Origin of the sequence: Bradyrhizobium sp. 2TAF36, assembly GCF_052114925.1 — a bacterium.
Taxonomy (GTDB): Bacteria; Pseudomonadota; Alphaproteobacteria; order Rhizobiales; family Xanthobacteraceae; genus Bradyrhizobium; species Bradyrhizobium barranii.
Window position 1 is genome coordinate 1 of the sequence record NZ_JBFRFR010000002.1, and the last position, 57671, is coordinate 57671.

Below are 57671 nucleotides of genomic sequence, written 5' to 3' on the forward strand. Positions count from 1 at the left end.
GCCCACATCCGCTCCATTTCGTCGAAGTCGCCCGTTGAAAAGGCGGCGTAGAAGGCCGCGTTCGCGGCGATGACCTTTTTGTCCTTTGCCATGCCTCTCGGGTGGGGCAATGGCAGGCAAAAATCAAGCGCGACTTCCGTCCGACTTTGCGTTCGATTTGGACCGCAGTGCAGCATTGCCTGCTTTGTGGTCACGCCGAGACAAGTGTCTCCACCGCCCGCCGCGCGCCGTCCTTATAGAGACGGCTGAGCGCCATGGTCACGGCCTCGCGCAGGCGCGGCTCAGTGCCCAGCGGTCCGAACACTTTCTCGACCCCGAGCAATGYCTGCGCAAGCCGTTCAGCGACGGGACCCGCCTCGCGCGCCAGCGCGGCGAACTCGGCGGCGAGCGGATCGCGAACGTCGATGGCGCGGCCCTGCTCGTCGCGTGCGGTGACGTAACGCATCCAGCCGGCCACCGCGAGCGCATGCGTCGCGATCGGCAGGTCTTTGCGCAGGCGATCCTGCATCGCGCCGAGCAGGCGCTGCGGAAGCTTTTGCGAGCCGTCCATCGCGATCTGCCAGGTACGGTGATGCAGCGCGGGGTTGGCGAAGCGCTTGAGCAGCGAGGCGCGATAGGCGGCGAGATCGGTGCCAACAGGCATCGTCAGCGTCACCGCGGCCTCTTCCATCACCTGCGCGGCGAGACGGGCGAAATGCGGATCCAGCATGGTGTCGGCGATGGTCTCGTAGCCCGCGAGATAACCGAGATAGGCCAGCGCCGAATGGCTGGCGTTGAGCAGCCGCAGCTTCATCAGCTCGAACGGCTTGACGTCGGTGACGAGCTCGACACCGGCGGCGGCGAAATCGGGCCGCCCCGCCGTGAAGCGGTCCTCGACCACCCATTGCGTGAACGGCTCGGTCATCACAGGCCAGGCGTCGCGCATGCCGAGCGCGTTCGAGATCGCATCCCGGTCGGCGTCCGTCGTCTCCGGCACGATGCGGTCGACCATGGTCGACGGGAAGGCGGTGCTATCGGCGATCCACTTGCCGAGGTCCTTCGACCGGAGCGCGGCGAACTGCGTCACGATCCGCTGCACGGTGTGGCCGTTGGCGGCGAGATTGTCGCAGCAGAGCACGGTGAAGGGCGCCAGCCCCTGTGCGCGCCGGCGCGCCAGTGCGGCCACGATGAAGCCGGGCGCCGAGCGCGGCGCGTCAAAATTGTTGAGATCGTGCACGACATCCGGATGCCGCTCGTCGAGATCGCCGGTCTGCGGCGTGTGGCAATAGCCCTTTTCGGTGACCGTCAGCGAGACGATGCGAATGGCGGGATCGGCCATCCGATCGACCAGTGCTGCCGGCTTCTCGCGCGCGACGACGCTGTCGAGCAGCGCGCCGATGACGCGGTGTTCGGTGCCTTCGGCGGCACGTACGGCCACAGTGTAGAGATGATCCTGCGGGGCGAGGGCGTCGCGCGTATCCGGGCTGCGCAGGCTCGCGCCGACGATACCCCAGGACGAGTTGCCTGCGGCAAGGCAGTCGTCGATGACGACGGCTTGGTGCGCGCGATGAAAGGCGCCCAGGCCCAGATGCACGATGCCGGGCGTAACGCGCGAGCGGTCATAGGCCGGGCGGCGGATGGCGGACGGCAGCCGGTCGAGATTGGCGCGGCCAAGACGCGTTGAACTATGGCGCATGGTCGTCTCTCCCTGTGTTTGGCCGCTGCTTGACATGGCGCCTGTCCTCGGTCAATGCTCCGGTCAATTGGTAAGACCAATTTTCCAAAATTGGCGGGCCGCCGGGACGCGATGCTTCCCGGCGAGACCCTTTCGGGGAGGCCAGCGTGCCGCTGGAAGCTGTGGAGGCGAGACGGCTTTACCGCCAGGTCGCCGATCAATTGCGAAGCCTGATCGACAGCGGCGAGTACGCGGTCGGCAGCCGCTTGCCGACCGAGCGCGAACTCGCCGAACAGCTCAGGATCTCGCGGCCGACGGTGCGCGAGGCCCTGATCGCGCTCGAGGTCGAGGGCCGCGTCCGCATCCGCGTCGGCTCCGGCATCTATGTGACCGAGCCGGCGGACGCCGCGCCTGCGCTTCCGGCCGCCGGCATCGAAGGCCCGTTCGAGCTCTTGCGCGCCCGCGAATTCCTGGAAAGCGCGATCGCCGAGCAGGCCGCGCGCGTGGCGACCAAGGACGATATCGACCGCATCAATGCGTCGCTTGTCGCCATGGAGAATGTCGAGCATCCCGGCGAGGCCTCGATGGTGCACGATCGTGCCTTCCACGTCGCGATCGCCGGCAGTCTCGGCAATGCCGTGCTGGTGCGCGTGGTCGGCGAGCTGTTCGACCAGCGCCTCAATCCCTATTTCGCGCAGCTTGCGCATTACTTCGAAAGCCCGGGCACCTGGCGCACCGCGCTCGACGAGCATTGCGCCGTGCGTGACGCGATTGCGGCGCATGATCCGGACGCCGCGCGCGAGGCCATGCGCAAGCATCTAGCGCGCTCGCAGGAGCGCTTTGCGCAGAACTTTGGTGCCGAGACCGCCGCGGGATCGCCCGCGGAGCGAGGCCGGGTCGCGCGCACGCCGGCGAAACCGGCAAAACCAAAACGCGCGAAGACGCAGGCCAAAAGCGGCAGCGTGCGGCGACGATGAGATTGGGCGGCTCGTCCCGGGTTTGGGGCGGGCAAACAAGAAGCAGACTTTAGTCAGTGGAGGATAAGTCAGTGTTGAAGAAGATGACGATGGTGCTGGCGACTTCGGTCGCGGCAATGTTCGCGGCGACCAATCCCGGCATGGCGCAGACCAAGCTCAAATGGGCCCATGTCTACGAGACCTCGGAGCCGTTCCACACCGCCTCGGTCTGGGCCGCGCAGGAGATCGGCAAGCGCACCAACGGGCGCTATACCGTCGACGTCTATCCGGCGTCGCAGCTCGGCAAGGAAGCCGACATCAACCAGGGCCTCTCGCTCGGCTCGGTCGACATCATCATCTCCGGTTCGAGCTTCGCGGCCAAGAGCTTCCCGCCGATCGGCGTGACCTACTATCCCTACACCTTCCGCGACGCCGACCATCTCCTTGCCTACACCAAGAGCGACATCTTCAAGGAGCTCGCCAAGGGCTATGAGGACAAGAGCGGCCACCACATCGTCGCGGTCACCTATTACGGCGTGCGCCAGACCTCGTCGAACAAGCCGATCAAGACCTGCGCCGATCTCAAGGGCCTGAAGATGCGCGTGCCCGACGTTCCGGCCTATCTCGCCATGCCGCGCGCCTGCGGCGCCAACACCGCGCCGATCGCGTTCGCCGAAGTCTATCTCGCGCTTCAGAACGGCACCGTCGAGGCGCAGGAGAACCCGCTGACCACGATCGAGGCCAAGAAGTTCTACGAAGTGCAGAAACATATCGTGCTGACCGGCCACATCGTCGACCACCTCAACACGGTGGTGGCGGGCGCGCTCTGGAAGAAGCTCAGCGACGAGGACAAGAAGATCTTCACCGACGTCGCCCAGGAGGCGGCTGCGAAAGCGACCGCTGAGATCAAGCAGAACGAGGCCAAGCTGGTTTCCTTCTTCAAGGAGAAGGGACTGACCGTGACCGAGGTCGACAAGAACGAGTTCCGCGACATCGTGCTGAAGAACGTTGCGTTCGAGACCTTCGGTTATCGCAAGGCCGACTGGGAACGCATTCAGGCGGTGAAATAACCGAGACCCTCATGGTGAGGAGCGCGAAGCGCGCTCCGGACGATGCTTCGCATCGCCGGGCGAACCATGAAGGCCCGGATGTCGCTCGGGCGTCGCCCGAGGCCATCCTTCGAGACGCTTGCTTCGCAAGCTCCTCAGGATGAGGAGCGGAGTTCGTAGAATTAAGTCGTCGTTCCGGGTTCGGCTCTTCGAGTCACCCCGGAATGACGATTAAGAGGTTGAGGAGTAACCCCATGTCCACCGCCGAAATACACCGGCAGATCACCGGGGACGAGATCGCCCACACCTTCGAGGAAGAGGCGGTGCCGAAGGTCGATCTCGGCGTCTACGCTTTCGAGGACTGGGTGGCGCTGGTGATCTTCTGGGTGATGGCGCTTGCTGTCTTCCTCCAGTTCTTCACCCGCTACGTCCTCAACGACAGCTATGCCTGGACCGAGGAGATCGCGACCTACTGCCTGATCGGCGTGGTCTTCATCGGCTCCTCGATGTGCGTGCGGCTGTCGCGGCACATCCAGGTCGATCTGATCTACCGCTATCTGCCGCATGTCGTGGCGCGCGCGCTGGCGACCGCGATCGACCTGATCCGGATCGCCTTCTTCGGCTACGCCATCAAGCTGGTCTGGGTCTACATCCAGATCATCGGCGACGAGTCGATGACCACGATCAATCTGCCCAAGGACTACGTCTATTACGCCGTGCTGGCGGGCTTCGTGCTGATGTTCGTGCGCTCGGTGCAGGTGGCCATCCAACATTCGCGACAGGGCTATTCGATCCTCGAACGTCCCGGCGCCTACGACGGTTTTGAGGGGTAAAGTTATGTTGCTGTTGCTTGGAGGCTTCCTCGTCCTGATGCTGCTCGGCGTTCCCGTGGCGATCGCCATGGCCGCGTCGTCGCTGCTCTACATCCTGGTCAGCGGCGTGACGCCCGATGTCACGCTGGCGCAGCGCATGATCGCCGGCGTCGAGAGCTTTCCGCTGCTCGCGGTGCCGTTCTTCATCCTGGCCGGCAATCTCATGAACATCGCCGGTGTGACCGGCCGCATCTACAAATTCGCGGTCGCGCTGGTCGGCTGGATGCGCGGCGGCCTTGGTCACGTCAACATCATCGGCTCGGTGATCTTCTCCGGCATGTCCGGCACCGCGATCGCGGATGCCGCCGGTCTCGGCACCATCGAGATCAAGGCGATGAAGGACCACGGCTATTCCACCGAGTTCTCCGTCGGCGTCACCGCGGCCTCAGCCACGCTCGGGCCCATCATCCCGCCGTCGCTGCCCTTCGTGATCTACGGCATGATGGCGAACGTCTCGATCGGTGCGCTGTTCCTGGGCGGTGTCATTCCCGGCATCGTCATGACGCTGCTGATGATGGCCACGGTCACCTATTTCGCGCACAAGAACAAATGGGGCAGCGACACGCCGTTCTCCTGGCCGCAGCTCGGCTCGGCCGGCCTCGAGATCGCCATCGTGCTGGCTTTCCCGCTCGCGATCTGGCTGATGGTGCTGGCCGGCATGTCGACCAACATGGCCGTTGTCATCGGCCTCGGCGCGCTGCTCGCGATCGACTGGTACTTCGACTTCTCTGCGGTGATGGCGCTGATGGCGCCGGTCATCCTGATCGGCGGCATGACGCTCGGCTGGTTCACGCCGACCGAGGCCGCGGTCGCCGCCGTGATCTGGTCGCTGTTCCTCGGCCTCGTCCGCTACCGCACGATGACCTTGAAGACCGTGGCGAAGGCGACCTTCGACACCATCGAGACCACGGCCTCGGTGCTGTTCATCGTCACGGCAGCCTCGATCTTCGCCTGGCTGCTGACGGTGTCGCAGGCAGCCCAAATGCTCTCGGACTGGATGCTCAGCATCACCCACAACAAATGGGTGTTCCTGGCGCTCGCCAACGTCCTGATCCTGTTCGTCGGCTGCTTCATCGACACCACCGCGGCGATCACCATCCTGGTGCCGATCCTGCTGCCGATCGTGCTCAAGCTCGGCATCGATCCGATCCATTTCGGCCTGATCATGACGCTGAACCTGATGATCGGCCTGTTGCATCCGCCGCTCGGCATGGTGCTGTTCGTGCTCGCCCGCGTGGCCAAGCTCTCGGTCGAGCGCACGACGGTCGCGATCCTGCCCTGGCTGGTGCCGCTGATGGTCGCGCTGATCGCGATCACCTACATTCCCGAACTGACCCTCTGGCTGCCTAAATACATGGGACTCTCCAAATGACCTCCACCGCTCTCGCCGCAACCCTGTTCGGCCCCGAAGATCTGCGCATGATCGAGCATCCGCTCGACAAGCTCGCTGATGGCATGGTGCGCATCCGCTTCGGCGCCGGCGGCATCTGCGGCTCCGACATGCATTATTTCCGTCATGCCCGGACCGGCGATTTCGTCGTGAAGTCGCCACTCGTGCTCGGCCACGAGATCTCCGGCGAGGTCGTGGAGATCGCAGGTTCCGCAGCGAACCTGAAGGTCGGCGACCGTGTCGCCGTCAATCCGTCGCGCTGGTGCGGCCATTGCGTCGCCTGCCGCGAGGGACGGCCCAATCTCTGCGAGAACATCTACTTCATGGGCTCGGCCTCGAAGACGCCGCACATGCAGGGCGGCTTCGCCAATTATTTCGACGCGGTCCCCGCGCAATGCGTGAAGATCCCCGACCACGTCTCCTATCAGGCCGCGGCGCTGGCCGAGCCGCTCGCGGTCTGCCTGCATGCGGTGGCGCGCGCCGGCAACATCGAGGGCAAGCGCGGCATCATCTTCGGTGCCGGCCCGATCGGGCTTTTGACCATGCTCGCCGCACACCGCGCCGGTATGGCCGACATCACGGTGGCGGACATCGCGCCGGCGCCGCTCGCCTTTGCGACCCGGCTCGGCGCCTCTCACGTCGAGAACGTCTCGAGCGGCGAGGAAGRACTGAAGGCACAGGCCGCATCGCGTCCCTATGACGTCGCGTTCGAGGTCTCGGGCACCGCCGCGGGCCTTGCCAGCGCGATCGGCATTGTCAGGCGCGGCGGCATTGTGGTGCAGATCGGCAATCTGCCGGGCGGCCAGATTCCGACGCCGTCGAATGCGGTGATGGCCAAGGAGATCGACCTGCGCGRCTCGTTCCGCTTCGGCTTCGAGTTCATGACCGCAGTGGAACTGATCGGCGCCGGCAGCGTCGACGTGCTGTCGCTGGTCACCGCCGAGCGGCCGCTGTCGACCGCGCCGGACGCACTGCGGCTGGCGCTCGACCGCTCGCAGAGCGTCAAGGTCGTGCTGACCGCGAACTGATTCTTTGTTTTGACGCGTTTCTTCACGCGAACCGGTATCCACTTCGCTCGAAAACGCTTTAGGAGAATTTCGATGATGCTCGAGGGATGGCGCTGGTACGGTCCGGATGATCCGGTGTCTTTGGACGATGTCAGGCAGGCCGGGGCGACGGATATCGTCTCGGCGCTGCATCAGGTGCCGATCGGCGAAGCCTGGACACGCAAGGCGGTCGAGGAGCGCAAGAACTTCATCGAGCATGGCCAGCCCGGCCGCTCGCAACTGACCTGGTCGGTGGTGGAGTCGATTCCGATCCCCGACGACGTCAAGCGGCTCGGGGCCAACGCGACGGCCTCGATCGAGGCGTGGATCGCGAGCCTCGAAGCGGTGGCCGCGGCCGGCATCAAGATCATCTGCTACAATTTCATGCCGGTGGTGGACTGGTGCCGCACCGATCTGGAGTGGGAGCTGCCGAACGGCGCCCGCGCCATGCGCTTCGACCAGGACCGCTTTGCCGCGTTCGAGCTGCATATCCTGAAGCGTCCCGCCGCCGTTCAGGAGTATTCGCCCGAGCAGCAGGCTCGCGCCAAAAAGCTGTTCGAGAAGATGAGCCAGGCCGATATCGACTACCTCGTCATGGTCATCGCTAGCGCGCTGCCGGGCTCGACCACCGAGCCGATGACCATCCCGCAATTCCGCGACCGGCTGGAGACCTATCGCGACATCACGCCAAAGATCCTGCGCCGGCATCTCGCCGAGTTCCTGGGCCGCGTCACGCCGGTCGCCGAGCAACTTGGCGTCTCCCTGACGCTGCACCCGGACGATCCGCCGCGCCCGCTGTTCGGCCTGCCGCGCATTGCCTCGACCGCCGACGACTATCAGGCGCTGTTCGATGCCGTGCCATCCAAGGCCAACGGCATCTGCCTGTGCACCGGCTCGCTCGGCGTGCGCGCCGGGAACGATCTGCCCGCGATGGCCGAGCGCTTCGGCCCGCGCATTGCGTTTGCGCATCTGCGCGCGACCAAGCGCGAGGCCGACGGCCTGTCCTTCTACGAGTCCGACCATCTCGACGGTGACGTCGACATGGTCGCGGTGCTGAAGGCGCTGTTAAAGGAGAACGCGCGGCGTTCGCCCGACAAGAGAATCGTGTTCCGTCCCGACCACGGCCATCGTATGCTCGACGATCTCGCCGCCACCAAGCGCACCAATCCCGGCTACACCGCGATCGGCCGCCTGCGCGGCCTCGCCGAACTCCGCGGCGCGATCAGGGCGATCGAGCATCGATAGGAGACCGGCGGCGCCATCAGGCGAGAGATCGCCGCGATGGCGGCCGCTGACAGCATCAGCGGCGCGATGGCAAGATGATCGTCGCGCAGAGCATGCCGCGAGCGGAGTTGAGAAATGCGCCTGACACAGTGTCATAATTTCCACGATTTCCGGCGGCTGGCGCGCCGCCGACTGCCCGGTCCGATCTTCGACTATATCGACGGCGCGGCCGACGATGAGACCACCCATCGCCGCAACAGCGCGAGCTTCGAGCATTGCGACCTTCTGCCCAACGTGCTGCGCGGCGTGCAGGACGTCGATCTCTCGGTCACCATCATGGGCCAGAAGCTCGCGCTGCCGTTCTACTGCTCGCCGACCGCCCTGCAGCGCCTGTTCCATCATGAAGGCGAGCGTGCCGTCGCCGCTGCCGCGGCGAGCTACGGCACCATGTTCGGCGTCTCCTCGCTGGGCACGGTGTCGCTCGAGGAATTGCGCAAGGCCCACGACACGCCGCAGGTCTATCAATTCTATTTCCACAGGGATCGCGGTCTCAACCGCGCCATGATGCAGCGCGCCAGGGACGCGGGCGTCGAGGTGATGATGCTGACGGTCGACAGCATCACCGGGGGAAATCGCGAGCGCGATCTGCGCACCGGCTTCAGCATTCCCTTCCGTCTGACGCCTGCGGGCATGTTGCAGTTCGCGATCAAGCCGATGTGGGGTATCCAGTATGTCAGCCACGAAAAATTCAGGCTCCCGCAACTGGAGGAGCACGTCGACATGAGCGGCGGCGCCATGTCGATCGGCCGCTACTTCACGGAAATGCTGGATCCCGCGATGAATTGGGACGATGTCGCGGAGATGGTGCGGACCTGGAACGGCCCGTTCTGCCTGAAGGGGATCATGTCGGTGGAAGACGCGCGCCGCGCGGTCGATATCGGCTGTGCCGGGATCGTCCTTTCCAATCATGGCGGCCGCCAGCTCGACGGCTCCCGCTCGGCTTTCGATCAACTCGCCGAAATCGTCGATGCCGTGGGCGACCGCATCGACGTGATGATGGACGGTGGCATCCAGCGCGGAACCCATATCCTGAAAGCGCTGTCGCTCGGGGCCAAGGCGGTCGGGCTTGGACGATACTATCTCTATCCGCTCGCCGCCGCCGGCCGGCCCGGCGTCGAACGGGCCCTCGGCCTGCTGCGGGCCGAGCTCGTGCGCGATATGAAGCTGATGGGATGTACGTCGATCAGCCAGCTATCGCGCGCCAATCTGCGCTTTCGGCCGGGGTAGCGCGCGGTGATCGTTCGGCCTCAATAGCAGGCAGCCATCGCGCCGAGCTTCGGATAGAGCAGGTCGATCGCGGCGATCTCGCTTTTCATCTGCGCGATGATCCAGTCGCGGATCTCGGCGGCGATGGGGCGCATCGGACGGTTGCGCGGCGGCAGGAATTCGCAGATGCGCCGCGTGGTGGTGAGCGTCTCGGAGGCCGGCACGAGCGCGCCGGTCAGGAGCCAGTGCGAGGCCACCGTCAGCCAGCCGAGTGCGATGCCCTGGCCCAGCAGGGCGGCCTGCATCACGACGGCATAATCGGTGAAGCTCAGCGCCTTGGCCGCGCCGCGGCGGCCGGTCAGAAGCGAGGTGTAATCCGCCGCCCAATCGCCCGGCGTCTCGGCGAGGCGAATGATGGTGTTGCCTTCAGCGGGATCGGTCTCGCCGAGATAGCCAGGGCTGCACATCGGCAGCATGACTTCCTTCATCACCAGCGTGCCGCCGGATGACGGCTCGTCGCGGTCACGGAATCGCATGCCGAGGTCGACATTCTCCACCGGCCCGCGTAGCGCGCCGGAGATCAGCTGGAAGCGCAGATCGACCTCGGGAAACTGCTTCTGGAGCTTGTCGATGCGCGGCATCAGCCAATGCGTGGTGAAGGCGGAGGAGACCGACAGCGTCACCGTCTCGGTGCCCTTGCGGCGCCGCTCGATCTCGACGAGCCCGGTCTCGATGCTGCGAAAGCCTTCGAGCACGCGGCGATAAAGCAGCTCGCCTTCCTCGGTGAGCACCGCGCGCCCCGCAGTGCGGTCGAACAGGCGGACGCCGAGATGCTCCTCGAACTGTCCGAGCATGCGGCTTACCGCCGGCTGCGTGACGTTGAGCTCGGCTGCTGCCGCCGTGAAACTGCCATTGCGCGCCGCTGCGTCGAAGACGAACAGGGCGTTACTGGAGGGCAGCATCCGGCGTAGCTCGGGCATAACGCCATGTTATGGACGCGGTGAGAATTTGGCAATTGCCGAGTTTTGCCAAGTCTGGTGTCATTGGCATCACAGCCTAAAGACAGGGCTTGCGAACGAAGATTTGGTGCGGTGCACGCTTCGGCCGTGAGTGCTCAAAATTCCTGTCTATAAAGCAGGCTTATGGCGCGCAGTGAGGCACGCCATTGCAGGGAACGAGGCGAGGTCGATCGTTGGACAAACGAGCGGAAAGCGTCGAGATCAGGTCCGCGAGCAAGGCGTATGGCCCCGTTCGCGCTCTCGACGACGTTTCGCTCAATGTCGGCGCCGGCGAATTCGTCTCGCTGCTCGGGCCCTCCGGCTCCGGCAAGACCACGCTGCTTGGAATTCTCGGCGGCTTCATCCTGCCATCGAGCGGAACCATCCTGTTCGGCGGTCGTGACGTCACCTGGATGCCGCCGCACAAGCGCGACATCGGCGTGGTGTTCCAGAACTACGCGCTGTTCCCGCATATGAGCGTCGGCGAGAACGTCGCCTTTCCCCTGCGCGCACGGCGCCTGCCGCAAGCGAGCTGGCCCGACAAGGTGCGCGCGGCGCTCGCGATGGTCGGTCTCGCCGGCTATGAAGAGCGCGGCATCGCGCAGCTCTCCGGCGGCCAGCGCCAGCGCGTGGCGCTGGCGCGTGCGATGATCTTCGAGCCGCGCCTGATCCTGATGGACGAGCCGCTCTCTGCGCTCGACAAGCAGCTCCGCGAATCCATGCAGATCGAGCTGCGCGCGCTGCACCGGCGCATCGGCGCCACCATCATCTACGTTACCCACGACCAGCGCGAGGCGCTGACCATGAGCGACCGCGTCGCCGTGATGAAGGACGGCCGGCTGATCCAGATCGACGCGCCCGAGCGGCTGCACGATCATCCCGCGGATTCCTTCGTCGCGAGCTTCATCGGGGAAGCGACGATGCTGCCGGTTCGCCGCGTCGATGCCTCCAGCGTCGCGCTCGGCAATGCGCTGCTGCGCAGCGCCCGTGCCATTCCCGATGGCGATGCCTTGATGCTGGCCGTGCACAGCGAAAAGCTCCTGATCGACGACGGCGCGCAGGATGCCGCCTGCAACCGGCTGACCGGAACGGTCACCGACATCGTCTACCAGGGCGAGAGCCTGCGCATCTTCCTGGCGCTCACCGATGGCATCGCGCTCAGCCTGCGCCAGCCGAGCTATCACCAGGCCTACAGCCGCATCCCGCCGCTCGGCGGCAGCCTCACCGTGACCCTTCACCCCGAGGACACCATCGTTGTCCCCAGGGCGGGGGACTGAACTCAAGCCCTGTTCAACCGAGAGAAGAAACCAAAGATGTCGTCAGCAGCCTCGTTCAGCAATTTCAAGGTTCTCACCTTCGACGTCGTCGGCACCTTGATCGATTTCGAGACCGGCGTGCTCTCCGCGGTGCGCAAGATCTCCGGCAAGTCGCCGGCCGAGCTCAGCGACGAGCAGATCTTCGAGCCCTACAAGCGCGGCCGCGACAAGCATTATGAGCGCTCGAGCGAGGCGATGTTCCACGTCTATCGCCATCTCGCCAAGGAGCTCGGGCTTCCCTCCGACGATGCGTCCTGCGATGTGTTCCAGCTTTCGGTGCTGCGCTGGGGGCCGTTCGCGGATTCGGTCGAGGCGCTGAAGCGCCTGCGCACGAAATTCCGGCTGGTCGCGATGACCAATGCCGACCGCGTCGCGCTCTCCTGCTACGCGCACGCGCTCGGCAATCCCTTCGACGACACCGTCTGCGCCGACGATACCGGCGTTGCCAAGCCGAACCCGGAGTTCTTCGCCTACAACAAGGGACGCCAGTCAGCTTTCGGCTACAAGCAGTCCGACATCCTGCACGTCGCGCAGAGCCAGTACCACGACATCGGGATCGCGCGAAAGCTCGGCTACAAGGTGTGCTGGATCGAGCGCCGCCAGGGCATCGGCGGGTTTGGCGGCACGCCGGCGGTGGAGACGCTGACCAAGCCGGACTTCCACTTCCCGACGCTGAAGGCGCTGGCGGACGCGGCGATCGGGCCGGCGTAAGGCATGAGCGGCGGCATGACACGGGACTGGAGCGCATTGCCATCGGCCAACTCGCTGTGGGAAGCCACGGCGGAGCCGGCGCGCGCGTTTCCCGTGCTGTCGGGCGAGCAACAGGCGGATGTGGTGATCATCGGTGCAGGCTACACGGGCCTGTCCGCCGCGCACCACATCGCCAAGAGCGGCCTGTCGCCGGTCGTGCTGGAGGCGAACCGTCCCGGCTGGGGCGCAAGCGGCCGCAACGGCGGGGTGATCACCGCAAAATTCCGCCTGTCGTTCCGCGAGATCGACGCCGCCCATGGCCGCGCCATGGCGCAGCGCATGTACGAGATCGCGCATGAATCGACTGACATGGTCGAGGAGCTGGTGTCCGAATTCGGCATCGCCAGCGCGGCGCTGACGCGCACGGGCCAGGTCAAGGCCGCGCATAACGAGACGACGCTGAAAGCCGCGATCGACGAAGCCAACTGGATGACGCGCGAGATGGGCTCCGCCGAGGTCCGCATCCTCGACAAACATGGCGTACGCGACGAGACCGGCTCGGACATTTTCGTCGGCGGCGTGCTCAATCCCGGCTCCGGCGGCATTCATCCGCTGAACTATCTGCGCGGGCTCGCCGATGGCGTCGCGCGCCGTGGTGTTCCGATCTTCCAGGAGTCGCCGGTGGTCAAACTCCGGCGTGAGAACGGCGGCATCGTCGCCGAGACGCCGCAAGGCGCGGTGCGCGCGAAACAGGCGATCATCGCCACCAACAGCTACTCCGATCTCACCAGCGCGACCGCGCACATGCAGCGCACGCTGATCCCGTTCCGCAGCGCCCTGGTCGCGACCGAGCAGCTGCCGCGCAATCTCGCGGGCAAGCTGATGCCGACGGGTCGGACCTACACCGAGACCAAGCGCATGATGCGCTGGTTCCGCATGGTCGACAATCGCGTCATCTTCGGCGGGCGCGGTGCTTTCGGCAAGCAGGACTCGCAAGCTGCCTTCGACGCCTTGCGCAAGGCGATGGTCGGCATCTTCCCGGATCTTGCCGATGTGCCGCTCGCCTACAAATGGTCGGGCCTCGTCRCGATGACGCTGGACTCGGTGCCGCATATCGGCCGGCTCGACGACCGCACGCTGGTCTCGATGGGCTACAACGGCGCGGGTGTTGCGATGTCGAGCCTGATGGGCCGCTATCTCGCCGCCTTCGTGCGCGGCGAGACGCCCGAGGTCGGGCTGCTCGATATCAGGCGCATGAAGACGATCCCGTTCTATCCGCTGCGCGAGCCCGCCGTGCGCATGGTCGCCGGCTGGTACCAGTTTCTCGATGCGATCGGTCAGTGAGATTATTTGGTGATGGAGGAGGCGAGGATGATGACGACACGCAATTTTGGATTGGGCTGTGCAATGCTGGGCGCAATCGGATTTACCACTGCGGCGAGCGCCGCCGAGCAGATCACCTTCGTCTCGCAAGGCGGCGCCTATCAGGCGGCGCAGACGGTGGCGATCCTCGATCCCTCCGCCAAGAAGCTCKGCATCACCATCAACCAGGACTCCATCCCGGACGCCTGGCCCGCGATCAAGACGCAGGTCGGCAGCGGCAAGCCGATCTGGGACGTCGTCGACACCCCGACCGGCAACTGCCTGCGCGGCGGCGAGCAGGGGCTGATCGAGAAGCTCGACTTTTCGAAGATTCCAAACGGCGCGGCGATGCCGGAGGCCTATCGCAGTCCCTATTCGGTGTCGTACGAGTTCTATTCCAGCGTGCTGTCCTACAGCCAGAAGACCTTCCCGAAGGACGCGCCGAACAGTTGGGCCGATTTCTGGGACGTGAAGAAATTTCCCGGCCGCCGCGCGCTGCGCAACCATCCGTTCGCGACGCTCGAGGCCGCGCTGATGGCCGATGGCGTTGCGCCCGACAAGCTCTACCCGCTCGACGTCGACCGCGCCTTCAAGAAGCTGGAAGAGATCAAGCCGCACATCACCGTGTGGTGGACCTCAGGCGCGCAGTCGGCGCAGCTCCTCAATGACGGCGAGGTCGACATGGAGATGGCCTGGAACGGCCGCGTCAGCGCGGTGGCCAAGGAGGGTGCAAAGGTCTCCTTCACCTACAACCAGGGCGTCCTTCAGAGCACCTCGCTCTGCATCCTCAAGGGCGCGCCGAATCTGGAGACGGCAGTCAAATTCGTCAACGAGGCCGTCGATCCCGTGCACCAGGCCAATCTGCCGCTCCACATCGACTACGGTCCGGGCAATCCGAAGGCGTTCGAGACCGGCGTGATCAAGCCCGAGCGCGCCGCGCAACTGCCGAGCGAGCCGGCGAATGCGGCCAAGCAGGCGCTGATGTCCTACGCCTGGTGGTCCTCGCCCGCGGGCGAGGCCGCCGAGAAGCGCTGGGCGTCGTTCATGCAGAAGTGAGCGAGGTCAGCCTTGGCGACATCCATGCCAGATTCCTCCCAAAAGCATCAGCGCCGCGAGCATGCGCTGATGCTGGCATTGGTGTCGCCGGCGCTGCTCGTGATTCTTCTCCTGATCGTACTGCCGGTCGGCTGGCTCGCCTGGCAGTCGATCTACCATGACGGCTTCACGCTGGAGAACTATCGCCGGGTCTTCACCGAAGACATCTACTGGCGCAGCTTTGCGCTGACCTTCGAGATCAGCCTCGCCGTCACCGTGATCGCGCTGCTGCTCGGCTATCCCGTGGCCTATCTCGCCAACGCAGTGCCGAAAGGGTGGAGCATCCTGATCCTGTCGCTGGTGGTGCTGCCGTTCTGGACGTCCGTGCTGGTCCGCGCCTATGCCTGGCTGGCGCTGCTCCAGCGCACCGGCGTGATCAACCAGCTCCTGCGCTATCTCGATGTCATCTCCGAGCCGCTCGCGCTGGTGCATAACACGTTCGGCACGGTGGTTGCGACCGTGCACATCCTGCTGCCGTTCATGGTGCTGCCGCTCTATGCCACCATGCAGAAGATCCCCGGTGATTTGATGCAGGCCGGCGCGAGCCTGGGGGCGAGCCCGTCGCTCACCTTCTTCCGGGTGTTCCTGCCGCTGTCGCTGCCGGGCGTGCTCGCCGGCTGCACCATGGTGTTCGTGCTCTGCCTCGGCTTCTACATCACGCCGGAATTGCTCGGCGGCGGCCGCACCGTGATGGTGTCGATGCTGGTGAGCCGCAATGTCGAGCTCTACAACCAGTTCGGCGCCGCGAGCGCGGTCGCCGTGGTGCTGCTCCTCAGCGTGCTCCTGATCTTCTTCGCCGTCAGCCGCTTCATCTCGCTCGATCGCGTGTTGGGGCAGAAATGACGCGCACTTCGCCCGCACGGATTGTCCTCTACGTGATCAGCGCGCTGGTGCTGGTCTATCTGATCCTGCCCGTGCTGATCATCGCGCCGATCTCGTTTTCCAGTGCGCGCTTCCTGACGTTCCCGCCGCCGTCGTTCTCGCTGCGCTGGTACCAGCAATATTTCGCCAATCCGGCCTGGATGCAGGCGACGCGGGTGACGCTGACGGTCGCGTTCTTCACGGTCCTGATCGCAACGCCGTGCGGGGTCGCGGCGGCCTACGCGATCAGCCAGTCGAAGCTGCGCATCATGCGCATCATCCACATGGCGCTGCTGCTGCCGCTGGTGGTGCCGATCATCATCACTGCGGTCGGCATCTTCTTCGTCTATGCAAAGGTCGGCCTGGTCGCGACCATGCCCGGCCTCGTGCTGGCGAATGTGATGCTGGGCCTGCCCTACGTCGTCATCTCGGTGCTCGCGGGCTTGCAGAGCTTCGATCCGGCGCAGGAGATGGTGGCGCGCAGCCTCGGCATGAACCGCCTGCGCAGCTTCTTCGCGGTGACGCTGCCGCAGATCAAGTCCAGCGTGGTCGCGGGCGGCATCTTCGCCTTCATCTCGGCGATGGACGAGACCATCGTCGCGCTGTTCATCTCCGGCGGCCAGTATCAGCCGCTGACCAAGCGCATGTTCACCGCGCTGCGTGACGAGATCGACCCGACCATCGCCGCGATCTCGACGCTGATGACGGTGGCGTCGTTCATGCTGGTGCTGCTGGCGAGCACGCGGGGCAAGAAGGGCGGGTGAGGGGGGCTCCGGCCTCCGCCGTCATCACCCGCGAAAGCGGGTGATTCAGTATTCCAGAGACGGTAGTGGTTCCTCGATAGGCCGCAGCGTACTGGATTCCCCGCCTGCCGCCTACGCTAAAGCTTCGGCGCCCCTGGACCGCAGCCCCGGCGAAGCCTTGGCGTAGCCGGGTCGCGGGGAATGACAGCAAGTGTGCGGCTAAGCCTTCGCTCCCAGCCACGCCAGGATCATCTCCACGATCTGCGTCCGGCTCTTTGCCAGCACCCTGGGCTCGCTGAGGTCGCGGTCGAACAGGGCGCCGAAGGTGTGGCGGTTGGCGACGCGGAAGAAGCAGTAGGAAGAGATGGCGAGGTGAAGGTCGATGGCGTCGACGTCGTCGCGGAAGACGCCTTCGCCGCGTCCGCGCTCGAGGATGCCGTCGAGCGTCGCGATCACGCTGGCGTTGAGCTGGCGCAGTTGCAAATTCTGCTTCAGGTGCTTGCCGTGGTGGATGTTCTCGATGCTGACGAGGCGGATGAAGTTCGGATTGCGCTCGTCATGGTCGAAGGTGGCCTCGATCAGCCGGCGCAGTCCTTCGCGGGCGTCGCAGCTTTCGATGTCGAGCTGGTCTTCCAGCGCGCGGATGCTGCGATAGGCCTCCTCCAGCACCGCGAGGTAGAGCTGCTCCTTGCCGCCGAAATAGTAATAGATCATCCGCTTGGATGTGCGCGTGCGCGCCGCGATCGCATCGACGCGGGCGCCGGAATAGCCCTCCGAGGCGAATTCGGCCATCGCCACTTCGAGGATGTCGCGCTTGGTGCGCTCGGGGTCGTTGGTGCGCTTCGATGGGGGCGGCATACGCTCGAGCATCACTGTTTCTCCCGCCAGTTTCCACGGATCACCTTGAAGGTGAAGGCAAATTTCACCCGTCTGGGCACTGATCCAATGCGTATTGCATAAACGTACTAGTTCGTACATCATCGCTCCAGACCAAAGTTGCGGCAACCAGAACCAGAAAACGCGCGCGAGGCGATCTGCCTGACGCGAACCGCACCGGCCACATGGGGAGGAGCTTTCAATGACGTTGACGTCAACCGCACCGCTGCGCGCATCATCCAGCGCGGAAGCCACGCCGAACAAGCTGCCGAAGCGCGCCGCGCTGGTCAGCTTCGTCGGCAGCATGCTCGAATACTACGACTTCTTCATCTACGGCACCGCGGCGGCGCTGATCTTTCCAAAAGTGTTCTTCGCCAATGTCGATCCCTCGACCGCGACGCTGCTCGCGTTGCTCTCCTTCGGCATCGGCTATATCGCCCGGCCCGTGGGCGCCGTCATCCTCGGCCATTTCGGCGACCGTATTGGCCGCAAGACGGTGCTCTTGTTCACGCTGGTTCTGATGGGCGGCTCGACGCTGGCGATCGGCCTGTTGCCGGATGCCAAGACGATCGGCAACGCCGCGCCTGTCATCCTGACGCTGCTCCGCCTGTTGCAGGGCCTGTCGGCTGCCGGCGAGCAGAGCGGAGCCAACTCGCTGACGCTGGAGCATTCCGCCAATTCGAACCGCGCCTTCTTCACGAGCTGGACCTTGAGCGGCACCCAGGCCGGCGCGATCCTTGCAACACTGGTGTTCATCCCGGTGTCGAGTCTGCCGGAAGACCAGTTGTTGAGCTGGGGCTGGCGCATTCCGTTCCTGCTCTCCGCGCTCGTGCTGCTGGTCGCCTACCTGGTGCGGAGGACCATGCCGGAAACGCCCGTCTTCGAAGACATCAAGGACAAGGCGCAGGTGGCGCGCTTCCCCGTCGTTACGCTCATGCGCGACTACTGGCCGGACGTGCTGCGCGTCATCGTCTGCGCGCTGATCGCGACCGTGAGCACGATGACCGCGGTATTCGCGCTCGGCTATGCCACCAGCAAGTTCGGCGTCGCCCGCCCGACCATGCTGTGGGCCGGCGTGCTCGGCAATGTCACCGCGCTGATCACCCAGCCGCTGTGGGCGCTGCTGGCCGACAGGATCGGCCGCAAGCCGGTGTTCATCGGTGGCGTGCTCGGCTGTGCGGTGCTGGTGTTCCCGTATTTCATGCTGGTGACATCGGGGAATACGCCGGCGATCTTCGCCGCGGCGATGATCCTCTCGGGTGTCATCTACGCCGCGCCGAACGCGATCTGGCCGTCGTTCTATGCGGAGATGTTCGACGCGCGCGTGCGTTACTCCGGCACGGCGATCGGCACGCAGCTCGGCTTCCTCGCCGCCGGCTTCACGCCGCTGGTGAGTGCGAGCCTGGTCGGCGAGGGGCCGAACGGCTGGATCCCCGTGGCAATCTTCGTTGCCTGCTGCTGCGTGATCTCGGCGGCATCTGCGGCAACCGCGCGCGAAACCCTCAATGTCGACATCGCCGATCTCGGCAAGCGGCACGCCTGAGTCGGGATGAGTGAAAGTCGCATGTTGACCAACGCAGTTTCGACCACGAGCGGGCCGATCATCGGCGCCGAGCAGAACGGCTTACGCGTGTTCAAGGGCGTGCCGTTCGCGACCGCGCGGCGTTTTGCCAGGGCGACACCGCCGCTCGCGTGGACGGAGCCGCGCCGATGCACGGACTACGGCGCTTACGCGCCGCAGCCCGGCCACCTCGATCATGCTGACGAGGAATCCTGTCTCAGCCTGAACATCTGGGCGCCGGCGGCGGATCACCCGCTGCCGGTCAAGTTCTTCATCCATGGCGGCGCCTTCGTCACCGGCGGCGGCGCCGATTATGACGGCTCCTTCCTCGCCGCCCACGGTCCGGCCGTCATTGTCACCATCAACTACCGGCTCGGGCCGCTCGGCTTTCTGCAACTGCATCGCTACGGCCTCACCGAAGCCAACAACCTCGCGCTCCAGGATACGCTCGCGGCGCTCGATTGGGTCCGTGCCAACATCGCGAATTTCGGCGGCGATCCGGATGCGATTACGCTGTCGGGACAATCCGCCGGCGCCTCCATGGTGATCGCGCTCGCAACCCTGCCGCATGCACGAAGCAAGTTTATCCGTGCCCTCGCGCTGAGCGCGCCTGGGCGCAACATCATGAGTGCGGGGCACGCCGACGATGTCGCGCGCCACGTGCTCGAGGAGCTCGAGCTTGCGCGCGATCCCAGCGCGATTGCGTCCGTGCCGCTGCCAAAGCTGTTCGCGGCGGTAGAGCGCGTCGGACGCAGGCTCGCGGACGAGACGGACGCAGGCACCGTGTTCGGTCCGGTGCTCGACGGGACCGTGATCGCGTGCGAGCCGCGCGACGTCTTCGCCGACGAAACTTTGCGCGACATTCCGCTCTGGCTCGGCTCCTGCCGCGACGAGATGGTGATGTTCCTGAAGAGCATGCCGCCGGCCGCGATGATCCGCACCACCGAGCGACAAGTGCGCGCGACGTTCGGCGATGCCGGCTGGTGCCGGCTGCTATCGTATTATCGCGCCAACGCGCGCCTCGACGAGGATCCGTACGAGGCGCTGTTGTCGGATGCGTTCTGGCATCGCCCCATGGCCGATCTCGCGCGGCGTCATGCTGCGGCAGGCGGCGCGGTGTGGTTGAGCCGGTTCGATCATCGCCCGGCGCTGGAGCCGTTCCTGTCGCAGGGACCAACCCATGGCGCGGACAATGCCTGCCTGTGGGCGCATCTGCCTGATTTCATCGATCGGCCGATCCTCAGGCGCAAGGGCGGGCCGATGACCCCGGCCGACATTGATGTCGCGGCGCGGTTTCAGGCGAGCGTCTTGCGCTTCGTCACGACCGGCATGCCGGACGTCGCGCAAGCCTGGCCGCAGTTCGAGCCGGGCCATGAGCCGCTCGCGATCTTCGGCCAGCCGTTTCACATCGTGCCGCTCAACAACGGCGCGCGCTTCCGCGTATGGGCGGAGCTATCGGCGCAGTCCGGAGCAGCGCAAGCTGTGACTGCGATGTAGCAAGGCAGCACCATGAGATTAGACTCCATGATGCGTCGCCTGAAACACCGAGATGTTGTCGCTTAGCCAATCGGTTACCGGGCGCGGAGCGTGGCCGGTCAACTCGCGAACAGTTGACGTGGTTTCTGCGAGGACCGATTCGTAGAAAAGGCGATCCAGACCGAGCAGCAGGTCGGCGACAAATTCGTTGAGTCCAGACGCCATCAGCTTCTCACGCTGCTCCGCAGGGCTTCGGTGCTGATATGTGACGACACGTCCAAGCAGTCTGGACATTTCACTTGCTATCTCAGGCATGCTGACTGCGGTTGGCCCGGTCAGGTGATAGGCGCGCTGAGAAGTTACGTGCGCGTCGTCGAGAAGGACAGCGAAAGCCGAGTCCGCCACATCGCGTGCGTCGATCAAGTTGACCAATCCATCGCCGGCTGCCCCGCCCCATGCGTCATTGGCGACTGGAGCGCCAGCCCGTGCCAGGATATCGACGAAACTCGATGGCCGCAAAACCGTGAAGCCTACGTCGCAGGCCGCAAGATGCGCCTCAATTTGCGCATGCCAGTCGAACGGATGTAGCCGAGACGGTGGTCCCAACACGGACAATTTGACGATGTGGCCTACGCCGGCGGCCACGGCTACGTCGATCAGCGCAATTTCATTGGCGACTTGCCGGGGGGACGTGCCGTGGGCGAGGAACAGACGGTCAACTCCGCGCAGCGCGTTGTCCAAAGTCGATCGCGCATCGAAGTCCACGGTCGCAGGCGAAACTCCGGACGGCAGACGTCCAGCATCCGACGTGCGGGTCAATGCCACAATCTCAACCGGTTCCGTGAACAGTTTCGAAATCAAGGCGGAGCCCACGCGACCTGTGGCTCCCGCCACCGCAATGCGCGTACGGGCGGCGCTACCCTGGGAGGGGTTGAACATCCGGATAACCTTTCGTATCTTGGAACGATCAGTTCAAAATACTTGGAACGATCGTTCCATGATGTCAAGTGAGAATGGCATGAGTGGAAAACCCCAATTCGATGACGATGCCGTGATCAACTCCGCGATGGATGTGTTTTGGCGTCACGGCTATTCGGCCTCGTCGATCGATCAACTGACGACGGCGATGGGCTTGTCGCGGTCCAGCATGTACAAGCGATTCCAAGACAAGGACGGCCTATTCGGGGAGGTCCTTTCGGCTTACGTCGAGCGCGTCGAGCGGCGCATGAGCGCCGTTCGAGGCGAGACGAAGCGCCAACAGCTTGAAGCGCTGTTGCACGAATTCTTGCCCAGAGCGGGCAAGACGGCGCGGCCCGCTGGATGCATGCTGGCCCGATCGTGCGCTGAGATGGTGGACCTGCCTCCGGCAGGCCAGTCGGTCGCGCGGCAGGGACTTACGCGGCAGCGCGCGATCCTCGGCGGCATTTTACGCGAGGCGGTCGCAAGTGGAGAATTGGCGGCGACAGCGGACATCGAGGGATTGGCGTGGCACTACCTTGGTGTGTTGCAGGCGATAATGAATTTGCCGCAAGCCGGCGCGACTGTCGGCGAGCTTCGCGGTGTCGTAGAACTTGCAATGTTGGCATGGCCGTTCCTCCCGCCCGCGAGCCAATCCAAGCCTACATAGGGGCAGCGGGCGATCGCTCCATGATGATCGTGCGCTCATCGCCATAGTAGCTGTCGCGCACGGCCTTGAACCCGAGCCGGGCGTAGAAGGATTCGGCGGTGACTGAAGATGGGACGGTCAAAAAAGCGATGTTTCGCTCGCGCGCGATGYGTTCGATCTCGGCCATCAGGAACTTGCCGATCCCCTGCGCCTGAACGTCGGGAGCCACGAAGACCGTGCGGACGACGCTTCCGTCAAGGCTCGCCGTTCCAACGACGCGGCCGCCAAGGGCGGCAACAAGGACCGTGCGTTTGCGGATCAGCTCCAGAACGGCGGTCGGGCTGAAGCTATGCTCGACCCGCTCGATGATTTTGTCTGTGTAATCCCTGGCATTTGTCTCGCGCGGTGCGCGCAGAATGACGGCGCTGATTTCGCCGCTATCCTCTTCGCGCGCCGGGCGGATGCTGCAATCTATTGATCCCTCCACCCGCCCGGCAGTCGCTAGCCCTCACTGCATTATCGACGCAGCGATCTTCTCCGCCGACATCAGCACCGGAAAATTGGTGTTGGCGCACGGCACCACGGGGAAGATCGAGGCGTCGACGACGCGCAGGCCCTGAACGCCTTTGACGCGGCCTTGATTATCGACCACCGCCATCGGATCGTCGGCCCGGCCCATGCGGCATGAGCACGAGGCGTGCCACACCCCGATGGTCGCCTTGCGGACGAAGGCTTCCAGCGCATCGTCGTCGTTCATCACCTGGTCGAAGGTGAAACCTTCGACGACGAAATTATCGATCAGGTAGTGGCGCAGCGCCGCCGGCCCGTCCATCAAGGTCGCGGCGATCTTGGTCAGGATCCTGTTTTTGGTATTGACCACGCCGATCTTGCGCACCTTGTCCGTATAGGCGGCCGGAAACGGCTTGTCCGTCACCGCTTTCACCACGTCGCTCATCTGCACGGCCGCCATCTTGCGGAAGCCGCTCATCAGGCGATCGAGGTCGCGGCGGTCGGACAGCAGATTGAACTCGACAATCGGCTCGGCAGCGGGATCGCGCGAGGCGAGCTTGACCTGTCCGGTCTCGGAATAGGTCTTGTTGACGAAGGTCAGCAGCGAGCCGATCTGCTCGCCGACCGCGTGCCAGGCCGATTTGCTGAGCAGGACGACGAACATGTCGCCCTTCGGTACGCCCGACAGCCCGGATGAATAACGCAGGCCAAGCTGCATGTGGCGCCTGGTGTGCTCGTTCATGCGCGCGCCGCGGCGGACAAAGGACGACAGCGAAATCGAAGGATGATCCATCAGGCGCTGACCGACACCTGCCAGCCCCATCAGGACCGGAATGCCCATATCCTTGAGATGACCGACCGGGCCGATGCCGGCGCGCAGGAGATGCGCCGGCGAATGGATCGCGCCGCTGGACAGGATGATCTCGCGGCCGCGGAATTCCTGTTCCTGTCCGTCGACCATCGCCTTCACGCCGACGCATTGCGTGCCTTCGAACAGCAGCTCCTTGACCTGCGTGTTGGTGGAGATGGTGAGATTGGCGCGCTTGCGCGTGTCACGATCGAGATAACCCATCGCGGCCGAGACACGTTGCTCGGCCTGATTGGAATGCGTCACCGGAAAATAGCCGTCGACGAACTCGCCGTTCTGGTCAGGCACGAACTGATGGCCGGCCTGCTGGAAGGCGTCGGCGAACGCCTGCGAATGCCGAGTCCAGTGTCCACGCGGAATTCTGCGCACCGGAATTCGGCCGTCCTTGCCGTGGTACGGGCCGTCGAAATCGAGGTCGCGCTCGACCTTCTTGAAGAAAGGCAGCACGTCGTTCCAGCTCCAGCCGTCGGCGCCCCGCGCGTCCCATTCATCGTAGTCGGTCGGTGCGCCGCGGTTGGCCATCTGGCCGTTGATCGACGAGCCGCCGCCCAGCACGCGCGCCTGCTCGTATTTGCGCAGGGGAGGACGCGCTTCGTTCGGATTGTTGTGGCTGACGATCTGGGTCGTGACCTTGAGTTCGGTCCAGTGGAAGCGGGGATCGAAATAGGCCGTGCCCGGATAGCTGTCCCTGATCTCGGCGGGCTCGTTGCCGGGCGGTGTGTCCTGTCCGGCCTCGCACAGCAGGACCTTGTTGGCGCTCTTTGCGGAGAGCCGGTGGGCCAGCACGGACCCCGCCGAGCCGCCGCCGACGATAATGAAGTCGTACACGATTGGCGTTTCCTCTTGGTCTTGTCCGGGAAACGTAGCGCGTTATTTTCCCGAGGTCACGTCGGCATTGCCGCGACAGTTCGTAACTCGCATTGCTTGCCTGGCAACCACGATCGTGTAATTCTTCTGCCAGCGCCGATTTGATCCTCAGCTTGCGGGCGCTTCTACAAATGCAGCTAAAGAGACGTAGCTAAATTGACTAGCCAGTCCTGCATCCCCCGCATAGCGAGAACAATCGGCCATTCCGAATGGAAGGGGCCAAATGAGATTTGCTGCCATCGCGGACGTGCATGGGAATCGTCCGGCACTTGAAGCCGTCCTTGCGGACATTGCCATGCTCGGCCTCGACGAGGTCGTGAACCTCGGCGACCACGTCAGTGGCCCGCTCGAGGCAGCCAGGACCGCGGATCTGTTGATGGCGCGAGGCTTTCCGTCGATACGGGGCGATCAGGATCGAATCCTCGTCGAGCTCTGGGAGGCCGGCGGCTCCCCTCGCAGCGATTTCCGTGAGCTCGCGCGCAAGCATTTCGACTGGATGGCGAGCATGCCGTCCACGCTCACCTATAAGGGACGGGTGTTCCTGTGCCATGGATCGCCAAGGGATGACGCTGCGTTCTGGCTCGACCACATCGCGGACGACGGCTGCCCGCGCCCGAGCGGCATCGACGCGATCGAGGCTGAAGCTGAGGGGATCGACGCCGAGATCATCCTGTGCGCCCACACGCACATTCCGCGCGTGGTCCGCCTGAGGGATGGCCGGCTGGTCGTGAATCCCGGCAGCGTCGGCTTGCCCGGTTATGACGGGAAGGTGCCCGTTCCCTACGTGGTCGAGGTCGGTACGCCGCATGCGTGCTACGCGATTCTGGAGCATGCCGGCGCAGGCTGGTCCGCGACGATCCGCTACGTGCCCTATGACACCGCGGCCATGGCCGCACTGGCGCGCAGCAAAGGCATGCTCAACTGGGCAAGCGCGATTGCGACGGGTTGGGTTCAGCGCGAGCAGGCCTGCCGCTAGGCAACAGCAAGACCGTCAGTTCGGACACGGTTGTCCCGCAGCGCCCCACAGGGCCATGTCCTTGACGTGGTCCTCGAAGGTGCCCGGTGGGGTCGTGCGGCCGGCTCCGGGCGCCCATCCGCGCGGGATGAAGCCGTTCAACGATGCGTCGTGCCGCAAATGCGCCAGCAGGCCTACGGCGTCGCGGCCGCCATTGCGCTTGGGGTCCTTCAGCTGCGTACAGATCTCGGCGCCGCTCTTGCCGAACCAGATGAACTCGACCGGCGCCAGCTGCCAGTCGATGCCGGCACGCGGCGGTGACGGCGCCGGGTCGTTCGCCTGGGTGGAGGTCATGTGACAGGTCGAGCAGGCGACCTTCTCGGCCCCGATGCGGCTGTCGCCGCCGTGGATGTTCATGCCGTGCACGCGCGGCCTGGTTTCGCCTGCCGGCGTCCAGATCGGTATGGCCTTGGCGTCGACGTGGCAGTTGGCACAGCGCGGATGGGTCACCACGGCTTCGATCCGCTTCCAGGCCTCCAGACCTTCGGCGCGGCTGACGCTGCCCGGCGGCAAAGCATCCTTGTTCGCCTCGTCCTTGGCCGCGACAATCCCCGTGAGAGCCGCAATTGTCGAAGCGGCGAAAGCGAGTGCAATGAGAGAACTCTTCATGGCTCGTCTCACACGAAATCGATGAACTTGTTGAAAGGCATTTCGCGGATGCGCTGCCCGGTCGCGGCGAAGATAGCGTTGGCGAGTGCAGGGGCGGCTGGCGGAACAGGCGGCTCTCCGACGCCTCTCACCTTGGGATCGTTCTCGAGCCCGCGAACTTCGATGACGGGGCATTGGTAGATCCGCATCGCTTCGTGATGATTGTAGTTGGTCTGCTGCACCGCGCCCTTGGCGTAGGTGAGCTCGCAATTGATGGCGTGGCCGAGGCCCCAGATGACGCCGCCCTGCACCTGGTTCTCGAAGTTGACGGGATCGACCACCTTGCCGACGTCGACAGCGACCCAGACCTTGTCGATCCTGATGCCTCGCTCCGTCTTCGTGACTTCGACGACTTCGGCTGTCGGCGTGCCGAAGGATTCAACGAACGCGACGCCGCGGCCCCTGCCGTTTCCGAGTGGTCCCTTCCAGTCCGACATCTCCGCGACCGTTTCCAGCACCTTGCGATAATGCGGCACGGTGCACATCGCGATGCGCGCCTTCATGGGATCGAGACCCGCCGCGTGGATCAGCTCGTCGATGAAGCTTTCGGTGAAGAAGCCCGATGTCGAGGCGCCGACCGACCGCCACGTGGTGCTAGGCGAAAGTCCTTGCGCCTCGTAGCTTGTGGCCCGGAAATTGGGGATGTCGTAATAGACATTCCACAGGCCGGCAGCCAATTGCCCATCGGGATCCTTCGAGGGTGTGCCCGAACGCTCGAGCAGCCCCTTGAGCGGAGCAGTCGAGGCCAGTTGCAGATCGGCTGCGACGATCTTGCTCTTGTCGATGCTGCCTCGGTGCCGGGCGATCGCAATCTGCCGCGGAATGTCCTGGAGGAAATCCTCCTCGCGCGAGAACACCAGCTTGATCGGCGTTCCCTTCATCTGATTGGCGATCTCGGCGAGAACGCGGACGTTCTCGTACTCGAGACGGTGGCCAAAGCTTCCACCCGTCCACTGATTGTGGAAGGTGATCTGTTCCGGCTTGAGGCCAATCGCCGTCGCCGCGACATATTGCACGAAACGGGGGCTCTGATGGCCGACCCAGATCTCCATCCCCTTGTCGGTGACGAGGCCGATCCCGTTCAACGGCTCGAGCGGCTGATGCCCCACATAGGGCGCGCGATATTCGGCCTCGACAAGCTTGCCCGTCTTCAGCCCGGCTTCGATATCGCCGATCTTCCGCCACTCCTTGCCCAGGAATTCAGGCTTGAACGAGGATTCAAGAACCTTCCAATGATCCGCCTGCTCGGCGGGATAGGCCGAGGGCGCCCACTCGCAAGTGACGGCGTCGACCGCCTTCATCGCGTACCAGCTGTTCGTGGCGATCACCGCGACGCCATTCTTGATTTCCAGGATCTTCTTGACCCCCGGCATCGATCGCGCCTTGCCGGCGTCGTATGACTTCAGGGGCTGGCCCTTGCCAGGGTTCAGCTTGACGGCGGCATACAGCATGCCGTCCATCTTCTGGTCGATGCCGAACTTCAGCTCGCCCAAGACCTTCGCGCGAACGTCGAGGCGCATCATCGGCTTGCCCAGCATGCGCCATTTCGACGGATCGCGCGGCTTGGCATCGAGCACCGGCGGAATCTTTGCGGCGTCCGCGGAGAGATCGACGTAGGCGATCTTGGTGCCGTTGGGCAGGATCACATGGCCTGATTGGGTGCGCAGGTCGGCCACGGCGACACCCGAACGCTTGGCAGCGGCGGCCTTCAACGTCTCGCGCGCGACCGCGCCGGCAACGCGCAGCTTTTCATAGGTGTCCGGCAGCGTACTCGACCCGCCGGTCATCTGCAGGCCGGACTCTCTCAGCCATTCGAGCGTCTTGGCGCGCGCTTCCTCGGCGGCGGGACTTTGGTCCGCGGCCACGAACGGCGCGAACTCGTCGGCGAAGCCGGTGTTGAAATACGCCGGGCTCGGGCCTGCAAATCGGACTTCGAACTGGCCGGGCTCGAGGTCCATCTCTTCGGCGATCATGATCGGCTGCACCGAGCCGACGCCCTGGCCGATATCGGCGTGCTGGGCGATCAGCGTGATTTTTTCGGGGCTGATCTCGACCCAGGGATTGAAGGTCACGGAATTCGGCGCAAGGCCCGCGGTCAGTGGATTTTCGCTGGCAGTCGCGGCTTGCGCGATGTCGCTGTAGGCGCCGAATGCGATGCCGCCAGCCACGGCGGCAGAGCCGAAAACGAAGGCGCGGCGGGAAAGCGTCTGGTGTCCCATTTCACTTCCCCACCATCTTTGCGGCAGCCGCGTGGATCGCGGTGCGAATGCGCGGGTAGGTGCCGCAACGGCAGAGGTTGCCGGACATCACCTCGTTGATGTCCTCGTCCGTCGGCTTGTCGATCAATCCAAGCAGCGAGATGGCCTGCATGATCTGGCCGGTCTGGCAGTAGCCGCATTGCGGAACCTGATGCTCGATCCAGGCCTGCAGAACGGGATGCTGCTCCCTGTTGTCCAATCCTTCGAGCGTGACGACCGACTTGCCGGCGAGATCGCCGATGCGGGCCTGGCAGGATCGCACGGCGGCTCCGTCGATCTGGACGGTGCAGGCACCGCATTGCGCGACGCCGCAGCCATATTTCGGACTGGTGATGCCGAGCTCGTCGCGGAGCACCCAGAGCAGGGGCATCTCGGGAACGACGTCGACCTGGCGCTTGGTCCCGTTGACCGTGAGCTCGATCATGTCGATGTTCCTTTCGCGCGTCCTCGCGGGACGTGAGGTCGAACAGGCACGCTCCAGCGAGCGTCGTCGAAGGTTGGACCGGCGTGGTCAGCGTGCCGCGCAAGCGCCGATGCTGTCAAACGACGACCCCGCAGCATTTGCGAATTCGCACGAAGAGTATGGTGTGAATTTTTGCCGCGCCTTTGGCGCGATTGACAATCGATTCAATTGCCGCTGATCGTCTGGAAGGGCGATCAGCGCAAGAATGGCACGGGATGGGCCGCGCGATAGAAGAAGTTGATCAACGTGTTGATGTCGAACACCGGAAGGCCCGAGACTTCGGCGACGTCCCGCGAGAACGGGCACATGTTGGTGCATTCGAACAGGATCGCACCCGGGTTTTTGCAGGACGCCATGAAGGCTTCCGTCATCTCGATCATCTCGGCGCGGAGGACGTCGGTGTCCAGTTCCTCGCGGCCGAGAATGTAGGTTGCGGGAAACTGCGCATCGGGCTTCATGCCCTGGATCTGGACGGGGATCTCGTCCGGCGACCAGCCGACACCGCGGAAATGCCCCTCGTTCATGTGGTGGCCGCGTTCGGTGAAGATGCCGATGACCTTGCCCGGCGGCAGCATGGCATGGATCAACGGTGCCTGGATCAGGCTCGAGGTGAAGACCGGGATGTTCACGGCGGCCGCGAGTTGTTTCTGGAATGGCGCGAGGAAGCCACAGCTCGTCGTGATCGCCTTGACGCCGTCGGCTTCCAGCTCGCGGGCCGCCGCGATGAACGGCTCGAGCAGGGCGGGATCGGGATGGTCGCCCATGATCCTTGTGGCGTGTGCGCCGCGCACGATCTTGTAGCGCACCGGGAAATCATAGGAGAGCGCATTGCCGATGTCGCCGCGCGGGCGCGGGAAGCGGGTATCGAGCATCAGGATGCCGATCGTCTCGCCGTAATTCGTGAAGCCGCCGCGGAGTTTCATGGGTGTCCCCACCGATTCGGAAAGGTCGTGCCAGGCAGTCTAATGCGTCTCGTGAAACCGGCTGAGGAAGGACTTCAGYCGTTCGCTGCGGGGCTGGCGGATGGTCTCTTCGGGCGTGCCGATCTCGGCCATGATGCCGTCGTTCATGAAGCCGACGCGGGTGGAGACGTCGGCGGCGAAGGCCATCTCGTGCGTCACCAGCACCATGGTCATGCCTTCGCTCGCAAGGCTGCGGATGACGGAGAGGACTTCGCCGACAAGCTCGGGATCGAGCGCCGAGGTCGGCTCGTCGAACAGCATCACGTCCGGCTTCATGGCGAGCGCGCGCGCGATCGCGACGCGCTGCTTCTGGCCGCCGGACAGGCGGCTCGGAAAGGCATCGGCCTTGTCGGCGAGGCCGACCTTGGCGAGCAGATCGCGGCCGAGCGCATCGGCTTCGTTTCGCGCCATGCCCTTCACCTGCACCGGCCCCTCTGTGACGTTTGCGAGCACCGACATGTGCGGGAACAGGTTGAAATGCTGGAACACCATGCCGACGCTGCGCCGAAGCAGCGCGAGCTGCGCATCGCCGGCGGCGCGCATGCCTTTGCCGAAGGCGAATTTGTGCGTGCCGATCGCAAGCTCGCCCTGCTGCGGCATTTCCAGGAGGTTCAGGCAGCGCAGGAAGGTGGACTTGCCGGAGCCGGAGGCGCCGATCAGGGTGACGACCTCGCCGCGTGCGACCGAGAGCGAGACGCCCTTGAGCACCTCGTGGTCGCCGAACGCCTTGTGGATGTTGTCAGCGATCAGAGCACTCATCGGTGCGCTCCCATCCTCAGCTCGACCCTATCAGCGACCAGCGTCAGCGGGAACAGCACGACGAAATAGAGCACGGCGATCGTGGTGTAGACCTCGAGCGGCTTGTAGCTCGACGCCGTGATGACAGTGCCCTGGTAAAGCAGGTCACCGACCGCGACCACCGACACCAGCGAGGTGTTCTTGAGCTGCATGATGGTCTGGTTGATGAAGGAGGGGATCATCACCTGCGTCGCCTGCGGCAGCACGATGCGGCGAAAGATCTTGCCGCGGCGCATGCCGATGGCGCGGCCGGCCTCCCACTGGCCGGTGTCGACGGCCTCGATGCCGCCACGGAAGATTTCCGCATAGAACGAGCCGGCATAGAGCGACAGCGCGATGAAGCAGGCCATCGCCGGCGACATGTCGACGCCGATCAGCACGGGCAGGGCGTAGTAGACCCAGATCAGCTGCACCAGCAGCGGCGTGCAGCGGAACACCTCGATATAGAGACGCAACGGCACCGTGACCCAGCGCGGTGCCGTCGTGCGCAGGATGCCGACGAACAGTCCGATGGCGAGACCCGCGACCACCGTGGTCACCGTGTAATACACGGTGACCAGGAGCCCTTGGCAGATCAGGCCCCAATACGGCTTGAGCGCCGCGAAGTCCCAGACGTACATCGATCGACCGTCAGAACTGCACTTCGGGCGGGAGATCGTCGGCGGTGAGGCCGACCGCCTCAAAACCCTTGAGCATCCATTCGCGGGTCTGGCCCATCGCGCGGTTGTAGTCGGCCCAGGCRCTGAGGAAATCCTTGTAGCGGCGGTCGCTCTCGGCGCGGATGCCCATGTTGGTCGGCAGCGTCAGCAGCGGGCGCGGAATGGCGAGATCGCCGAGGTTCGGGTTCTTCTTCAGCGTCGAGACCGAAAGCACCGCCAGCGAGACGTTGCAGTCGGCGCGGCCGGTCGCAACCGCCAGGATCGCCTCGTCGCGGTTCTTGAAGCCGAGGATGGTCGCCTTCGGGCAGTAGCGGCGCGCGATCGTCTCGTGGGTCGAGCCGATATCGACGGCGATCTTGACCTCGGGCTTGTTGAGCTCGGCCCAGGTCTGCGGCTTGGCAAAGCCCTTCTTGGTGATGACGGTGAAGGAGTGCACCAGGATCGGCGTCGAGAAGTCGATGACGAGCGCGCGCTCCGGCGTCGGGTTCACGGCGAAGGCGAGGTCGACCTTGTCGGCCTGGAGATCGAGGATCTGGTTGCCCCAGGTCGATTCCAGCGTCTCGACCTTGGCGCCCAGCTTGCCGGCGATGTCCTTGGCCATGTCGATGCAGGCGCCCGACCATTCGTTGGTGGCGAGGTCCTTATGGAAATAGGGCTCCTGGCCGACGATGACGGCGACGCGCAGCACGCCATTCTTCTTGATGCGGTCGAGCGTGGAGGCCGGCGCATCGGCCTTGGCCGAGCCGCTCGCGGCGGCGATCGCTGCGCCTGCCAGCGCGACTGTGGTGAGAGCATCCCTGCGATTCATGGTCTCTGTCTCCCTGGAATCTGGGTCGGATCGTGTCCGGCCTCTGGACTATTTCTGTATTCAGGATAAAATGCAATACGGTATTTCGACTTGCTGGCCATTTGGGCGGCAAGGCAGAAATGAGCCCAATATCTTGGCAGGATTGCGCAAAATTCCTGATGGGGAGGGGTTGTAAATTGCATTTAAGTCTGAATACAAGACTGAACGCAATACGGAAGTGAGCTGAAGGAGAGGCCTGTGCGCGCCCTATTCGTCGATGCGAACGAGACCCTGGCGGCGGTGACCGACAAGCTGCTGGCCTCGCAGAAGCTGCYGGTCAGCATCAACCGCAATCCCTCGATCAAGCCCGACGATCTGCCCGGCCTGCTCGGCGATGCCGAGATCATGATCGTCGACCACACGGCGGTGCCATCAGCGATTGCCGAGAAATGCGCGAAGCTGAAGCACGTCGTCTTCCTCGGCACCGGCGCGCGCAGCTACATGAATCCGGAAGAGCTCGCTGAGCGCGGCGTCTCCGTCCACACCATCAAGGGTTATGGCGATAYGGCCGTTGCCGAATGCGCGATCGCGCTGATGTGGGCGTCTGCGCGAAATTTTGGCGAGATGGACCGCGGCATGCGCGAGGGCAACTGGCTGCGCCGTGACGCGATGCAGCTCACCGGCAAGACGCTCGGCCTGATCGGCTTCGGCGGCATCGCGGCGGAAGCCGCGCGCATGGCGGCGGGCTGCGGCATGAAGGTGATCGCCTGGAACAGGACGCCGAAGACCCATCCCGGCGTCGAGTTCGTCTCGCTGCAGAAGCTGCTCGCCGAGAGCCACGTCGTCTCGCTGCATCTCTTGCTCAACGACGAGACCAAGGGTTTCCTGTCGCGCGAGCGCATCGCGCAGATGCGCCCCGGCAGCATTCTGATCAACACGGCGCGCGGCGCTGTGGTCGATGAAGACGCAATGCTGGATGCGCTGCGCTCCGGCCACATCGCCCATGCCGGCCTCGACGTCTTCACCGTCGAGCCGCTTCCCGCCGGTCATCCCGTGACCAAGCTGCCGAACGTGACGCTATCGGCGCATTCGGCGTTCCGCACGCCCGAGGCGAGTGACAATCTCATCGGCGCGGCGCTCGACCACTGCCGCCGCATCATCGCCACCGGCAAGTAAAGACATAAGGACATCCCATGTCGGATATCACTCGCATCGACCAGAACGCCCGCCGCAGCCGCGCTTCCGTGTTCGGCGATCTCGTCTTCCTCGCAGGTCAGGTGGCGGATACCAAGGCCGCTGATATCACCCAGCAAACGAAAGAGGCGCTGGCGAAGGTCGACGACATGCTGGCGCGCGCCGGCACCGACAAGTCCCGCCTGCTCAGCGTGCAGGTCTGGCTCAAGAACATGGACGATTTCGACGCCATGAATGCGGTCTATGATGCCTGGGTCGTGCCCGGCAACACGCCGACCCGCGCTTGCGGCAAGGTCGAGCTTGCCGATCCCGCCTTCCGTATCGAGGTGATCGCGATCGCCGCGCGCAGTTGAGGCTCGGCCGTGACTGTCCAGGCGCCCGCATCGACCTTCCGTCCCGCCCAGCGCATCAGCGCGATCGGCGTCTCCGAGATCCTCAAGATCGGCGCGGTCGCGCAGCGGCTGAAGCGTGAGGGGCGACCGGTGATCGTGCTGGGCGCCGGCGAGCCTGACTTCGATACGCCTGATCATGCCAAGGACGCGGCCGAGCGCGCCATCCGCGCCGGCCAGACCAAATACACCATCCTCGACGGCACCGTGGAATTGAAGGCGGCGATCGCCGAGAAATTCCGCCGCGAGAACGATCTCGTCTATGCCGCCGACGAGATCACCGCAGGCGCCGGCGCCAAGCAGGTGATCCACAACGCCTTCATGGCGACGCTCAGCCCCGGGGACGAGGTCATCCTCGCCGCGCCCTATTGGACCAGCTATGCCGACATGGTGCGCATCGCCGACGGCACGCCGGTGGACGTGCTCTGCCGCGAGGAGAACGGGTTTCGCCTCGACGCCGCCGATCTCGAACGCGCGATCACGCCGAAGACGCGCTGGCTGCTGCTGAACTCGCCGTCCAATCCGACCGGAGCCGCCTATTCGGCCGCGCAGCTTCGCCCGATCCTGGATGTGCTCAAGCGCCATCCGCATGTCTGGTTGATGGCGGACGATATCTACGAGCACCTGATCTATGACGGCATGCCGTTCGTGACCGCAGCGGCGCTCGAGCCGAGCCTGAAATCACGCACGCTGACCGTGAATGGTGTTTCCAAGGCCTACGCCATGACCGGCTGGCGCGTCGGCTATGGCGGCGGCCCGCGCGAATTGATCGCAGCGATGGCGGTGGTGCAGAGCCAGAGCACGACCAATCCCTCCTCGGTGAGCCAGGCCGCTGCGATCGCCGCGCTGACCGGCCCGCAGGACGTGCTGATCGAGCGCCGTGCCGCGTTCCAGCGCCGCCGAGACATCGTGGTCGATGCGCTCAACGCCATCGACGGCGTCAGCTGCCGCCGGCCGGAAGGGGCGTTCTATACCTATGCGAGCTGCGCCGGCCTGATCGGCCGCCGCACGCCGGATGGGACCGTTATCGATAGCGACGCCGCGTTCTGCCGCTTCCTGCTGGAGAGGCATGACGTGGCCGTGGTGCCGGGCAGCTGTTTCGGCCTTGCACCTTATTTCCGCCTGTCCTACGCCACCTCGGAACAAAACTTGCGCGAGGCCGTGATGCGCATCGCCAAAGCCTGCAGGGAGCTGTCATGACCATTCGCAACACCCGCACCGGGGGCCAGATCCTGATCGATCAGCTCGTCGCCCAAGGCGTCGAGCGCGTCACCTGCGTGCCGGGCGAGAGCTACCTCGCGGCACTCGACGCGCTGCATGACAGCCCGATCGACGTCGTGATCTGCCGCGCCGAGGGTGGTGCTGCGATGATGGCGGAAGCCTATGGCAAGCTCACCGGCCGTCCCGGAATCTGCTTCGTCACCCGCGGCCCCGGTGCCACCAATGCCAGCCACGGCGTCCACATCGCGATGCAGGATTCGACGCCGATGATCCTGTTCGTCGGACAGGTCGACACCGGCATGCGCGAGCGCGAGGCGTTCCAGGAGCTCGACTACAAGGCGGTGTTCGGCACCATGGCGAAATGGGCCGTCGAGATCGATCGCCCCGATCGCATTCCGGAGCTGGTCGCGCGTGCCTTCCGCGTCGCCATGCAGGGCCGTCCGGGCCCCGTGGTGATCGCGCTGCCGGAGAACATGCTGACCGAGACGGCGGCCGTTGCCGACGCCATGCGCATCGAGCCGGCCGTGAGCTGGCCGGCACCATCAGATCTCGAGCGCGTCGGCGCCATGCTCGCGAGCGCCAAGGCGCCGCTCGTCATCCTCGGCGGCTCGCGCTGGACGGATGAGGCGACCAAGAGCATCGCGCGCTTCGCCGAACGGTTCGACCTGCCGGTCGCGACCTCGTTCCGCCGGGCCTCGCTGATCGATGCCGATCATTCGCATTATGCCGGCGATCTCGGCATCGGGCCGAGCCCGGGCCTGAAGGCGCGCATCGACAACGCCGACGTCATTCTCCTGATCGGCGGCCGCATGTCGGAGATGCCGTCCTCGTCCTACACGCTGTTCGATATCCCGACGCCGAAGCAGAAGCTGATCCACGTGCATCCGGGCTCGGAAGAGCTCGGGCGCATCTACCAGCCTGAGCTCGCGATCCAGGCGACGCCTGCCGCGTTCGCGGCCGCCGTCGAGACGCTGAAGCCCGCTGGCGCCGTTGCCTGGAAGGGCGAGGCCGCCAAGGCGCATGCCGATTACCTCGCCTGGACCGACAAGGCGCGTGAGCTGCCGGGCACATTCCAGTACGGCCAGGTCATGACCTGGCTCCGCGACCGCCTGCCGAAGGACGCGATCGTCTGCAACGGCGCCGGCAACTATGCCGGCTGGATCCATCGCCATCACCGTTTCCACAGCTTTGCCGCCCAGCTCGCGCCGACTTCGGGCTCGATGGGATATGGCGTGCCGGCTGCGGTGCTTGCAAAGCGGCAATATCCGGATCGCGTCGTCGTCGCCTTTGCCGGTGATGGCTGCTTCCTGATGAATGGCCAGGAATTCGCGACCGCCGTGCAGTACGACGCGCCGCTGGTGGTCATCGTCGTCGACAACTCGCAATACGGCACCATCCGTATGCACCAGGAGCGTGATTATCCTGGCCGCGTGGTCRGAACTCAGCTCAAGAACCCTGACTTTGCGATGTATGCGAAGGCATTCGGTGGCCATGGCGAGCGCGTCGAGCGCACCGAAGAGTTTGCGCCGGCGTTCGAGCGCGCGCTCGCTTCGGGCAAGCCGTCGATCCTCCACTGCATCATCGATCCGCGCGCGATCTCGGTCGGCAAGGATTTCGCGCCGGCGGTGAAGGCGTAGCCGATGTCGGAAGGCCGCCACGTCGCTATCATCGGAGCCGGCGCGGTCGGCGTGATCAGCGCCATCGAGGCGCTGCGCGAGGGGCATCGCGTCACGCTGATCGACGCAGGCGAGCCCGGTGGCGAACAGGCGGCGAGCTACGGCAATGCCGGCTGGCTCTCCTCCCATTCGGTGATTCCGCCGGCCGAGCCGGGCCTCTGGAAGAAGGTGCCGGGTTATCTGATGGACCCGCTCGGCCCGCTCGCGATCCGCTGGTCTTACTTGCCGAAGGCGCTGCCCTGGCTGGTCAAGTATTTGCTCTCCGGCTGGACCGAGGCACGGGTCGAGAAGACGGCGTTTGCGCTGCGCGATCTGCTGAAGGACGCGCCGCTGCTGCACAAGAAGCTCGCGGAAGAAGCGGGCGTGCCCGAGTTGGTCGAGCGCAACGGCGTGATGCACGTATTCCCGTCGCGCGGCAATTTCGACAGCAATCTCGGCTGGCGCCTGCGCAAGAAAGTCGGCGTCGAATGGATGGAGCTGAACGCCGACGAGATGCGTCAGCGCGAGCCGGATCTGCATCCGCGCTACACCTTTGGCGTGGTGGTGGAGGAGGCCGGACGCTGCCGTGATCCCGGCGCTTACGTTGCGGCGCTGGCCCAGCATGCGCTCGCGAGCGGTGCCAAGCTCGTTCATGCCAGGGCGACCGGTCTGAAGCTTTCAGGCAACAAGCTCGTTGCCGTTCTCACCGAGACCGGTGAGATTGCTTGCGATGCCGCGGTGGTCGCCGCCGGCGCGCGGTCAAAACAGCTCACCGCATCCGTCGGCGATCCCTTGCCGCTCGAAACCGAGCGCGGCTATCACGTCATGATCGAGAACCCGGAATCGGGTCCGCGCAGCTCGATGATGGCGTCCGACGTCAGCATGGTGGTGAACTGGACCGACAAGGGCCTGCGCGCCGCCGGCACGGTCGAGATCGCGGGCCTCGAGGCCGCGCCGAACTGGAAGCGCGCCGAAATCCTGCGCAACAACCTCTTCAGCATGTTCCCGAAACTGCCGAAGGATATTCCAGATTCGCGCATCAAAACCTGGTTCGGCCATCGGCCGAGCATGCCGGATGGGCTGCCCTGCATCGGCCATGCGCGTGCCTCGTGCGATATCGTCTACGCCTTCGGCCATGGCCATGTCGSCCTGGTCGGATCGGCGCGCACCGGCCGTCTGGTCGCCCAGCTCCTGAGCGGCAAGCAGCCGGAGATCCCGCTTGCGCCGTTCGCGCCCACTCGCTTCCTCTGAGAACGCACCATGACCTATCCAGCCAACTCGTCCTCTCGCATCGCCCGCGGCGGCAAGGCCATCTATGGCGCGCCGCTCGGCATTTTGATGCTGGAAGCGCGCTTTCCCCGCATTCCCGGCGACATGGGCAACGGCACGACCTGGCCGTTCCCCGTGCTCTATCGCGTGGTGAGCGGCGCGTCGCCGGAGAAGGTGGTGCTGAAGGGCGCCGCCGGCCTGCTGCCGGATTTCATCGAGGCGGCGAAGGATCTGGTCCGGTTGGGCGCGGAAGCCATCACCACCAATTGCGGCTTCCTCTCGCTGTTTCAGAAGGAGATCGCGGCCGCCGTCGGCGTTCCCGTTGCGACCTCGTCGCTGATGCAGGTGCCGTGGGTGCAGGCGACCTTGCCGCCAGGCAAGCGCGTCGGCCTCGTCACGGTATCAGGTTCGACCTTGACGCCGGCCCATCTCGAAGGCGCCGGCGTGCCGCTCGATACGCCACTGGTCGGCACCGAGCACGGCAAGGAATTCTTTCGCGTCCTGATCAAGGCCGAGAAGGATGACATGGATGTGGCCCAGGCCGAGCGTGACGTGGTCGAGGCGGGCAAGGAGCTGGTCGCGAAAAATCCGGATGTCGGCGCCATCGTGCTCGAATGCACCAACATGCCGCCTTATGCGGCAGCTCTGCAGGCCGAAGTTGGCCTGCCGGTCTACGACATCTATTCCATGATCACCTGGTTTCATGCTGGACTGCGCCCGCGCGCGTTTGCCTGAGCCCGGCTGTCGCAAAGCTATGCACAAGATGTGCTAGGCAGCTGTTTGGATTGCAATCGTCCATGCAGCCCCGGTATATTGGGCTGTGTTCGGGCATGAATGCAGCTTATGAAGAGCAACGTGGAACTGGCTTCCGATAGTATCGTCGATCGCGTCTATGAACAGCTCAAGGCGATGGCCGTGAGCTATGAGTTCAAGCCGGGCGAACGGCTCAACGAGGGCGAGCTGGCAAAACGCCTCGGCGTCAGCCGCACGCCGCTGCGCGAAGCGCTCAACCGTCTCAACACCGAAGGCTTCCTGCGCTTCACGCCGGGCAAGGGCTTCTTCTGCCGCGAGCTCGACGCGCACGAGATCTTCGATCTCTACGAGCTGCGCAAGTCGATCGAGGTCGCCTCGATCCGCCTTGCCATCAAGCGCGCCAGGGACGAGGACATCGACGCGCTCCTGAAATTCCTCGAAGCCACCGGTCCCGATCCCGGCGAGCGTTCGTCGGTGGAGCTGGTCGAACTCGACGAGACCTTTCACGAGCGGCTGATGGGGATGTCGAACAACGCCGAGATGCTGCGCGTGCTGCGCAACGTCAACGCCCGCATCCGCTTCGTGCGCTGGATCGACATGGACCGCATCAACCGCTCCAACACCCAGGCCGAGCACCGCGCTGTCGTCGAAGGACTGAAAGCGCGCGACGAAGAGGCCTGCGTCTCGGTGCTGGAGAAGCACATCGACCGCCGATTGGATCGCATCACCTCGGCGATCAAGGAAGGCTACGCGCAGATCTACATGCCGGCTGCGGCGAGGTCTGCGGCGAATTGAGTCGCTAGTCCAAGCGACAGTGTCTCTTCCCTTCTCCCCTTGTGGGAGAAGGTGGCGCGAAGCGCCGGATGAGGGGTATCTCTCCGCGCATATCGATGCATATGAATGCGCCGAGAGATACCCCTCACCCCAATGAGTTTGTATCTTCCTGCGGTGATGCCCTCTCCCACAAGGGGAGAGGGCGCAGTCATGCGCATCGTGCTCTGGTCCAGGCGACAACGGAAAAGGCAGCTATACAATCCTTCAATACCTGATCGTGCCAGACGGTCAGAGCCGTCGCGCGGAATAATCGCTAGGGTCCGCTCGAATTTCACGGAGACCTCGCGGTGCACAGCCCTCAACCGAATCCTGAAACGCGCAGCAGCGACGACTGGCCGTCCGAGCTCTATCGTATCCTCAAAGCCGCCGACGTCAGGCAGATGTCCTACGTGCCGGATGCCGGCCACAGCCAGCTCATCCGCATGTTCTCGGCCGACCGCGACGTCACYACCAACGTGCTGACGACCGAGGAGGAGGGCATCGCCATCGCCGCCGGCGCCTGGCTCGGCGGTCAGCGCAGCGTGCTGCTGATGCAGTCGAGCGGCGTCGGCAATTGCATCAACATGCTGTCGCTGTCGGCGATCGGGCGCTTTCCGCTGCTGATGCTGGTGACCATGCGCGGCGAATGGGCCGAATTCAATCCGTGGCAGGTGCCGATGAGCCGGGCGACGCAGCCGTCGCTGGAAGCGATCGGCCTGAAAGTGATGCGCGCGGAGACGGCGGAGGATCTGGTCGAGACCGTCGAATCGGCGGCATCGCTCGCCTACGAGTCCGATCAGCAGATTGCGGTCCTGATCGGGCAGCGCCTGATCGGCAAGAAGAAGTGGTGATGCCGATGCAAGCTCAACTCGATCGTCGCGCCGCTGTCGCCGCGCTCCTGAAGGACCGCAAGGACACGCTGGTCGTCTCCGGTCTCGGCTCGCCCACCTACGACCTGCATTCCGTGGGGGATCACGACGGCAATTTTTATCTCTGGGGCGCAATGGGTGGTGCCGCGTTGATCGCGCTTGGGCTCGCGCAGGCGCAGCCGGGCAAGCGCGTCCTTGCGTTGACGGGCGATGGCGAGCAGTTGATGGGTCTCGGCGGCATCGCCACCATCGGCGTCGCGCGTCCGCGCAATCTCGACATCGTCGTGATCGACAATCAGCATTTTGGCGAGACCGGCATGCAGGCGAGCCACACCGGCCGCGGCGTCGATCTCACGGCAATTGCCGCCGCCTGCGGCTTCGCCGCGACCGGGACCGTGCGGACGCTCGAGGAGGTGCAGCGCCTCGCCGCGCAGATCGCCGGACCGGCCGACGGCCCGCGGCTTTTTGTCATCAAGGTTCTGGCGGAAAATCCGCCGCGCTCGCTGCCCTCGCGCGATGCCGTCTTTATCAAGAACCGGTTCCGTGCTCATCTCGGCTTCGCGGCGGCTTGAACCGGGGTCCTCTCCGGGATAGCTCGCTGCCCAAGCAGCTATCCTGGAGTGAGACCCATGAAACTATCCGGCAAGGTCGCCGTCATCACCGGCGCAGCGCGCGGCATCGGCAAGGCGTGCGCAAAGCGGTTCCTCGACGACGGCGTCAAGGTCGTCATCTCGGACGTCGATACGGATGAGCTCGAGAAGACGGTCAACGAGCTGGGCAAGCCCAAGGAATTGTATGCCGTGCCATGTCACGTCGCGCGGCGTGCGGACGTCGATCGCGCGGTGGCGACCGCGGTCAGGGAATTCGGCCGGCTCGACATCATGGTCAACAATGCCGGCGTCGCCCGCAACCGCGACATCCTGGAGATTTCGGAAGAGGAATTCGACGAAATCATCGGCATCAATCTGAAGGGCGCGTTCTTCGGCGTCCAGGCGGCGGCCAAGCAGATGATCGCGCAGGGCGGCGGCGGGGTCATCATCAACATGTCCTCGGTGAACGCGCTGCTGGCGATCCCGACGCTTGCGACCTACGCCATCTCCAAGGGCGGCATGAAGCAGCTGACCTCGGTCGCCGCCGTCGCGCTCGCTCCGCACAACATCCGCGTCGTGGCGGTCGGGCCGGGCACGATTTTGACCGACATGGTGGCGTCGTCCATCTACACCTCGGAGGATGCCCGCAAGACGGTGATGTCACGCACGCCGGCGGGTCGCGGCGGTGAGCCGAGCGAGGTGGCCTCCGTCGTGGCGTTCCTGGCGAGTGATGATGCGTCTTACATCACCGGGCAGACGATCTATCCGGATGGCGGGCGGTTGATCCTGAACTACACGGTGCCGGTGAAGGAGAAGTAGGGCTTCAAGACTTCACCGCGCCCGACGTCATGCCGTCGATGAACTGACGCTGCAGCAGCACGAAGATCGCAACGATCGGCAGCACGATGGTGACGGCTGCGGCCAGCATCTCGCCCCAGTCGGTCGAATACTGGCCGGTCAGATTGTAGAAGCGCACGATCGCGGTGACGTTGCTGTCGTTCTGCAGGAACGTCACGGCGATGACGAACTCGTTCCAGGCGTTCAGCCCGACGATGATGGCGACCGTGAGCAGCCCGGGCCGCATCATCGGCAGGATCACGTACCAGAAGGTCTGCCACGGCTTTGCGCCGTCAACTTGGGCTGCTTCCTCGAGCGCGACGGGAATCGCGAGCGCGTAGGTGCGCAAGAGGAAAATCGCAAACGGCGAGAACATCGCCGTGTAGATCAGCGCCACCGCGGGGATCGAATTGACCAGCCCGAGCTTCGCGAAGATGAAGTAGAGCGGGTAGAGATAGAGCTGCACGGGCACGGTGATCGTGGCCATGAAGTAGAAGGTGATGAAGCGCCAGAATTTTCCCTTCTGCCGCGCAAGCACATAGGCGCAGGGCGTCGCGGTGACGCACACCATCAGAATGGTCAGGATCGCGACTTCGGCACTGTGCAGCAGGCTCGGRCCGAGTTGGGCGTTGCGCCAGGCGGAGGAAAAATTCTCCCAGTGCAACTGGGTCGGCAGCGCGAGCGGATTGCTGCCGATCTCGACCGTCGTCTTCAGTGCGTTCATCACGGCGAGCACGATCGGCAGCAGCGAGCTGAACGATGCGATGCCGATCAGCCCGAGGCTGAATGTCCTGCTCCAGCGATCCCCGATCATGTCGATTGCGCGTCGTCGGTGATCTGGAGCCAGAGATAGACGGCGGTGGCACACAGGCCGAACAGGCTCATGACGCAGGCGCCGGCTGCAGCCTGGCCGACGTCGCCTTCGAAGAAGGCGTGGCGGTAGGCAAACGTCGCCAGCACCTCGCTGCCATAGGCGGGGCCGCCGCGGGTGACGATGAAGATGAATTCGAAGACCTGGAACGACCAGATCACGGTCAGGATCAGCATCAAGGTCAGGGTCGGGCGGATGCCCGGGATCAGAACGTAGCGGAACAAAGCAAAGAAGCCGGCTCCGTCGAGCCGCGCGGCTTCGATCTGGTCGATGCTGATCTGCCGCATCGCCGACAGGAACACGACCGCGAGAAATCCCCACCAGTGCCAGATGTCGACCGCGGCCACAGCATAGAGCGAGCGGTCGGGATCGGCGAGGGGATCGGAGATCGAAAAGCCGTGCTCGTTCAACCAGGCGACGACGCCGGTCGCGGGGCTGAAGATCATGCCCTGAAAGATGCGGCCCGTGACTGCGACAGCGATGATGCGCGGCAGGAAGATGATGGACTGGACCACGATGCGCGCCTTCGGCGCCATCAGCAGCGCGGCTGCCATCACGAGCGCGAGGCAGACCGGCACGGTGAGGAAGATCGCCGTCCAGATGAAGTTATTTGTCAGCGCCGACCAGAACACGGGATCGGCGAACATGTTCTGGAAGTTGGCCAGTCCCGCCCACGCCGGCTTTCCGACACCGTCCCACATGAAGAACGCCGCCGTGAATGTCAGCACGGCGGGAACCAGGATGATGCAGACGTTAATCAGGAGCGCTGGAAGCGCGAAGAGCCACATCGTGCGTCAGGCCGTCCGCGGCGGCAGCGGCGGCACCTTGCCTTCCTTTGCTTCCTGGCTGAAGAGCGTCTGCATCCGCGTGAGGTAAGCGTCCGGCGTAATCTTGTTGAGCCAGACCTGCTCGATGCCTTCGATCAGACGCTTCGTGCAGATTCGCGATCGTCTTCTCGAATAGGGGATAGCCGATGCCCTGGAGCATGTCCGGCGGCAGGTCCTTCACCGGGAGTGCCCATTTGCCGGGCCAGTCGCGGTTCATGGTCTCGTAGAACTTGCGCGTCAGCATGAACTCGAACACTGCGGCTGCGCCTTCCGCATTCTGCGAGTTCTTGGCGATCGACAGCGTCGCGCCGCAGGCGAGATGTACCAGTGATCCCGTGAAGGCCGAGCCGAGGGTCGGCGTCGGCATGACGTCCATCACGGTATCGGGCTTCGACATGCCGTAGGATTTGGTGCCGAACGACCAGGTGCCGCTGAACGCCATCGCCGCCTTGGCGTTGACGACCTGGAGGAAGCTCTGCTCGATGGTCAGCGAGAAATAGTTCTTGCCGAAATAGCCCTTGTTGTACCACGCCTTTGACAGTTCGACCGCCTCGACGAACGGCGGCGCGGTCCAGGGCAGTTCGCCGGCAAGTGCCTTGCGCACGTTGTCGGGGCCAGCGACGTTGTTGAAGAACACCGTCATCAGCCACTCGTTCACGCCCTTCCAGTCGGCATTGCCGGCGCCGAAGGGGATGATGCCTTTGGCGAGCGCTGCGTCTGCGATCGCCTCCATCTCCTGCCGGTTGGTCGGCTGCTTCCAGCCGTTCTGCTTGAACAGCTCCTTGTTATAGAACAGGTGCATCGACTCGTAGTCGCGCGGCAGCGCGTAGAGCTTGCCGCCGTAGACGCTGGTGTTGAGCAGCGGTGCCAGGAAGCGATCCTTCCACTTGTACTTCTCGGCGAAATCGTCGAGCGGCAGCACCTGGCCGGCATTCGCGATCGCGGTGAGATAGGCGGGACCCGCTGTCTGCACGATGTCCGGGCCGTTACCGGCGACGAGTGCGACCTTCAGGAGGTTGTTGACGGCGGCGCCCTTCACCTCGAGCTGGAGCAGATATTTGTCCTGCGAGGCGTTGAACGCCTCGACCAAATCGTTGCGCAGCGCGGCCTGGCCGTCCGAATTCGCCTGGCCGAACCAGAAAGTCACGACCTTGCGCCCGTCCTCGGCGCGAACGTCGCGCGGCAAGCTAACGGCAAGCGCGGCAGCGGGGATGGCGGCAACAAGCTGGCGTCGGGTCATGGTCATGGCGATGAACCTCGGTTTCCTCAGGTCATTGGCGGTGATTGTTGATTTTCCTTTAGTAATACGTATAACTAAGCCAAATGGCGACGTCAACAACGAGGACGAAGCGGGGGAAGGGGCGCGACAAACAGGCGCCAGCCCGCCCCACGCAGAAGGATATCGCGCTCGCGGCCGGTGTTTCGCAGGCCGCGGTGTCGCTTGTCCTGAACAAGACGGAGACGCCGTCCGTTCCGCCTGCGACGCGCACGCGCATTCTTCAGGTCGCACAGGAGCTGGGTTATCAGCCGAACCATCCGGCGCGGATGCTGCGCAGCGCGCGGACCATGACGTTTGCCTGTGTCATTCCAGATATCACCAATCCGTTCTATCCAGGCCTCGTCCGGGGATTGCAGACGGTCGCGGCGCCGGCTGGCTATGACGTCCTGATCTTCGACACCGACGGGCGGCCGGAAGGCGAGGCCCGCGCCATCGACTGGCTGCTCCAGGGACGGGCCGACGGCGTCGTCGCAACGTTCTTTCATCTGCGGGCGCCCCAGCTCGCCGTGCTCGCGCGTAAGGGCATCCCGCTGGTGCGGCTGGAGAGCCAGCACAAGCCGGACGGACCGCTCGCGATCGACAGCGTCTATATCGACAATGCCGAAGCGGCCGCGGAAATGACGCGACTTCTGATTGCGCGCGGGCATCGGCGCATTGCCATGATCCAGGCCGAGTTCGGCCCGAGTCAGCGGCGCGCGCAGGGTTACGGCGCGGTGATGCGGGAAGCAGGACTTGCGCCAGATTTCATTACCGATAGCGCCTATTCCGAGGAATCCGGCGCGCGTGCGATGAAGCGGCTGCTCGAAAGAAAGGGCGATCGCCCGACCGCCGTGTTCGGCGCGAGCGACGTGCTGGCGCTCGGTGCGATGGAGGCGGCGCGTGCAGCCGGGCTCTCGATCCCCAGCGACATTGCAATCGCCGGCTTCGACGATATCCCGGTCGCAAAGCTGCTCGGGCTCACCACGGTGCGGCAACCGGAGTTCGATCTCGGCGCGCTTGCGGCGGAGACGCTGGTCAAGCGGTTGCAACCGGGCGGGCTCGCGGCGCCGGGCCAGAGCCATGAATTGAAATTCGAGATCATGAAGCGCTCGTCGGTCTGACCCGCGGGCCAAGCAATTGGATATGGGAGTGAACTCGTGACAGCTATTCCTCATGACTACGCGGAGCGGGTCTATGCCGGCGTGCTTGGCAAGCTCATCGGTGTCTACCTCGGCCGGCCCTTCGAGGGCTGGACCTATGAGCGTATCATGAAGGAGCTCGGGCCGATCAACTACTATGTCAACGAGCGTCGTGACGTCGCGTTGCGATCCCATCATCTCGTCGTCACCGACGACGACGTCTCCGGCACGTTTGCGTTTCCCCGCGCGCTTGCCGACAATGGCTATCCGAAGCGTCTCACCTCGAGGCAGATCGGGCAAGCCTGGCTGAACTACATCGTCGAGGAGCGCGCCATCCTGTGGTGGGGTGGCATCGGCAATTCCACCGAGCACACCGCCTATCTGCGGCTGAAGTCCGGTATCCCGGCGCCGCAGAGCGGCTCGATTGCGCTGAACGGCACGACCGTAGCCGAGCAGATCGGTGCGCAAATCTTCATCGACGGCTGGGCGATGGTGAGCCCGGGTAATCCGGAGCAGGCCGCTTATCTGGCCGAGCAGGCCGGGCGCGTGAGCCATGATGGTGAATCCGTGCATGCCGCAAAACTGCTCGCGGCGATGGAGGCGCTGGCCTTCGTCGAGCACGACGTGCAGAAGCTGATCGATGTCGGGCTCGGCTTCGTGCCGAAGGACGCGCTGATCCGGCGCGTCGTCAACGACGTCCGGGAATGGCACGCCGGCGACAACGGCAACGACTGGGAACGGACCCGTGCGCTGATCGCCGAACGTTACGGCTACGACAAATTCCTCGGCAATTGCCATGTCGTGCCCAACCACGCGCTGATCATTCTGGCGACGCTCTACGGCGGGAACAGCTTTCAGGAGGCGATGCGCATCGCCAACACGGCCGGCTGGGATACCGACTGCAATGCCGGCAATGTCGGCTGCCTGTTCGGCATCCGCACCGGACTTGCCGGCCTCGACGCCGGGCCGGACTTCCGCACCCCCATCGCCGACCGCATGTACATCTCGACGGCCGATGGTGGCGCTGCGATCTCCGACGCCGTGATCGAGACGCAGTCGCTGGTCGCGGCCGGGCTTGCGCTCGCCGGTGCGCCGGCGCTGGCGGTCGCCAAGGACGGCGCGCGCTTCAACTTCAACTTTCCGGGCAGCCTGCAGGGCTTCCACGTGAAGGGCGGCTCGCCCGCACGGCTCCACGAGGTCGAGCTCAGCAATGTCGCCGGCCACAGCCGCACTGGGGAGCGGAGTCTGGCGATCGACTTCCGCCGTCTGGCGCCCGGACGCGTGGCACGCGTTGCGAGCCCCACCTTCTTCGACAAGGAGGTGTTTACGATGCCGACCTACCAGCTTGTGGCCTGTCCGACGCTGTATTCGGGGCAACGGGTGGAGTGCCGGATTGAATCGGAAGCGGATAGCGGCACCGTGGCGGTGCGACTGTTTTCCAGCGTCTATGACGAGCACGACGAGCTGATCCAGATCTACGGCGATGCGCAGGAACTGACCGGCGGCTGTCACGCCGTGCTGAGCTGGGAGGTGCCGGAGACCCATGCCTATCCGATCTTCGAGATCGGGGTGGAGATCGAAACGCGCGATCCGCTCGGCGTCGATGGCACGCTCTATCTCGACTATCTGACCTGGGGTGGCGCGCCTGACACCGTGCTGAAACGGCCGGACAACAATCTGAGCACGATGTGGAAGCACGCCTGGGTCAACAATGTCAGCCAGTTCCAGACCCGCTGGGAGGGCCTGCGCGTTACCAATGGCGACGGGCTTGGCTTCATCGCGCAAGGTACGCGCGACTGGAAGGATTATCGCGTAACGTCCGAGATCATGCCGCTGCTGGCGAACGCCTGGGGCCTCGCGGCGCGGGTGCAGGGACGCGAGCGCTATTACGCGCTGATGTTCGACCGTGCCGAGGGCGGCCGCGTCCGTTTGGTCAAGCGCGTGCATGACGAACTCGTGCTCGCCAGCGAACGCTTCGACTGGCAGCTCGACCGGAGATATCGGATTGAGCTGCGCGTGGCCGGAACCGACATCGAAGCCCATGTCGATGGTAAAAAACTCTTCAGCGTTCAGGACACGGGCGATCTCCCATTGACCAGCGGCGCCGTCGCGCTCGTCGTCGACAGCGGATCGATCTCCGCGGAGGAGGTGCGCGTGTCGCCGGCCTAACAGGCCTCACTCCGCCGCGATCGTCATCCCGTAGCCCAGCCGCTTCGAGATCCCACCGGCGCAGTCGCGCAGGGCATGGGCAATGGGGCTGTCCCAGCGCGCATCAAAAGTGCCTTCCGGCCCCATCGCGGTGATCACCAGCGCGACATGGCCGGAATGGTCGAATACCGGTGCCGAGAATGCATTGACGCCGGGCAGGGGATCGCCGAGCGCGCGGGCGAGGCCGTGCTTGCGGACCTCCGTGAGCATCTCGGCGACCTTCGCGCCCTTCACCGCCCGCTTCGGATTGTAGCCGACGCCATGACGGTCGAGGCCGCTCTCGAGCGCGGCGTTGATCGTCTTCTCCGGTAGGAAGGCAGCAAACGCCCGGCCTGTAGCCGTCTCCAGCAGCGCCATGACCGAACCAGCGCGCATCACGATGTGCACGGGCTGGCCGGGCTCCTCCAGTTGCACCACGGTCGGGCCGTGGGTGCCCCAGACCGCGAGCGAGACGGCATGGCCGATCTGGCTCGCGAGGCCTGCGATCTTCGGACGCGCGATCCGCACGCCGGAGAGGCGGCGCAGGCTGATCAGGCCGAGCTCCAGCGCCAGCGCGCCGATCTCGTAGCGGCCGGTGGTCTCGTCCTGCTCGATCAGCCCGATGCGGGAGAAGCTGGCGAGATAGGGATGCGCCTTGGCCGGCGTCATGCCGGCCTCGCGCGCGAGATCGCGCAGCATCATCGGCTCGCCGCATCTCGCGAGCGCGCGAAGCAATTCTCCGCCGACCTCGATCGACTGGATGCCGCGGCTTTCTCTCTTCATGCGTCTCCTGGCGCGTGGCTTACGCCGCGTTGCGCTTGGCGGCGCTGTCGGCGAGATGACGGCCGGCAATGTAGCCGAAGGTCAGCGCCGGCCCAAGCGTGATGCCGGCACCGGGATAATTGCCGCCCATGATGCTCGCCATGTCGTTGCCCGCGGCATAGAGCCCGGGAATCACCCGGCCTTCGGCGTCCAGCGCCCGCGCGTTCTCGTCGGTGACGATGCCGGCATAGGTGCCGAGATCGCCGATCACCATCTTGATGGCGTAGAACGGGCCGTTCTTGATCGGTGCGATGCAGGGATTCGGGCCGTGCATGGCGTCGCCCTGGTAGCGGTTATAGGCTTTTGAACCTTTGCCGAAGGCGGCGTCGTGCCCTTGCGGCGCAGTCGCATTGAACTGCCTGACCGTCTCGGTGAACGCCGTCGCATCGATGCCGGCCTTTGCCGCGAGCGCCTCCAGCGTGTCGCCACGCATGAGATAGCCGGTATCGAGGTGATGACCGAGCGGCATCGGGAACGGCGGCACGCAGCCGAGGCCGTATTTGCGCAGCGTCGGGTGATCGCAGACGAGATACGCCGCAATCTCCTCGCCGGGCTTCGCGGCCTTGATCATGGCCTGGACGAAGTCGTGATAGGAATTGCCCTCATTGGCAAAGCGCTTGCCGTCCCGCATCACCGCGATCACGCCAGGTTTGGCGCGGTCGATGAAATGCGGCATCACGCCGCTCGAACCATCCTTGCGTTTGGTCACCGACACCGGCACCCAGGCCGCCGCGTTCGGCAGGCGATCCTCGACGTGCCCGCCAGCGCTCTCTGCAAGGCGCAGGCCGTCGCCGGTGTTGCCGGTCGGTCCCGGCGAATAGTGCTCATGGCCGGTCGGTGCGTGTGGAAACATCTTCTTGCGGCGTTCGACGTCATGCGGGAAGCCGCCGCAAGCGAGAACGACGCCTTGGCGCGCGCGAATGCGGATCTCGCGTCCTTCGCGAGTCACAATGGCGCCAGTGACCGCGCCGTTCTCGACTATGAGCTCGCGCACCGGCGAGGACAGCCACATCGGAATCTTCAGATCCTGCGCGGATTTTGCGAGGCGCCCGGCGAGCGCGTTGCCGTTGGTCAAGGTCATGCCGCGGCCATACCGCAGCACGTCTATCAGGTGCCGTGACAGGCGCTTGGCGACGTATACCGCCGAGGTCAGCGACTTCGTCACGCGCATGAAATGGATGATCTCCTTGCCGGAGCCGAGCATCATGCCGAACACGGTCAGCTCGGGCAGCGGCATACCCAGCGTCTTGATCTGGTCACCGAGCTCGCGGCCGTCGAACGGGCGCGTCACCATGGAGCGGCCGCCCTGCGCGCCGCCCGGCGCTTCGGCGTGATAGTCGGGAAACACCAGCGGCATGTCGAAGCGCAGCGCGGTCCTGGTGGTGAAGAAATCGACCGCTTCCGGACCCGCACTCAGGAATGCATCGACCCGCGCGGCATCGAAGTTGTTGCCGGCTTCGTGCCGCAAGTAGGTGCGGGCCTGCTCCGGCGTCTCCTCGATGCCGTAGGCCTTCGCCAGCGAGGTGCCGGGGATCCAGAGCCAGCCGCCGGAGCGGGCGGTGGTGCCGCCGAAGCGCGGCTCCTTCTCGACGATCAGCACGTCGAGGCCGCGATAACCCGCGGTGATCGCGGCCGACATGCCGGAGGCACCCGATCCGGCCACGAGCACATCGCACTCGTAAGTCTCAATTGCGTTGCGCTCGTTGCCGGTCATGCGGGCCTCATTTCTTCAGCAGCGGACATTTGGATTCGGAGACCGGGCGGAAGGCGTCCTCACCCTTCACGGTCTTGACGATCTCCAGATAGTCCCACGGCTCCTTGGACTGCTCGGGCGATTTCACCTTGGCGAGATACATGTCGCGGATGACGCGGCCGTCCTCGCGCAATTTTCCGCCATGGACGAAGGTATCCTCGATCGGCAGCTCGCGCATCTTTGCCATCACCTTGGCGGGGTCGTCGGTGCCGGCGGCCTTGATGCCCTTCAGATAATGCAGCACCGAACCGTAGACGCCGGTCTGGATCATGGTCGGCATCACCTTGGTGCGCTCGTAGAATTTCTTCGACCAGGCGCGCGTCGCCTCGTCCATGTTCCAGTAGGACGCCGTTGTCATGTAGGTGCCCTGCGCGGCCTTCAGGCCGACCGCATGCACGTCGGTGTCGAACATCAGGAGACCGACCAGCTTCTGGCCGCCCTGTACCAGGCCGAACTCGCCGGACTGCTTGATGGCGTTGTCGGTGTCCTGGCCGGCATTGGCGAACGCCACCACGTCGGCCTTCGAACTCTGCGCCTGGAGCGCAAAGGAGGAGAAGTCGGCTGTGTTGGTCGGATGCTTCACGCCGCCCAGCACCTTGCCGCCCATCTCGTTGATGAACCGCGTGGCGTCCTTTTCGAGCTGCTGGCCGAAAGCGTAGTCCGCGGTGATGAAGTACCAGGACTTGCCGCCTTCCTTGATCACGGCGGAGGCCGTCACCTTGGACAGCGCGTAGGTATCGTAGGTGAAGTGCACGGTGTTCGGGCTGCACAGCTCGTCGGTGAGCGAGCTCGCGCCGGGGCCGGAGAGCAGCGCGATCTTGTTGCGCTCGCGCACCATGTTGTGCACGGCGATCGCGATGCCGGAGTTGGGGATGTCGACGACGGCGTCGACCTTGCCGTTGTCGAACCAGCCGCGCACGATCTGTACGCCGACGTCGGTTTTCATCTGGTGGTCGGCGCTGATGATCTCGATCGGTTTGCCGAGTACGGTCGGCCCGAATTCCTCGACCGCCATCTTGGCGGCTTCGACCGACCCCGGCCCGCTGTTGTCACGGCCCCAGCTCGACAGATCCRTCAGCACGCCGATCCGCACCGCGTCGTCGGAGACTTGCGCGCGCGCCGCCGTGGTCATGGCAGCCGAAGTCATGGCCGCGAGCAAGGTGCAGGCCAAAAGCCCTCTCATCGTCGATCCCTCTCTTTTATGAGCCGCTTGGCGCGGCCGGTTATCAGTTGGCGGTTAGTTAGATATTAACGAATGAGTTTGTCAATGGCGAATAAGGGGGGTCGATGAGTTCCATGGTCGCCCGGGAGACATTGCCGGAGGCGTGCGCGCAACTGCCGCCACACCCGTCATTGCGAGCGCAGCGAAGCAATCCAGACTTTCTCCGCGGAGGCAGCCTGGATTGCTTCGTCGCAAGAGCTCCTCGCAATGACGGAGTGCGGGAGCAGCGACGCGCAAAATCTCGCATCGTAGTCTCGCACAGAGATCACACCTCCGCAGGTTGCAACCGCCATCGCGATTAGCCATGATGCCGCCAGGAATCTTTTGGGGCAGGGCATGACGGCAGCAACGGGGGTCTCCGCGGCGACGGAGAGATCGACGACGGCGCATGTGGTGTGGGCGAGCGCACTCGGCACCGCGATCGAGTGGTACGATTTCCTGATCTACGGCACGGCAGCTGCACTTGTCTTCAACAAGCTGTTCTTTCCGAGCTTCGATCCCTTCGTCGGAACGCTGGTGGCGTTCTCGACCTATGCGGTTGGCTTCGTGGCGCGTCCGATCGGCGGCGCGATCATCGGGCATTACGGCGACCGGCTCGGCCGCAAGACCATGCTGGTCGCGACCATGATCGCGATGGGGCTCGGCACCTTCCTGATCGGCTGCCTGCCGACTTACAGCCAGATCGGCGTCTGGGCGCCGATCCTGCTCATCATCCTGCGCTTCGTCCAGGGCATCGGGCTCGGGGGCGAATGGAGCGGCGCGGTCGTGATGGTGATCGAGCACGCCGGTGATCGCCGCGGCTTCTACGGCAGCCTAGTTCAGATCGGCTTTCCGGTCGGCGTCGCCGCCTCAACCGGTATCTTCGGCCTGATGACGCAACTGCCCGAGGCGGACTTTTTGAGCTGGGGCTGGCGCGTGCCGTTCCTGATCAGCATCCTGCTCGTCGGCGTCGGCTTCATCGTGCGGCTCAAGCTCGCGGAAACGCCGCATTTCAAGGAAGTCGTCGAGCGCAAGGAAGTGCTGGCGCAGCCGGTGCTGGAGGTGCTGCGCCGCGACTGGCGCAGTTTTCTGCTCGCGATCGGCATCACGGTGTCGGAGGTCGGGCTCGCCTATCTCCTCACCGTCTTCACCGTGGTCTATGCGACGACGAAACTCGGCCTGCCTCGCCAGGTGATCCTGAACGCGGTGGTCTATGCCGCGCTCGTCGAGTTCGCGACGCTGCCGCTCGCCGGCTGGCTCTCCGATATCTTCGGCCGCAGGGCGCTGTATCTCGCCGGCGGGGTGTTCTCGGTGGCGCTGGCGTTTCCGCTGTTCTGGTTCCTCGACACCAGGGAGCCGGCGCTGATCACGTTCGCGCTCGTCGTCACGATGACGCTGACGCACGCCCTGCTGTTCGGGCCGAAGGCGGCGTTCATGCCGGAACTGTTCCGCACCCAGGTGCGCTACAGCGGCGCCTCGCTGGGCGCCAATGTCGCGGCGGCGCTGAGCGGCGGCTTCTCGCCGCTGATCGCAACGGCGCTGCTCGCATGGGCCGGCGCCTACTGGCCGGTGTCGGTCTACATCATCGCGCTGTCGGTCATCACGATCATCGCGACGCTGATGGCGCCGGAGACGGCGCGCGACGCGCTGAAGTCGTAAGGGCCGTCACCGGCAGGCGGGGTTTGCTGCGTCCGGAAACGCCAGGAAGGTGACGGTCGCCGGCACCAGCCGGATCGCCCCCGCAGGTGTTGCGCGCGGCTCAAGTCGGGGCAGTTCGTCGTCGGCACTCAGCGCGAGCGTCTTGCCGTTCAGCTGAACTGTCGCGTCTTGCAGCCGCCTCGCATGTATCGTGTAACGCTCGGCGGGGTGTGACAGCGTCAGGGTCAATGATGCGTGCCGCGACGMGTTGATTGCGAGCATGGACACGGCGCCCCGCATGCCCGGATGGCAATGCGCGTAGAGATGGAGATCTGGCGCGGCGACCGGGTTCGCGTCGAGCACGATCGTTCCCATCAGCCGATGCCAGAGCAGCGCAGCCCAGTAGCTCGGCCGCGGACGGAACGTTCCCTCGTCGAGCAGGCCGTAGTCGCTGGCGGCCAGCGTGTTGTGCATCACCACCTGGACGCCGGCCCTCGCCAGGCGTCCGTGCTGGTCGAGATAGCGGAATGTGTCGAGAAAGGTCTTGTCCGATGGATTGCCGCCGCAGGCGGCGTTTGCCGTCTCCGTCAGCCAGATCGGCTTGCCCGGCTCGAATGCGTCGCGCAGGGCCCGATAGGTCGCGAACGTCGCGTCGGTGCGTGCCAGCCAGTCCGCGGAGAGCGCCTGCGCCGGATCGTCGCGGCCGCCGCAGCGCGGCGAGAGCGTGTTGTAGTGATGATAGGAGAAGCGATCGATGCCGGGGGCGGATGCGGCCAGCAGATCGCGCGTGGTGATGCCCGACCCGGATGGCAACGGCGCGTCGCCGGTTGAACCCGGACCGACGATCAACGTCTCGGGCGCCGCGCGTTGCATCCATTCGCGAAAGATCCTGAAGTCCCGGCCATAAGCGGCCGCATCATATCCCGGCGGTGCGCCGTTCGTCGCCGCAAGCGTCGGCTCGTTCATGAATTCCACCGCCGCGATGTGGCCACCCAGCGAACGCGTCGCGTCGATCAGGCGCTGCGCCTGATCGGTCTTCCACACGCCATCCGCATCGCGGCTGCCCGGACTGATCGCGAAGGAGGTGACGATCTCCGCGTCGACTGCGCGCGCGAAGTCGATGACGTCGCGCCATCGGTTGCGGCTGAGCACGTCATTGAATCCCGGCGGGGGCTTGGCTGGCGCATGGTCCGTGTCGGCAAAGAACGTCGCATTGGCCCAGGTGCCGCTCACGCGCAGATAGGCCGGCGCCAAAGCGGCGGCGAGCTTGCGCAGCCGCGCATTGGCAAGATCGATCGGCGGCCTCTCGCCGTAACGATCCCGCTCATCGAGCGCGCGCATTGTTCGCGGATAAGGCTTCCAGAACCAGCCGCCGGTTACCTCCACCATCTCGATATTGTAGGATTGAAAGCGCGCATCGATCGTCCCGATCGCCTTCAGCTCGGCGGGTGCGATGGAGGCGCCGCCGGCGTGCGCCGCGTCTAACGTTGTGGCAGCGAGCAGGCTCATCAGCAGCATCTGCGGCCGAAGCAGTCCGAAGGCCGACTTGATCCGCGACACGGTCATCTGGTCCGCGGCGCGGGGGCGATGGATTTCCCTCCCGGCCGGCCCTTGCGCACCGAATTCCAGAAATTCTCGGCCGCCCGGGTCATGCGGGCCCGCGTGCGGAACAGCGAGACGCTGATCGGAATGTCCCAATCCGCGCCGCCGGCGCGCAACAGGCGGCCGCTGTCGAGATCGGCGCGGACGAGGCTCATCGGAGCCCACGTCACGCCGCGCCCTTCGCGCGCCATGTCGACCAGCAGCATGACCGGCGCGGCGAAGCCGGGCGCCAGCCACGCCGTCGAATCCTTCGCGGCCAGGAACGAGGTGACGAGCCGCCCCACGCCCGAGCCSGGGTGATAGGCGAGATAGGGCAGCGGCGCGCCCGATGCGCCGGGCAGGGCATAACGAGGCTGTGCCTTTTTGCTGCTGCGTCCACCGCGGCCCGGTTTTGCGGCCGGCGCGCTGATCGGGATCAGCACGTCGGTCGCGAGATCGACGCGCTGGAAGCGGTCCATGTCGAGCCGGCTCACCAGCGTCGGATGGTAGTGCGCCAGCATGAAATGGGCCTGCGCATCCAGAAGTAGCTTCTCGCAGCCGGCGAAATTCGAAGCGACGAGCTGAACGGCCGAGTCGGCCCGCGCGCTGTCGGAGTTGCGAATCCATTCCGGAAAGAAGGTCTGCGACAGTGAATGCGTGGCGGCAAAGGTGATGGTCTCGGCCTTCAGCCGCGCCACTTCGAGCGCTTCCTCGCGTCCGACCAGGACCCGGCGCAGCACGTCCTCCGCGACGGGGCGAAAACTCTCGCCGGCCGGCGTCAGCGTGATCGTGTGGGTCGAACGTTCGAACAGCGGTGTTCCCAGCCACTCCTCGAGCGACCTGATGCGGCGGCTCAGCGCCGGCTGGGTCACATGCCGTCGCTGGGCCGCGCGCGAGAACCCGCCTTCCTCGGCGATGGCAAGGAAATCCTCCAGCCAGACCAGGTCCATGATGCGGTTTTGTCCTCAAATCATACCGATACGGCATTAGCGCCTCGGGCGCTGCTGGTCCAATGTAAACAGCGCAAAACCAGAACAAGGCGCCACTACGCATGGCGCGACGATGCGTTGGAGGAAATCAATTGCAGATCGCCGCAACTCCGCTGTCGGAGCCTATATTGAGCCCGGTTTCCGAACGGCGCCGCAAGCCGCTCTGGCGCGAGCAGTATGTTCTGGTGGTCGCCGGCGCCGCGCTGGGTGCGCTGCTCGGCGCTCTGTTTCCGGCCTTCGCGGTCGAACTCAAGCCGCTCGGCGATGCCTTCATCTCGCTGATCAAGATGACGATCGCGCCGCTGATTTTCCTGGTGGTGGTCACCGGCATCGCGCAGGTCGGTGACATGAAGGCGGTTGGCCGAATCGGCCTCAAGGCCTTTGCCTATTTCGAGGCCGTGACGACGATCTGCCTGTTGATCAGCTTCGTGGTGGTGCGCTGGGTGCAGCCCGGCGCCGGCGTGGCGCATGCCACCGCGCAGCAGGCCGAGACCGTCGCGCGCTATTCGCAGGCTCATGTCGGGTCGCTGTCAGCCTACATCCAGCACATGATCCCGGAGAGTTTTGTCGGCGCGTTCGCGGCCGGCGACGTGCTCCAGGTTCTCGTGCTCGCGCTTCTGTGCGGCATCGGCTTGCTGCTGCTCGGCGAAAAGGCTGCTCCGCTGCGGACGGGCCTTGAGCGGATCACCGAACTCGTCTTCAGCGTCGTGCATGTCGTGGTGGCCTTGGCGCCGATCGGCGCCTTTGGTGCCATGGCTTTCACCGTGGCGAAGTTCGGCGCCGCCACGCTCTATGCGCTGGCGCTATTGGTCGGCACCGCCTGGGCGATGATGGCGTTCTTCATCTTCGTCATTCTCAACGTGATCTGCCGTCTCGCCGGCATCCGCCTGATGGACCTGTTGCGCCTCTTGCGCAACGAGCTGCTCGTCGTGCTCGGCACCTCCTCGTCGGAGACTGCCATCCCCGGCATGATGGAGAAGCTGCCGAAGGCGGGTGTGGGGCGGGCAGTCGCTGGCCTCGTCATTCCCTCCGGCTATTCCTTCAATCTCGATGGTGTCGCGCTGACGCTGCCGCTCTCCACGATGTTCGTCGCCCAGGTCTACGGCATCGAATTGTCGGCCGGCCAGCAATTGAGCCTGTTCGTGGTGATGCTGTTCACCAGCAAAGGCGCCGCGGGCGTCACCGGCGGCGCTTTCGCCGCGCTCGCCGCGACGGTGATCGCCGCGGGGTTGCCGGCGGAGGGACTGGCGCTGCTGCTCGGCATCGACCGCTTCATGTCGCTGGCGCGCGCCATCACCAACACCATCGGCAACGCGGTCGCCGCCATCGTGGTCGCGAAGTGGGATGGAGAATTCAACCGCGAGGACTGGGCCCAGTCCGCCGCTCAAATCCAAGCAGTGAAGTAAGGATCCAAGGCTTTCAATATGGCTACCAACACCAACGAACTGCCCGTCATTGCGCTGACCCCTGGCGACTGTACCGGCATTGGCCCCGAACAGATCGCGCGCATCCTCTCCGACGACCGGCTTGCTGACGCAGCCCGCCTCGTCGTTGTCGGCGATGCCCGCGTGCTCGAGATGGGCATGGCGCATGCCGGCGTGAACCTGAAGGTCGAGCGGATTGCCTCGCCCAAGGCGGCCAATTGGGGCCGCGGCACGGTGCAGCTCGTCGACCTCGGCAACACCGATCCCGCCAAATTCCCGATCGGCAAAGCCAGCGCCGAGTCCGGCCGGCTGACCGGCGAGACGCTGTCGCGCGCGATCGACTTCTCCAAGGCGGGTGAGGTTGACGCCATTACCTTCGCGCCGCTCAACAAGCGCGCGATGTTCGACGGCGGCTGGAAGTTCCCCGACGAGCACAAGATGTTCGCGAGCCTGCTCGGGCATAAGACTTACTTCTCTGAGATGAACGTGCTCGACGGCCAGTGGATGTCGCGCGT

54 protein-coding genes and 1 pseudogene (1 of these 55 running past the window's edge) are annotated in these 57671 nt (G+C 64.8%); 33 read left to right on the plus strand and 22 right to left on the minus strand.

All coding sequences use genetic code 11. The features are described from left to right. Positions 1-92: pseudogene (locus AB4Z51_RS01155) on the minus strand (nuclear transport factor 2 family protein); the annotation flags it as partial. Positions 93-190: 98 nt separating this feature from the next. Then, a complete protein-coding gene (locus tag AB4Z51_RS01160) occupies positions 191-1675 on the minus strand; it encodes a mannitol dehydrogenase family protein (RefSeq protein WP_441496880.1) in 1485 nt (494 codons plus the stop codon). 146 nt (positions 1676-1821) lie between these two features. On the opposite strand from AB4Z51_RS01160, the gene AB4Z51_RS01165 reads away from it, so the two are divergent. From AB4Z51_RS01165 to AB4Z51_RS01195, 7 genes are all read left to right on the plus strand, one after another. Continuing rightward, complete coding sequence (locus AB4Z51_RS01165; RefSeq protein WP_135216105.1) at positions 1822-2631, plus strand: FadR/GntR family transcriptional regulator; 810 nt, start codon at positions 1822-1824, stop codon at positions 2629-2631. Between the two features lie 89 nt (positions 2632-2720). After that, entirely contained in the window at positions 2721-3680 is a 960-nt protein-coding gene (locus AB4Z51_RS01170) for a sialic acid TRAP transporter substrate-binding protein SiaP (protein WP_071917185.1), read from the plus strand. A 233-nt stretch (positions 3681-3913) separates the two neighbouring features. Continuing rightward, entirely contained in the window at positions 3914-4492 is a 579-nt protein-coding gene (locus AB4Z51_RS01175; protein WP_085405293.1) for a TRAP transporter small permease, read from the plus strand. Between the two features lie 4 nt (positions 4493-4496). Further along, positions 4497-5903: a TRAP transporter large permease gene (locus AB4Z51_RS01180; RefSeq protein ID WP_085405292.1), complete on the plus strand. Its 1407-nt coding sequence runs from the start codon at positions 4497-4499 to the stop codon at positions 5901-5903. After that, positions 5900-6949: an L-idonate 5-dehydrogenase gene (locus AB4Z51_RS01185; protein WP_441496881.1), complete on the plus strand. Its 1050-nt coding sequence runs from the start codon at positions 5900-5902 to the stop codon at positions 6947-6949. Before AB4Z51_RS01180 ends, AB4Z51_RS01185 begins: the two co-directional genes overlap by 4 nt. Before the next feature lie 72 nt (positions 6950-7021). Further along, positions 7022-8212, plus strand: a complete 1191-nt coding sequence (uxuA, locus tag AB4Z51_RS01190) for a mannonate dehydratase (RefSeq protein WP_085405290.1) — start codon at positions 7022-7024, stop codon at positions 8210-8212. A gap of 114 nt (positions 8213-8326) precedes the next feature. Beyond that, complete coding sequence (locus AB4Z51_RS01195) at positions 8327-9478, plus strand: alpha-hydroxy acid oxidase (protein WP_063981332.1); 1152 nt, start codon at positions 8327-8329, stop codon at positions 9476-9478. Between the two features lie 20 nt (positions 9479-9498). Here the strand turns inward: AB4Z51_RS01195 and AB4Z51_RS01200 are convergent, their stop codons facing one another. Then, on the minus strand, positions 9499-10437 hold the full coding sequence (locus AB4Z51_RS01200) for a LysR family transcriptional regulator (RefSeq protein ID WP_085405289.1): 939 nt from the start codon (positions 10435-10437) through the stop codon (positions 9499-9501). Between the two features lie 212 nt (positions 10438-10649). On the opposite strand from AB4Z51_RS01200, the gene AB4Z51_RS01205 reads away from it, so the two are divergent. The 6 genes from AB4Z51_RS01205 to AB4Z51_RS01230 are packed head-to-tail and all read left to right on the plus strand — an operon-like array spanning position 10650 to position 16543. Then, the gene (locus AB4Z51_RS01205) at positions 10650-11732 is read left to right on the plus strand and encodes an ABC transporter ATP-binding protein (protein ID WP_085405288.1); all 1083 of its coding nucleotides are present in this window, start codon (positions 10650-10652) and stop codon (positions 11730-11732) included. Positions 11733-11768: 36 nt separating this feature from the next. After that, the gene (locus AB4Z51_RS01210) at positions 11769-12482 is read left to right on the plus strand and encodes an HAD family hydrolase (RefSeq protein ID WP_085405287.1); all 714 of its coding nucleotides are present in this window, start codon (positions 11769-11771) and stop codon (positions 12480-12482) included. A 15-nt stretch (positions 12483-12497) separates the two neighbouring features. Beyond that, positions 12498-13805, plus strand: coding sequence for an NAD(P)/FAD-dependent oxidoreductase (locus tag AB4Z51_RS01215; RefSeq protein WP_441496882.1), 1308 nt, complete (start codon positions 12498-12500; stop codon positions 13803-13805). A 27-nt stretch (positions 13806-13832) separates the two neighbouring features. Beyond that, positions 13833-14879: an ABC transporter substrate-binding protein gene (locus AB4Z51_RS01220; RefSeq protein WP_441496883.1), complete on the plus strand. Its 1047-nt coding sequence runs from the start codon at positions 13833-13835 to the stop codon at positions 14877-14879. Positions 14880-14903: 24 nt separating this feature from the next. After that, entirely contained in the window at positions 14904-15761 is an 858-nt protein-coding gene (locus tag AB4Z51_RS01225) for an ABC transporter permease (RefSeq protein ID WP_244623317.1), read from the plus strand. Then, positions 15758-16543 (plus strand): ABC transporter permease, encoded by a 786-nt coding sequence (locus tag AB4Z51_RS01230; protein ID WP_085405285.1) that lies wholly within the window; start codon positions 15758-15760, stop codon positions 16541-16543. The genes AB4Z51_RS01225 and AB4Z51_RS01230 overlap by 4 nt, the downstream gene beginning before the upstream one ends. 198 nt (positions 16544-16741) lie before the next feature. Here the strand turns inward: AB4Z51_RS01230 and AB4Z51_RS01235 are convergent, their stop codons facing one another. After that, entirely contained in the window at positions 16742-17392 is a 651-nt protein-coding gene (locus AB4Z51_RS01235; protein WP_085405284.1) for a TetR/AcrR family transcriptional regulator, read from the minus strand. A 208-nt stretch (positions 17393-17600) separates the two neighbouring features. On the opposite strand from AB4Z51_RS01235, the gene AB4Z51_RS01240 reads away from it, so the two are divergent. Next, complete coding sequence (locus tag AB4Z51_RS01240) at positions 17601-18941, plus strand: MFS transporter (RefSeq protein ID WP_085405283.1); 1341 nt, start codon at positions 17601-17603, stop codon at positions 18939-18941. 21 nt (positions 18942-18962) lie between these two features. After that, entirely contained in the window at positions 18963-20456 is a 1494-nt protein-coding gene (locus AB4Z51_RS01245) for a carboxylesterase family protein (RefSeq protein WP_085405325.1), read from the plus strand. A gap of 18 nt (positions 20457-20474) precedes the next feature. Here AB4Z51_RS01245 and AB4Z51_RS01250 read toward each other — a convergent pair whose 3' ends face one another. Further along, complete coding sequence (locus tag AB4Z51_RS01250) at positions 20475-21374, minus strand: NmrA family NAD(P)-binding protein (RefSeq protein ID WP_441496884.1); 900 nt, start codon at positions 21372-21374, stop codon at positions 20475-20477. A 79-nt stretch (positions 21375-21453) separates the two neighbouring features. On the opposite strand from AB4Z51_RS01250, the gene AB4Z51_RS01255 reads away from it, so the two are divergent. Beyond that, positions 21454-22062 carry a TetR/AcrR family transcriptional regulator gene (locus AB4Z51_RS01255; protein WP_085405324.1) on the plus strand — a complete coding sequence of 203 codons (609 nt, stop codon included), beginning with the start codon at positions 21454-21456 and terminating at the stop codon, positions 22060-22062. Here the strand turns inward: AB4Z51_RS01255 and AB4Z51_RS01260 are convergent. Further along, positions 22055-22528 carry a GNAT family N-acetyltransferase gene (locus tag AB4Z51_RS01260; protein WP_441496885.1) on the minus strand — a complete coding sequence of 158 codons (474 nt, stop codon included), beginning with the start codon at positions 22526-22528 and terminating at the stop codon, positions 22055-22057. The two genes, AB4Z51_RS01255 and AB4Z51_RS01260, sit on opposite strands and share 8 nt — an antisense overlap. Before the next feature lie 21 nt (positions 22529-22549). Continuing rightward, positions 22550-24247: a GMC family oxidoreductase gene (locus AB4Z51_RS01265; RefSeq protein WP_441496886.1), complete on the minus strand. Its 1698-nt coding sequence runs from the start codon at positions 24245-24247 to the stop codon at positions 22550-22552. Positions 24248-24509: 262 nt separating this feature from the next. On the opposite strand from AB4Z51_RS01265, the gene AB4Z51_RS01270 reads away from it, so the two are divergent. Then, positions 24510-25262: a metallophosphoesterase family protein gene (locus tag AB4Z51_RS01270; RefSeq protein ID WP_085405280.1), complete on the plus strand. Its 753-nt coding sequence runs from the start codon at positions 24510-24512 to the stop codon at positions 25260-25262. Between the two features lie 15 nt (positions 25263-25277). Here AB4Z51_RS01270 and AB4Z51_RS01275 read toward each other — a convergent pair whose 3' ends face one another. From AB4Z51_RS01275 to AB4Z51_RS01285, 3 genes are read right to left on the minus strand one after another with little or no spacing between them, the layout of a single operon-like run. Further along, the gene (locus AB4Z51_RS01275) at positions 25278-25910 is read right to left on the minus strand and encodes a hypothetical protein (RefSeq protein ID WP_028160721.1); all 633 of its coding nucleotides are present in this window, start codon (positions 25908-25910) and stop codon (positions 25278-25280) included. Positions 25911-25918: 8 nt separating this feature from the next. Beyond that, the gene (locus AB4Z51_RS01280; protein WP_085405279.1) at positions 25919-28168 is read right to left on the minus strand and encodes a xanthine dehydrogenase family protein molybdopterin-binding subunit; all 2250 of its coding nucleotides are present in this window, start codon (positions 28166-28168) and stop codon (positions 25919-25921) included. Between the two features lies 1 nt (position 28169). After that, on the minus strand, positions 28170-28631 hold the full coding sequence (locus tag AB4Z51_RS01285; protein WP_167768222.1) for a (2Fe-2S)-binding protein: 462 nt from the start codon (positions 28629-28631) through the stop codon (positions 28170-28172). Here AB4Z51_RS01285 and AB4Z51_RS01290 point away from each other — a divergent pair. Beyond that, the gene (locus tag AB4Z51_RS01290; protein ID WP_135216107.1) at positions 28630-28848 is read left to right on the plus strand and encodes a hypothetical protein; all 219 of its coding nucleotides are present in this window, start codon (positions 28630-28632) and stop codon (positions 28846-28848) included. The genes AB4Z51_RS01285 and AB4Z51_RS01290 overlap by 2 nt on opposite strands. A gap of 16 nt (positions 28849-28864) precedes the next feature. Here the strand turns inward: AB4Z51_RS01290 and AB4Z51_RS01295 are convergent, their stop codons facing one another. The 4 genes from AB4Z51_RS01295 to AB4Z51_RS01310 are packed head-to-tail and all read right to left on the minus strand — an operon-like array spanning position 28865 to position 31897. Next, positions 28865-29593 carry an aspartate/glutamate racemase family protein gene (locus tag AB4Z51_RS01295; protein ID WP_085405278.1) on the minus strand — a complete coding sequence of 243 codons (729 nt, stop codon included), beginning with the start codon at positions 29591-29593 and terminating at the stop codon, positions 28865-28867. 39 nt (positions 29594-29632) lie between these two features. Continuing rightward, complete coding sequence (locus AB4Z51_RS01300; protein WP_085405277.1) at positions 29633-30391, minus strand: amino acid ABC transporter ATP-binding protein; 759 nt, start codon at positions 30389-30391, stop codon at positions 29633-29635. Beyond that, a complete protein-coding gene (locus AB4Z51_RS01305; RefSeq protein WP_085405276.1) occupies positions 30388-31050 on the minus strand; it encodes an amino acid ABC transporter permease in 663 nt (220 codons plus the stop codon). The genes AB4Z51_RS01300 and AB4Z51_RS01305 overlap by 4 nt, the downstream gene beginning before the upstream one ends. A 10-nt stretch (positions 31051-31060) precedes the next feature. Further along, positions 31061-31897 carry a transporter substrate-binding domain-containing protein gene (locus AB4Z51_RS01310; protein ID WP_135216109.1) on the minus strand — a complete coding sequence of 279 codons (837 nt, stop codon included), beginning with the start codon at positions 31895-31897 and terminating at the stop codon, positions 31061-31063. A gap of 237 nt (positions 31898-32134) precedes the next feature. Here AB4Z51_RS01310 and AB4Z51_RS01315 point away from each other — a divergent pair, with 237 nt between their 5' ends. The 10 genes from AB4Z51_RS01315 to AB4Z51_RS01360 all read left to right on the plus strand — a co-directional run bounded on the left by AB4Z51_RS01315 (position 32135) and on the right by AB4Z51_RS01360 (position 41448). Further along, positions 32135-33052: an NAD(P)-dependent oxidoreductase gene (locus tag AB4Z51_RS01315; protein ID WP_441496887.1), complete on the plus strand. Its 918-nt coding sequence runs from the start codon at positions 32135-32137 to the stop codon at positions 33050-33052. A gap of 17 nt (positions 33053-33069) precedes the next feature. After that, a complete protein-coding gene (locus tag AB4Z51_RS01320; protein WP_085405274.1) occupies positions 33070-33423 on the plus strand; it encodes a RidA family protein in 354 nt (117 codons plus the stop codon). A gap of 9 nt (positions 33424-33432) precedes the next feature. After that, entirely contained in the window at positions 33433-34659 is a 1227-nt protein-coding gene (locus tag AB4Z51_RS01325; RefSeq protein ID WP_085405273.1) for a pyridoxal phosphate-dependent aminotransferase, read from the plus strand. Beyond that, complete coding sequence (locus AB4Z51_RS01330; RefSeq protein ID WP_441496888.1) at positions 34656-36317, plus strand: thiamine pyrophosphate-binding protein; 1662 nt, start codon at positions 34656-34658, stop codon at positions 36315-36317. The genes AB4Z51_RS01325 and AB4Z51_RS01330 overlap by 4 nt, the downstream gene beginning before the upstream one ends. A gap of 3 nt (positions 36318-36320) precedes the next feature. After that, positions 36321-37586: an NAD(P)/FAD-dependent oxidoreductase gene (locus AB4Z51_RS01335; RefSeq protein ID WP_441496889.1), complete on the plus strand. Its 1266-nt coding sequence runs from the start codon at positions 36321-36323 to the stop codon at positions 37584-37586. A gap of 9 nt (positions 37587-37595) precedes the next feature. Continuing rightward, positions 37596-38339 carry an aspartate/glutamate racemase family protein gene (locus AB4Z51_RS01340; protein ID WP_071910045.1) on the plus strand — a complete coding sequence of 248 codons (744 nt, stop codon included), beginning with the start codon at positions 37596-37598 and terminating at the stop codon, positions 38337-38339. Between the two features lie 120 nt (positions 38340-38459). Next, entirely contained in the window at positions 38460-39152 is a 693-nt protein-coding gene (locus tag AB4Z51_RS01345) for a GntR family transcriptional regulator (RefSeq protein ID WP_225005418.1), read from the plus strand. 326 nt (positions 39153-39478) lie between these two features. Next, positions 39479-40021, plus strand: coding sequence for a thiamine pyrophosphate-binding protein (locus AB4Z51_RS01350; protein ID WP_063981353.1), 543 nt, complete (start codon positions 39479-39481; stop codon positions 40019-40021). Further along, positions 40021-40611, plus strand: coding sequence for a thiamine pyrophosphate-dependent enzyme (locus AB4Z51_RS01355; protein ID WP_071910051.1), 591 nt, complete (start codon positions 40021-40023; stop codon positions 40609-40611). Before AB4Z51_RS01350 ends, AB4Z51_RS01355 begins: the two co-directional genes overlap by 1 nt. Before the next feature lie 57 nt (positions 40612-40668). Beyond that, on the plus strand, positions 40669-41448 hold the full coding sequence (locus tag AB4Z51_RS01360; RefSeq protein ID WP_038934859.1) for an SDR family NAD(P)-dependent oxidoreductase: 780 nt from the start codon (positions 40669-40671) through the stop codon (positions 41446-41448). Between the two features lie 4 nt (positions 41449-41452). Here the strand turns inward: AB4Z51_RS01360 and AB4Z51_RS01365 are convergent, their stop codons facing one another. The 3 genes from AB4Z51_RS01365 to AB4Z51_RS01375 are packed head-to-tail and all read right to left on the minus strand — an operon-like array spanning position 41453 to position 44410. After that, positions 41453-42280, minus strand: a complete 828-nt coding sequence (locus AB4Z51_RS01365; RefSeq protein WP_081369148.1) for a carbohydrate ABC transporter permease — start codon at positions 42278-42280, stop codon at positions 41453-41455. Further along, on the minus strand, positions 42277-43125 hold the full coding sequence (locus AB4Z51_RS01370; RefSeq protein WP_441496890.1) for a carbohydrate ABC transporter permease: 849 nt from the start codon (positions 43123-43125) through the stop codon (positions 42277-42279). The genes AB4Z51_RS01365 and AB4Z51_RS01370 overlap by 4 nt, the downstream gene beginning before the upstream one ends. Next, entirely contained in the window at positions 43091-44410 is a 1320-nt protein-coding gene (locus AB4Z51_RS01375; RefSeq protein WP_441496891.1) for an ABC transporter substrate-binding protein, read from the minus strand. The genes AB4Z51_RS01370 and AB4Z51_RS01375 overlap by 35 nt, the downstream gene beginning before the upstream one ends. Before the next feature lie 77 nt (positions 44411-44487). On the opposite strand from AB4Z51_RS01375, the gene AB4Z51_RS01380 reads away from it, so the two are divergent. Both AB4Z51_RS01380 and AB4Z51_RS01385 read left to right on the plus strand, forming a co-directional pair. Next, on the plus strand, positions 44488-45543 hold the full coding sequence (locus AB4Z51_RS01380; RefSeq protein WP_085405269.1) for a LacI family DNA-binding transcriptional regulator: 1056 nt from the start codon (positions 44488-44490) through the stop codon (positions 45541-45543). A gap of 36 nt (positions 45544-45579) precedes the next feature. Then, positions 45580-47730: an ADP-ribosylglycohydrolase family protein gene (locus tag AB4Z51_RS01385; protein ID WP_135214841.1), complete on the plus strand. Its 2151-nt coding sequence runs from the start codon at positions 45580-45582 to the stop codon at positions 47728-47730. Between the two features lie 6 nt (positions 47731-47736). On the opposite strand, the gene AB4Z51_RS01390 is transcribed toward AB4Z51_RS01385, so the two are convergent. From AB4Z51_RS01390 to AB4Z51_RS01400, 3 genes are read right to left on the minus strand one after another with little or no spacing between them, the layout of a single operon-like run. Next, entirely contained in the window at positions 47737-48531 is a 795-nt protein-coding gene (locus tag AB4Z51_RS01390) for an IclR family transcriptional regulator (protein WP_085405267.1), read from the minus strand. A 19-nt stretch (positions 48532-48550) separates the two neighbouring features. Further along, positions 48551-50284 (minus strand): FAD-dependent oxidoreductase, encoded by a 1734-nt coding sequence (locus AB4Z51_RS01395; RefSeq protein ID WP_085405266.1) that lies wholly within the window; start codon positions 50282-50284, stop codon positions 48551-48553. Positions 50285-50291: 7 nt separating this feature from the next. Then, on the minus strand, positions 50292-51506 hold the full coding sequence (locus AB4Z51_RS01400; RefSeq protein ID WP_441496892.1) for an ABC transporter substrate-binding protein: 1215 nt from the start codon (positions 51504-51506) through the stop codon (positions 50292-50294). A 375-nt stretch (positions 51507-51881) separates the two neighbouring features. On the opposite strand from AB4Z51_RS01400, the gene AB4Z51_RS01405 reads away from it, so the two are divergent. After that, positions 51882-53183: an MFS transporter gene (locus tag AB4Z51_RS01405; protein WP_085405264.1), complete on the plus strand. Its 1302-nt coding sequence runs from the start codon at positions 51882-51884 to the stop codon at positions 53181-53183. Between the two features lie 6 nt (positions 53184-53189). On the opposite strand, the gene AB4Z51_RS01410 is transcribed toward AB4Z51_RS01405, so the two are convergent. Further along, positions 53190-54728: a hypothetical protein gene (locus tag AB4Z51_RS01410; protein ID WP_441496893.1), complete on the minus strand. Its 1539-nt coding sequence runs from the start codon at positions 54726-54728 to the stop codon at positions 53190-53192. Then, positions 54725-55693 (minus strand): LysR family transcriptional regulator, encoded by a 969-nt coding sequence (locus AB4Z51_RS01415; protein WP_085405262.1) that lies wholly within the window; start codon positions 55691-55693, stop codon positions 54725-54727. Before AB4Z51_RS01415 ends, AB4Z51_RS01410 begins: the two co-directional genes overlap by 4 nt. Before the next feature lie 167 nt (positions 55694-55860). On the opposite strand from AB4Z51_RS01415, the gene AB4Z51_RS01420 reads away from it, so the two are divergent. Beyond that, on the plus strand, positions 55861-57138 hold the full coding sequence (locus AB4Z51_RS01420) for a cation:dicarboxylate symporter family transporter (RefSeq protein WP_244623167.1): 1278 nt from the start codon (positions 55861-55863) through the stop codon (positions 57136-57138). Positions 57139-57156: 18 nt separating this feature from the next. Next, positions 57157-57671 carry the 5' end (the start) of a PdxA family dehydrogenase gene (locus tag AB4Z51_RS01425; RefSeq protein WP_085405260.1) on the plus strand. Its footprint extends 520 nt past the window's final position, so 515 of the gene's 1035 nt are visible here — the first part of the coding sequence; the start codon lies at positions 57157-57159; the stop codon falls past the right edge of the window.

Coding starts and splice junctions, on each gene's coding strand:
- AB4Z51_RS01280 (WP_085405279.1), bottom strand. CDS start 28,168: ATGGGACACCAGACGCTTTCCCGCCGCGCCTTCGTTTTCGGCTCTGCC.
- AB4Z51_RS01180 (WP_085405292.1), top strand. CDS start 4,497: ATGTTGCTGTTGCTTGGAGGCTTCCTCGTCCTGATGCTGCTCGGCGTT.
- AB4Z51_RS01275 (WP_028160721.1), bottom strand. CDS start 25,910: ATGAAGAGTTCTCTCATTGCACTCGCTTTCGCCGCTTCGACAATTGCG.
- AB4Z51_RS01340 (WP_071910045.1), top strand. CDS start 37,596: ATGACCTATCCAGCCAACTCGTCCTCTCGCATCGCCCGCGGCGGCAAG.
- AB4Z51_RS01230 (WP_085405285.1), top strand. CDS start 15,758: ATGACGCGCACTTCGCCCGCACGGATTGTCCTCTACGTGATCAGCGCG.
- AB4Z51_RS01175 (WP_085405293.1), top strand. CDS start 3,914: ATGTCCACCGCCGAAATACACCGGCAGATCACCGGGGACGAGATCGCC.
- AB4Z51_RS01250 (WP_441496884.1), bottom strand. CDS start 21,374: ATGTTCAACCCCTCCCAGGGTAGCGCCGCCCGTACGCGCATTGCGGTG.
- AB4Z51_RS01395 (WP_085405266.1), bottom strand. CDS start 50,284: ATGACCGGCAACGAGCGCAACGCAATTGAGACTTACGAGTGCGATGTG.
- AB4Z51_RS01235 (WP_085405284.1), bottom strand. CDS start 17,392: ATGCTCGAGCGTATGCCGCCCCCATCGAAGCGCACCAACGACCCCGAG.
- AB4Z51_RS01380 (WP_085405269.1), top strand. CDS start 44,488: ATGGCGACGTCAACAACGAGGACGAAGCGGGGGAAGGGGCGCGACAAA.
- AB4Z51_RS01305 (WP_085405276.1), bottom strand. CDS start 31,050: ATGTACGTCTGGGACTTCGCGGCGCTCAAGCCGTATTGGGGCCTGATC.
- AB4Z51_RS01255 (WP_085405324.1), top strand. CDS start 21,454: ATGAGTGGAAAACCCCAATTCGATGACGATGCCGTGATCAACTCCGCG.
- AB4Z51_RS01240 (WP_085405283.1), top strand. CDS start 17,601: ATGACGTTGACGTCAACCGCACCGCTGCGCGCATCATCCAGCGCGGAA.
- AB4Z51_RS01295 (WP_085405278.1), bottom strand. CDS start 29,593: ATGAAACTCCGCGGCGGCTTCACGAATTACGGCGAGACGATCGGCATC.
- AB4Z51_RS01405 (WP_085405264.1), top strand. CDS start 51,882: ATGACGGCAGCAACGGGGGTCTCCGCGGCGACGGAGAGATCGACGACG.
- AB4Z51_RS01375 (WP_441496891.1), bottom strand. CDS start 44,410: ATGACCATGACCCGACGCCAGCTTGTTGCCGCCATCCCCGCTGCCGCG.
- AB4Z51_RS01195 (WP_063981332.1), top strand. CDS start 8,327: ATGCGCCTGACACAGTGTCATAATTTCCACGATTTCCGGCGGCTGGCG.
- AB4Z51_RS01270 (WP_085405280.1), top strand. CDS start 24,510: ATGAGATTTGCTGCCATCGCGGACGTGCATGGGAATCGTCCGGCACTT.
- AB4Z51_RS01290 (WP_135216107.1), top strand. CDS start 28,630: ATGTCGATGTTCCTTTCGCGCGTCCTCGCGGGACGTGAGGTCGAACAG.
- AB4Z51_RS01245 (WP_085405325.1), top strand. CDS start 18,963: ATGTTGACCAACGCAGTTTCGACCACGAGCGGGCCGATCATCGGCGCC.
- AB4Z51_RS01170 (WP_071917185.1), top strand. CDS start 2,721: ATGGTGCTGGCGACTTCGGTCGCGGCAATGTTCGCGGCGACCAATCCC.
- AB4Z51_RS01320 (WP_085405274.1), top strand. CDS start 33,070: ATGTCGGATATCACTCGCATCGACCAGAACGCCCGCCGCAGCCGCGCT.
- AB4Z51_RS01360 (WP_038934859.1), top strand. CDS start 40,669: ATGAAACTATCCGGCAAGGTCGCCGTCATCACCGGCGCAGCGCGCGGC.
- AB4Z51_RS01200 (WP_085405289.1), bottom strand. CDS start 10,437: ATGCCCGAGCTACGCCGGATGCTGCCCTCCAGTAACGCCCTGTTCGTC.
- AB4Z51_RS01225 (WP_244623317.1), top strand. CDS start 14,904: ATGCCAGATTCCTCCCAAAAGCATCAGCGCCGCGAGCATGCGCTGATG.
- AB4Z51_RS01210 (WP_085405287.1), top strand. CDS start 11,769: ATGTCGTCAGCAGCCTCGTTCAGCAATTTCAAGGTTCTCACCTTCGAC.
- AB4Z51_RS01355 (WP_071910051.1), top strand. CDS start 40,021: ATGCCGATGCAAGCTCAACTCGATCGTCGCGCCGCTGTCGCCGCGCTC.
- AB4Z51_RS01390 (WP_085405267.1), bottom strand. CDS start 48,531: ATGAAGAGAGAAAGCCGCGGCATCCAGTCGATCGAGGTCGGCGGAGAA.
- AB4Z51_RS01370 (WP_441496890.1), bottom strand. CDS start 43,125: ATGTGGCTCTTCGCGCTTCCAGCGCTCCTGATTAACGTCTGCATCATC.
- AB4Z51_RS01285 (WP_167768222.1), bottom strand. CDS start 28,631: ATGATCGAGCTCACGGTCAACGGGACCAAGCGCCAGGTCGACGTCGTT.
- uxuA (WP_085405290.1), top strand. CDS start 7,022: ATGATGCTCGAGGGATGGCGCTGGTACGGTCCGGATGATCCGGTGTCT.